This window comes from Streptomyces sp. NPDC085866, assembly GCF_044541035.1.
GTDB lineage: Bacteria > Actinomycetota > Actinomycetes > Streptomycetales > Streptomycetaceae > Streptomyces.
The window spans coordinates 353,402-410,313 of sequence record NZ_JBITSQ010000004.1; the positions used below are offsets into that span (position 1 = coordinate 353,402).

General features: G+C 72.3%; 49 protein-coding genes and 1 pseudogene (1 of these 50 cut by a window edge). 25 read left to right on the forward strand and 25 right to left on the reverse strand.

Annotated elements, in window-relative coordinates:
- Positions 1–259 precede the first annotated feature (259 nt).
- Positions 260–1,624, reverse strand: a complete 1,365-nt coding sequence (locus ACIF83_RS11680) for an MFS transporter (RefSeq protein WP_399725823.1) — start codon at positions 1,622–1,624, stop codon at positions 260–262.
- Between the two features lie 81 nt (positions 1,625–1,705).
- On the opposite strand from ACIF83_RS11680, the gene treY reads away from it, so the two are divergent.
- The gene (treY, locus tag ACIF83_RS11685) at positions 1,706–4,075 is read left to right on the forward strand and encodes a malto-oligosyltrehalose synthase (RefSeq protein ID WP_399725826.1); all 2,370 of its coding nucleotides are present in this window, start codon (positions 1,706–1,708) and stop codon (positions 4,073–4,075) included.
- 227 nt (positions 4,076–4,302) lie between these two features.
- Here treY and ACIF83_RS11690 read toward each other — a convergent pair whose 3' ends face one another.
- On the reverse strand, positions 4,303–5,244 hold the full coding sequence (locus tag ACIF83_RS11690) for a LysR family transcriptional regulator (protein ID WP_399725829.1): 942 nt from the start codon (positions 5,242–5,244) through the stop codon (positions 4,303–4,305).
- A 106-nt stretch (positions 5,245–5,350) separates the two neighbouring features.
- Between ACIF83_RS11690 and lpdA the strand changes: the two genes are divergently transcribed.
- Both lpdA and ACIF83_RS11700 read left to right on the forward strand, forming a co-directional pair.
- On the forward strand, positions 5,351–6,808 hold the full coding sequence (gene lpdA / locus ACIF83_RS11695) for a dihydrolipoyl dehydrogenase (protein WP_399725832.1): 1,458 nt from the start codon (positions 5,351–5,353) through the stop codon (positions 6,806–6,808).
- Between the two features lie 134 nt (positions 6,809–6,942).
- Complete coding sequence (locus ACIF83_RS11700) at positions 6,943–8,193, forward strand: M14 family zinc carboxypeptidase (RefSeq protein WP_393473457.1); 1,251 nt, start codon at positions 6,943–6,945, stop codon at positions 8,191–8,193.
- Between the two features lie 78 nt (positions 8,194–8,271).
- Here ACIF83_RS11700 and ACIF83_RS11705 read toward each other — a convergent pair whose 3' ends face one another.
- Positions 8,272–8,685, reverse strand: a complete 414-nt coding sequence (locus ACIF83_RS11705) for an SSI family serine proteinase inhibitor (RefSeq protein WP_393473460.1) — start codon at positions 8,683–8,685, stop codon at positions 8,272–8,274.
- 103 nt (positions 8,686–8,788) lie between these two features.
- Entirely contained in the window at positions 8,789–9,340 is a 552-nt protein-coding gene (locus tag ACIF83_RS11710; protein WP_393473463.1) for an FHA domain-containing protein, read from the reverse strand.
- Positions 9,341–9,514: 174 nt separating this feature from the next.
- Here ACIF83_RS11710 and treZ point away from each other — a divergent pair, with 174 nt between their 5' ends.
- Positions 9,515–11,260 (forward strand): malto-oligosyltrehalose trehalohydrolase, encoded by a 1,746-nt coding sequence (gene treZ, locus ACIF83_RS11715; RefSeq protein ID WP_399725837.1) that lies wholly within the window; start codon positions 9,515–9,517, stop codon positions 11,258–11,260.
- Here treZ and ACIF83_RS11720 read toward each other — a convergent pair.
- From ACIF83_RS11720 to ACIF83_RS11735, 4 genes are all read right to left on the reverse strand, one after another.
- The gene (locus ACIF83_RS11720) at positions 11,257–12,201 is read right to left on the reverse strand and encodes an aminoglycoside phosphotransferase family protein (RefSeq protein WP_399725840.1); all 945 of its coding nucleotides are present in this window, start codon (positions 12,199–12,201) and stop codon (positions 11,257–11,259) included. The genes treZ and ACIF83_RS11720 overlap by 4 nt on opposite strands.
- A 54-nt stretch (positions 12,202–12,255) precedes the next feature.
- Positions 12,256–13,383: a M24 family metallopeptidase gene (locus ACIF83_RS11725; RefSeq protein ID WP_398138425.1), complete on the reverse strand. Its 1,128-nt coding sequence runs from the start codon at positions 13,381–13,383 to the stop codon at positions 12,256–12,258.
- A 214-nt stretch (positions 13,384–13,597) separates the two neighbouring features.
- Positions 13,598–14,155, reverse strand: a complete 558-nt coding sequence (locus ACIF83_RS11730; protein ID WP_399725843.1) for a PDZ domain-containing protein — start codon at positions 14,153–14,155, stop codon at positions 13,598–13,600.
- 127 nt (positions 14,156–14,282) lie between these two features.
- Entirely contained in the window at positions 14,283–15,149 is an 867-nt protein-coding gene (locus ACIF83_RS11735) for a LysR family transcriptional regulator (protein WP_399725846.1), read from the reverse strand.
- A gap of 93 nt (positions 15,150–15,242) precedes the next feature.
- Between ACIF83_RS11735 and ACIF83_RS11740 the strand changes: the two genes are divergently transcribed.
- The gene (locus ACIF83_RS11740; protein WP_393473479.1) at positions 15,243–15,977 is read left to right on the forward strand and encodes a gamma-glutamyl-gamma-aminobutyrate hydrolase family protein; all 735 of its coding nucleotides are present in this window, start codon (positions 15,243–15,245) and stop codon (positions 15,975–15,977) included.
- Positions 15,978–15,988: 11 nt separating this feature from the next.
- Here ACIF83_RS11740 and phsA read toward each other — a convergent pair whose 3' ends face one another.
- Together phsA and cyc2 are read right to left on the reverse strand one after the other, a co-directional pair.
- Positions 15,989–17,878, reverse strand: a complete 1,890-nt coding sequence (gene phsA, locus ACIF83_RS11745) for an O-aminophenol oxidase PhsA (RefSeq protein ID WP_399725849.1) — start codon at positions 17,876–17,878, stop codon at positions 15,989–15,991.
- 121 nt (positions 17,879–17,999) lie between these two features.
- Positions 18,000–20,189: a germacradienol/geosmin synthase Cyc2 gene (gene cyc2 / locus ACIF83_RS11750; RefSeq protein ID WP_399725852.1), complete on the reverse strand. Its 2,190-nt coding sequence runs from the start codon at positions 20,187–20,189 to the stop codon at positions 18,000–18,002.
- A 221-nt stretch (positions 20,190–20,410) separates the two neighbouring features.
- Here cyc2 and ACIF83_RS11755 point away from each other — a divergent pair, with 221 nt between their 5' ends.
- Positions 20,411–20,773: a hypothetical protein gene (locus ACIF83_RS11755; protein WP_399725855.1), complete on the forward strand. Its 363-nt coding sequence runs from the start codon at positions 20,411–20,413 to the stop codon at positions 20,771–20,773.
- Positions 20,770–22,044 (forward strand): cytochrome P450, encoded by a 1,275-nt coding sequence (locus ACIF83_RS11760; RefSeq protein ID WP_399725858.1) that lies wholly within the window; start codon positions 20,770–20,772, stop codon positions 22,042–22,044. The genes ACIF83_RS11755 and ACIF83_RS11760 overlap by 4 nt, the downstream gene beginning before the upstream one ends.
- Here ACIF83_RS11760 and ACIF83_RS11765 read toward each other — a convergent pair.
- Both ACIF83_RS11765 and ACIF83_RS11770 read right to left on the reverse strand, forming a co-directional pair.
- Positions 22,021–23,229 (reverse strand): damage-control phosphatase ARMT1 family protein, encoded by a 1,209-nt coding sequence (locus ACIF83_RS11765; protein ID WP_399725860.1) that lies wholly within the window; start codon positions 23,227–23,229, stop codon positions 22,021–22,023. The genes ACIF83_RS11760 and ACIF83_RS11765 overlap by 24 nt on opposite strands.
- Before the next feature lie 22 nt (positions 23,230–23,251).
- Positions 23,252–23,899 carry a ScbR family autoregulator-binding transcription factor gene (locus tag ACIF83_RS11770; RefSeq protein ID WP_393473495.1) on the reverse strand — a complete coding sequence of 216 codons (648 nt, stop codon included), beginning with the start codon at positions 23,897–23,899 and terminating at the stop codon, positions 23,252–23,254.
- Positions 23,900–24,335: 436 nt separating this feature from the next.
- Between ACIF83_RS11770 and ACIF83_RS11775 the strand changes: the two genes are divergently transcribed.
- Positions 24,336–25,307, forward strand: coding sequence for a lytic polysaccharide monooxygenase (locus tag ACIF83_RS11775; protein ID WP_399725863.1), 972 nt, complete (start codon positions 24,336–24,338; stop codon positions 25,305–25,307).
- Positions 25,308–25,310: 3 nt separating this feature from the next.
- On the opposite strand, the gene ACIF83_RS11780 is transcribed toward ACIF83_RS11775, so the two are convergent.
- Positions 25,311–25,964, reverse strand: a complete 654-nt coding sequence (locus ACIF83_RS11780) for a Tat pathway signal sequence domain protein (RefSeq protein ID WP_393473500.1) — start codon at positions 25,962–25,964, stop codon at positions 25,311–25,313.
- A gap of 724 nt (positions 25,965–26,688) precedes the next feature.
- Here ACIF83_RS11780 and ACIF83_RS11785 point away from each other — a divergent pair.
- From ACIF83_RS11785 to ACIF83_RS11805, 5 genes are all read left to right on the forward strand, one after another.
- Entirely contained in the window at positions 26,689–27,387 is a 699-nt protein-coding gene (locus ACIF83_RS11785) for a DUF6230 family protein (RefSeq protein WP_399725867.1), read from the forward strand.
- 4 nt (positions 27,388–27,391) lie between these two features.
- Entirely contained in the window at positions 27,392–27,841 is a 450-nt protein-coding gene (locus ACIF83_RS11790) for a DUF6114 domain-containing protein (RefSeq protein ID WP_393473505.1), read from the forward strand.
- A 53-nt stretch (positions 27,842–27,894) separates the two neighbouring features.
- Positions 27,895–28,545, forward strand: coding sequence for a M15 family metallopeptidase (locus ACIF83_RS11795; protein ID WP_393473508.1), 651 nt, complete (start codon positions 27,895–27,897; stop codon positions 28,543–28,545).
- 209 nt (positions 28,546–28,754) lie between these two features.
- Positions 28,755–29,210: a tellurite resistance TerB family protein gene (locus ACIF83_RS11800; RefSeq protein WP_398138435.1), complete on the forward strand. Its 456-nt coding sequence runs from the start codon at positions 28,755–28,757 to the stop codon at positions 29,208–29,210.
- Between the two features lie 47 nt (positions 29,211–29,257).
- Positions 29,258–30,244 (forward strand): Lrp/AsnC family transcriptional regulator, encoded by a 987-nt coding sequence (locus ACIF83_RS11805; protein WP_399725871.1) that lies wholly within the window; start codon positions 29,258–29,260, stop codon positions 30,242–30,244.
- A 632-nt stretch (positions 30,245–30,876) separates the two neighbouring features.
- On the opposite strand, the gene ACIF83_RS11810 is transcribed toward ACIF83_RS11805, so the two are convergent.
- The 3 genes and pseudogenes from ACIF83_RS11810 to ACIF83_RS11820 form a co-directional block, all read right to left on the reverse strand.
- Complete coding sequence (locus tag ACIF83_RS11810; protein WP_393473517.1) at positions 30,877–32,289, reverse strand: MFS transporter; 1,413 nt, start codon at positions 32,287–32,289, stop codon at positions 30,877–30,879.
- 160 nt (positions 32,290–32,449) lie between these two features.
- Positions 32,450–34,371: pseudogene (locus ACIF83_RS11815) on the reverse strand (aromatic amino acid lyase).
- 23 nt (positions 34,372–34,394) lie between these two features.
- Positions 34,395–35,354 (reverse strand): ABC transporter substrate-binding protein, encoded by a 960-nt coding sequence (locus ACIF83_RS11820; protein WP_398138439.1) that lies wholly within the window; start codon positions 35,352–35,354, stop codon positions 34,395–34,397.
- Between the two features lie 230 nt (positions 35,355–35,584).
- On the opposite strand from ACIF83_RS11820, the gene ACIF83_RS11825 reads away from it, so the two are divergent.
- From ACIF83_RS11825 to ACIF83_RS11840, 4 genes are read left to right on the forward strand one after another with little or no spacing between them, the layout of a single operon-like run.
- Complete coding sequence (locus ACIF83_RS11825) at positions 35,585–38,047, forward strand: ATP-binding protein (RefSeq protein WP_399725875.1); 2,463 nt, start codon at positions 35,585–35,587, stop codon at positions 38,045–38,047.
- The gene (locus ACIF83_RS11830) at positions 38,044–38,511 is read left to right on the forward strand and encodes a roadblock/LC7 domain-containing protein (RefSeq protein WP_399725878.1); all 468 of its coding nucleotides are present in this window, start codon (positions 38,044–38,046) and stop codon (positions 38,509–38,511) included. The genes ACIF83_RS11825 and ACIF83_RS11830 overlap by 4 nt, the downstream gene beginning before the upstream one ends.
- A gap of 32 nt (positions 38,512–38,543) precedes the next feature.
- Entirely contained in the window at positions 38,544–38,960 is a 417-nt protein-coding gene (locus tag ACIF83_RS11835; RefSeq protein WP_393473531.1) for a DUF742 domain-containing protein, read from the forward strand.
- Positions 38,947–39,546: an ATP/GTP-binding protein gene (locus tag ACIF83_RS11840; protein WP_393473534.1), complete on the forward strand. Its 600-nt coding sequence runs from the start codon at positions 38,947–38,949 to the stop codon at positions 39,544–39,546. The genes ACIF83_RS11835 and ACIF83_RS11840 overlap by 14 nt, the downstream gene beginning before the upstream one ends.
- A gap of 3 nt (positions 39,547–39,549) precedes the next feature.
- Here the strand turns inward: ACIF83_RS11840 and ACIF83_RS11845 are convergent, their stop codons facing one another.
- From ACIF83_RS11845 to ACIF83_RS11855, 3 genes are read right to left on the reverse strand one after another with little or no spacing between them, the layout of a single operon-like run.
- The gene (locus ACIF83_RS11845; protein WP_393473536.1) at positions 39,550–40,218 is read right to left on the reverse strand and encodes an ABC transporter permease; all 669 of its coding nucleotides are present in this window, start codon (positions 40,216–40,218) and stop codon (positions 39,550–39,552) included.
- Entirely contained in the window at positions 40,215–40,868 is a 654-nt protein-coding gene (locus ACIF83_RS11850) for an ABC transporter permease (RefSeq protein ID WP_393473539.1), read from the reverse strand. The genes ACIF83_RS11845 and ACIF83_RS11850 overlap by 4 nt, the downstream gene beginning before the upstream one ends.
- Positions 40,865–41,989 carry an ABC transporter ATP-binding protein gene (locus ACIF83_RS11855; protein ID WP_399725883.1) on the reverse strand — a complete coding sequence of 375 codons (1,125 nt, stop codon included), beginning with the start codon at positions 41,987–41,989 and terminating at the stop codon, positions 40,865–40,867. The genes ACIF83_RS11850 and ACIF83_RS11855 overlap by 4 nt, the downstream gene beginning before the upstream one ends.
- A 193-nt stretch (positions 41,990–42,182) precedes the next feature.
- Here ACIF83_RS11855 and ACIF83_RS11860 point away from each other — a divergent pair, with 193 nt between their 5' ends.
- Positions 42,183–45,827 carry a trypsin-like peptidase domain-containing protein gene (locus ACIF83_RS11860; RefSeq protein ID WP_399725886.1) on the forward strand — a complete coding sequence of 1,215 codons (3,645 nt, stop codon included), beginning with the start codon at positions 42,183–42,185 and terminating at the stop codon, positions 45,825–45,827.
- A gap of 28 nt (positions 45,828–45,855) precedes the next feature.
- On the opposite strand, the gene ACIF83_RS11865 is transcribed toward ACIF83_RS11860, so the two are convergent.
- The 6 genes from ACIF83_RS11865 to ACIF83_RS11890 form a co-directional block, all read right to left on the reverse strand.
- Positions 45,856–46,032, reverse strand: a complete 177-nt coding sequence (locus tag ACIF83_RS11865; RefSeq protein WP_399725889.1) for a hypothetical protein — start codon at positions 46,030–46,032, stop codon at positions 45,856–45,858.
- 37 nt (positions 46,033–46,069) lie between these two features.
- Entirely contained in the window at positions 46,070–47,362 is a 1,293-nt protein-coding gene (locus ACIF83_RS11870; protein WP_399725893.1) for a PP2C family protein-serine/threonine phosphatase, read from the reverse strand.
- A gap of 87 nt (positions 47,363–47,449) precedes the next feature.
- Positions 47,450–47,857 (reverse strand): peptide-methionine (R)-S-oxide reductase MsrB, encoded by a 408-nt coding sequence (gene msrB, locus ACIF83_RS11875; RefSeq protein ID WP_393473547.1) that lies wholly within the window; start codon positions 47,855–47,857, stop codon positions 47,450–47,452.
- A 14-nt stretch (positions 47,858–47,871) separates the two neighbouring features.
- Complete coding sequence (murC, locus tag ACIF83_RS11880; RefSeq protein ID WP_399725896.1) at positions 47,872–49,263, reverse strand: UDP-N-acetylmuramate--L-alanine ligase; 1,392 nt, start codon at positions 49,261–49,263, stop codon at positions 47,872–47,874.
- 190 nt (positions 49,264–49,453) lie between these two features.
- Complete coding sequence (locus tag ACIF83_RS11885) at positions 49,454–49,927, reverse strand: indole-3-glycerol phosphate synthase (RefSeq protein ID WP_393473553.1); 474 nt, start codon at positions 49,925–49,927, stop codon at positions 49,454–49,456.
- A 127-nt stretch (positions 49,928–50,054) separates the two neighbouring features.
- Positions 50,055–50,927, reverse strand: a complete 873-nt coding sequence (locus ACIF83_RS11890) for a pyrimidine reductase family protein (protein WP_399725899.1) — start codon at positions 50,925–50,927, stop codon at positions 50,055–50,057.
- Between the two features lie 37 nt (positions 50,928–50,964).
- Between ACIF83_RS11890 and zapE the strand changes: the two genes are divergently transcribed.
- The 7 genes from zapE to ACIF83_RS11925 all read left to right on the forward strand — a co-directional run.
- Positions 50,965–52,068, forward strand: coding sequence for a cell division protein ZapE (gene zapE, locus ACIF83_RS11895; protein WP_399725902.1), 1,104 nt, complete (start codon positions 50,965–50,967; stop codon positions 52,066–52,068).
- Positions 52,069–52,233: 165 nt separating this feature from the next.
- Positions 52,234–52,629, forward strand: coding sequence for a hypothetical protein (locus ACIF83_RS11900; RefSeq protein WP_399725905.1), 396 nt, complete (start codon positions 52,234–52,236; stop codon positions 52,627–52,629).
- A 75-nt stretch (positions 52,630–52,704) separates the two neighbouring features.
- Positions 52,705–53,283, forward strand: coding sequence for a carbonic anhydrase (locus ACIF83_RS11905; protein ID WP_393473564.1), 579 nt, complete (start codon positions 52,705–52,707; stop codon positions 53,281–53,283).
- Positions 53,284–53,291: 8 nt separating this feature from the next.
- A complete protein-coding gene (locus ACIF83_RS11910) occupies positions 53,292–54,788 on the forward strand; it encodes a SulP family inorganic anion transporter (RefSeq protein WP_399725908.1) in 1,497 nt (498 codons plus the stop codon).
- 145 nt (positions 54,789–54,933) lie between these two features.
- The gene (locus ACIF83_RS11915; protein WP_393473569.1) at positions 54,934–55,788 is read left to right on the forward strand and encodes a slipin family protein; all 855 of its coding nucleotides are present in this window, start codon (positions 54,934–54,936) and stop codon (positions 55,786–55,788) included.
- A gap of 10 nt (positions 55,789–55,798) precedes the next feature.
- Positions 55,799–56,347: a YbhB/YbcL family Raf kinase inhibitor-like protein gene (locus tag ACIF83_RS11920; RefSeq protein ID WP_399725912.1), complete on the forward strand. Its 549-nt coding sequence runs from the start codon at positions 55,799–55,801 to the stop codon at positions 56,345–56,347.
- Between the two features lie 90 nt (positions 56,348–56,437).
- A protein-coding gene (locus ACIF83_RS11925; protein WP_393473574.1) for a polysaccharide deacetylase family protein crosses the window boundary here: on the forward strand, positions 56,438–56,912 show its 5' portion. The gene runs 374 nt beyond the window's last position; only the first 475 of its 849 coding nucleotides appear in the window; the start codon lies at positions 56,438–56,440; its stop codon lies off the right edge, out of view.

Genomic DNA, 56,912 nt, shown 5'->3' on the forward strand with positions numbered 1-56,912 from the left:
AGCGCGATGGCCAAAGCGAGCGCGGCCGCCGTACTCGCCTTCGCCGCTCTTCACCGATACGGAGGAGCATCGCTGTCTGCTGCGCCTACAGCAGCCGACGAAGCAGACAGCGGCGCTCCAGCAGACGGCGTCGCATCCGCCGACTCGTCCTGCAACGCACGTGCCGCGCGATTTCGGGCTGCCCCGAGTACACCGCCGGACAAGCCGCCAGCGCGATGGCCAAAGCGAGCGCGGCCGCCGTACTCGCCTTCGCCGCTCTTCACCGATACGGAGGAGCATCGCTGTCTGCTGCGCCTACAGCAGCCGGCGAAGCAGACAGCGGCGCTCCAGCAGACGGCGTCGCATCCGCCGACTCGTCCTGCCCGCGCGCGTGCCGCGCGATTTCGGGCTGCCCCGAGTACACCGCCGGACAAGCCGCCAGCGCGATGGCGAAGGCGAGCGCGGCCGCCGTGCTCGCCGCCGCGAACGCCGCCGAGGGGCCGTAGGTCTGGGCGAGGCGGCCGGTGGCGGTGACCGCGAGGGCCTGGCCGCCGACCAGGGCGCTCGTCGCGAAGGCCATCGCCTCGGACAGCCGGGCGGGCGGGACCGTGCGCTCGGTGATCCCGAACACCGTGATCAGGTGCGGGGCGTAGGCGATCCCGAGGACGGTGACGACGGCGTACAGGCCGGTCATGCCGTCGGTGCGCAGCAGGGGCAGCGACAGCACGAGGGCGGCCCCGGTGGCCAGCCGCCAGCGCGCCGGGAGGCCGAGGCGCGCCGGTACGGCGGCCATGGCGAGCCCCGCCACGGCGCTCATCACACCCATGGCCGCGTACACCAGCCCCGCCTGGTCCTCCTGCCCGAGCCGGGCCGTGAGCGCGGTGATCCCGGCCTGGCAGGCACCGAACATGGCGCCCTGGAGGGCGAGGGCGGCGCGCAGGGCGTGGACGGAGCGGGGCACGGGAGCGCGGGCCACGGTGGCGGCACGCGCGCGTTCGGGGCCGGGCCGGACGGCCCGGGCGGTCGGGTGCAGGGCGAAGCCGGTGCCGCAGGTGGCCACCAGGAGGGCAGCGCCGGCCAGCGCGTACGCCGGGTGGGCGAGGACCGCGGCCAGACCGACCGGGGCCGGCCCGAGGACGAAGGACAGTTCGTCCAGGGTGCTCTCGAAGGAGAGCGCTACGCCGACGGTGGGCTCGGGGGCGCCGGCGCGGCGGGCGAGGGCGACCAGGCGGGTGCGGGCCAGCGGGCCGACGAGCGGCACGGTGGCGCCCGCCACGGCCCCCAGGACGGCCAGGACGGGCGTGGGCAGGCCGGCCAGGGCGCCGGTGACCAGGGCGGCCACGGTCAGCGCGTTGGCGAGCGAGAACGCGAGCACGACCGTCCGCTGGCCGTGCCGGTCCGCGAGCCGCCCCACCAGCGGCCCGCAGGCCACCTGGCCGAGGGCGAGCGCGCCGCCGGTCAGTCCCGCGGCGGCCAGCGAACCGCTCGTACGGGCGACGAGCAGCACACTTCCGAACTGGATGGTGGCGGTCGGCAGCCGCCCCAGGAACGACACGCAGGGCAGCAGCGGCCCTGCCAGGCCGATCACCTCGCGGTACGTGTCCAGCGTGCCGTGCCTTGTGCGGGGCCGTTCGTTCGTTCCCATCACTCGAAGCTAGGCACGCGTGCGTGGGTGCGTGCAGCGGGCGATGACACGAAAGACGGCGGGCTGGGTACGTAGGTTTCCATGACTTCTGAGCGACCCGGACCGGGGGTGCCCACGGCCACCTACCGGCTGCAACTCCAGCCCGCGTTCCCGTTCGCAGCCGCCGCGGCAGCCGTACCGTACCTGGCCTCGCTCGGTGTCTCGCACGTGCACCTGTCCCCCGTCCTGGAGGCCGTCCCGGGCTCCACGCACGGCTACGACGTCGTGGACCACGCGCGCGTGCGCGAGGAACTGGGCGGTGAGAAGGGGCTGCGCGCGCTGGCGGACGCCGCGCATGAGCACGGCCTAGGTCTGGTGGTCGACATCGTGCCGAACCACATGGCCATGGCGCCCCGGCACAACCACGCCCTGTGGGAGGTACTGCGCGAGGGACCCGGGTCGCCGTACGCGCGCTGGTTCGACATCGACTGGAAGGCGCAGGGCGGACGCCTGCTGCTGCCCGTGCTCGGCGGTCCGGTCGGGACGGAACTGGACCACCTGGTGGTCGACGGCGGTGTCCTGCGCTACCACGACCACGCGTTCCCGCTCCGCGAGGGCACCGAGGAACTGCCCCTGCCGCAGCTCCTGGACGCGCAGTGGTACCGCCCGGTGTGGTGGCGGCTGGCCCGCACCGAGCTGAACTACCGGCGCTTCTTCAGCATCTCGGAGCTGATCGGGCTGCGGGTCGAGGACCCGGAGGTGTTCGACGCCACCCACGCCAAGATCCTGCAGCTGCTGGCGGAGGGCGTGGTCGACGGACTGCGGATCGACCATCCCGACGGGCTCGCGGACCCCGACGGCTACCTGGAGCGGCTGCACGAGGCGACCGGCGGGCGCTGGACGGTCGTGGAGAAGATCCTCGCCGACGGCGAGCGGCTGCCCGCCTCCTGGCCCGTCGCGGGCACCACGGGCTACGACGCCCTGCGCCACGTCGACGGGCTGTTCACGGACCGCACCGGGGCGTATCAACTGCTGGGGCGGTACCGGGCGTTCGCCGCGCCGCAGACGGACCGGGGCGGCAACTGGGAGGCCACGGTGCGGCGGGCTGCCTACAAGGTGATCACGCACGAGCTGGCCGCCGAGACCGACCGGCTCACCCGGGTGGCCGCCCGGCTGTGCGCCGCCTCCCCGGACCTCTCGTTGCGCGACCGGGCGCCCTGGGCGCTGCGCACAGCTCTGGAGGAGCTGCTGGTCCGGATGCGGGTGTACCGCCCGTACGCCTCCGGTGACGCGGCCGCCGTCGTCACCGAGGAGGCCGCCGAGGAGGCCCGGCTGGCCTTCGTGGTGCCCGAGGAGGCCGAGGCCGTCGGCATCGTGCGGCGGCTGCTGGTGGAGGCGCCCGGTGACCCGTCGGCACCGGACCACGCCGACCGGGCGGAGTTCCGCACCCGGTTCGCGCAGACCGCGTCGGCGCTGCGCGCCAAGGCCGTGGAGGACACGGCGTTCTACCGGTATGTGCCGCTGCTGTCGGCGGCCGAGGTGGGCGGCGACCCCGGCGCGCCCGGCGTGTCCCCGGAGGACTTCCACGCGTACTGCGCGCGCGTGCAGCGCGACTGGCCGGACACCGGCACGGTCGTGTCCACCCATGACACCAAGCGCAGCGCCGATGTCCGTGCGGCCATGGCCGTGCTCACCGAATGCCCGGACCGCTGGGCGGAGTTGCTCGCCGAGGTGACCCTGGCCGAGGAGGGCGTGCCCGACGGGCAGCTGGCCTGGGCGGCCTGGCAGACGGTCTTCGGGCTGGGCTCGGCGGAGGAGGAGCGGGTCCAGGGGGCGCTGCTGAAGCATGTGCGCGAGGCCGGCATGTACACGAGCTGGACGGAGCAGGAGCCGCCCTACGAGGACGCGGCGGCGGCCTTCGTCACGGCCGGGCCGTGCGGGCCGCCGGGAGAGCGTGTGGTGGCGTTCCGCAAGGCGCTGGAGCCGCACGTCCGGGCGAACGTCCTGGGCACCGCGCTGGTCCATCTGACGATGCCGGGGGTGCCGGACCTGTACCAGGGCACGGAGGGCGAGTACCGGGCCCTGGTGGACCCGGACAACCGACGGCCGGTGTCGTTTCCCCCCGCGGCGCCCGGCGAGAAGGACGCGCTGACGGCGGCGGCCCTGCGACTGCGCGCGCGCCGGCCCGACGCCTTCGACGCGGCGGCGACGTACGCCCCGCTCACCGCGGAGGGGCCGGCGGCGGAGCACTGTGCGGCTTTCGCGCGCTCCGGCGCTGTGGTCACGGCGGTGACCCGCCTGTCGCTGCGGCTGACGGAGTCGGGCGGCTGGCGGGAGACACTGCTCGGGCTGCCGCCGGGGCGGTGGGCGGACGTGCTGACCCCGGGGCGGGAGTTCACCGGGCACGCACGCGTGGCGGACCTTTTCGAGCGGCTGCCGGTGGCACTGCTGGAGCGACATGGTGAGGACTGACGGGCTGACACCCGCAGGGACGAGAGGCCGGCGCCTGCTCAGCCGACCTGCGCGGCGGACAGGGCACAGGCCCCGCACCCCCCAGCTGAAACAACCACCGCGGGGGGGGCGGACATGCAGCCGCCGGGGGGAGAGTTCACCAGCCCCGCACCCGTGACGGGCCCTGACGAGCCGCTGCCCTTGGCACTGCTGGAAGGCAGGGTGAGGGCTGAGGGGCCGGCGCTCGCTCAGCCGACCTGTGCGGCGGGCAGGGCGCAGTCCTCGTGCTCCCGGGGCGCGGTTGCTCCGAGCGCGGGCCAGGTGGTGCGCAGGAGGTCCACGAAGGCCTCGGCGGCTCCGGTGGGCGGCACGCGCGCGTAGACCGTCAGGGCGCGCTTCCAGGCCGGGTCCGGGGTGAGGACGACGCAGTCCTCGCCGACGGCGCCCCGCACGACGTGGGCGGGCGCCACGCACACCCCGACCCCGGCAGCGGCCATGCGCACCGCCGTGGAGGTGTGCTCGGTCCACATGGCGGTCCGGGGGCGGTATCCGGCCTGTCCGCACGCCCAGTCGAGGAAGCGCTCGCCGTGGACGACGGGTTCCATGGCGCAGCGGATCCAGGCGCGGTCGGCGAGTTCCGGCAGTGTCACCCTCGTACGGCCCGCGAGCCGGTCGTCGAAGGGCACGACGAGGACGACCTCCTCCTCGCCGACCGGCACGACGGTGCCGGGCGCGCCGACGGGCTCGGGGCCGATCGCGAGGTCGGCGGTGCCGCGCTGGACGGCCTCCTCCAGGGCCTCGGAGGTGGCGTACTCGTGCAGGCGCAGCAGGACCCTGGGGTGGGCCGTACGCCAGCGGGCGAAGACGTCGGGGAGGGCGCCGACGGCGATGGAGTGCAGGGCCGCGATGTGCAGCTCGCCGCCCTCGGCGCCGGCGGCGGCGCGGGCCGCACGGCGGGCCTGGGCGGCGCTGCGGACGGCCAGCTCGGCGTGCGGCAGGAAGGCGCGGCCCATCGGGGTGAGACGCACCCCGCGCGGCATGCGCTCCAGCAGGGCGCCGCCGACCGTCTTCTCCAGGGCCTTGATCTGGTGCGAGAGCGCGGGCTGGGTGACATGCAGCAGCTCCGCCGCGCGCGTGAAGGACGCCTCCTCGACGACCGTCAGGAAGTACTCCATCTGCCGCAGGCTCATCGCGCCGCCTTCCCCGCCTCCCCCGCCTTCCCATAAGGATCCTGCATCGGTCCCACAAAAACATTGCCTTGGACTCATGGCAAGGCAGGGACGGAGGGTGGAGGTCATGAACACACAGGTCATGAGCGCAGGGGCAACGCACACGCCGGACGTCGTCGTCATCGGCGGTGGCACGGGCGGGTACAGCACCGCCCTGCGCGCCGCCGCCCTCGGTCTCGACGTCGTCCTCGTCGAACGTGACAAGGTCGGCGGGACCTGTCTGCACCGCGGCTGCATCCCCAGCAAGGCGATGCTGCACGCCGCCGAGCTCGTCGACGGCATCGTCGAGGCCCGCGAACGCTGGGGTGTGAAGGCCACGCTGGACTCCGTCGACTGGCCGGCGCTGGTGGCCACACGGGACGACATCGTGGCGCGCAACCACAAGGGGGTCGAGGCGCATCTGGCACACGCGGGTGTGCGGGTGGTGCGAGGGAGCGCGCGATTGACGGGAGCGCGCACGGTGCGGGTGGAGGGCGTGCACACCGAATCCGCGCTCGGCGTGCGCGACTTCGCCGCACGCCGCGGGATCGTCCTCGCGACCGGCTCGCGACCGCGCACGCTCCCCGGGCTCGTGCCCGACGGGCGGCGCGTGGTGACCAGTGACGACGCGTTGTTCGCGCCGGGGCTGCCGGGGTCCGTCCTGGTGCTGGGCGGGGGTGCGATCGGGGCGGAGTACGCCTCCTTCCACCGGTCGATGGGCGCGGAGGTCACCCTGGTGGAGGCCGCCGACCGGATCGTGCCGCTGGAGGACGCCGACGTGAGCCGGCATCTGACCCGCGGCCTGAAGAAGCGGGGCGTCGACGTGCAGGCGGGTGCGCGACTGCTGGACGCGGAGGTGCTGGAGAACGGCGTACGCGCGCGGGTGCGGACCGCCCGCGGGGAGACCCGGACCGTGGAGGCGGAGCGGCTGCTGGTCGCCGTCGGCCGGGCCCCCGTCACCGAGGGCCTGGACCTGTCCGCCGCCGGGCTGACGACGGACGAGAGGGGGTTCGTCGCACCGGCGGACTGGAGTCGGCTGGAGACGGCCGTACCGGGGGTCCATGTCGTGGGCGACCTGCTGCCGCCGCCCTCGCTCGGCCTGGCCCACGCCTCCTTCGCGGAGGGCATGCTGGTGGCCGAGACGCTGGCGGGGCTGCCGTCGGCTCCGGTGGACTACGCGGCCGTGCCCCGGGTGACGTACTCGTCGCCGCAGACCGCCTCCGTGGGGCTCGGCGAGGCGGAGGCACGCGCGCGTGGGCACGAGGTCGACGTCAACACGATGCTGCTGACCGCCGTCGCCAAGGGGATGGTGCACGGGCAGGGCGGAATGGTGAAGGTCGTCGCCGAGGCCGGCGGCGGGCAGGTGCTCGGTGTGCATCTGGTGGGCCCGAACGTGTCGGAGATGATCGCCGAGAGCCAGCTGATCGTCGGCTGGGACGCCCAGCCCTCGGACGTGGCCCGGCACGTGCACGCGCACCCCACGCTGTCGGAGGCGGTGGGCGAGGTGTTCCTGACGCTCGCCGGACGCGGCCTGCACCAGCAGTGAGCCCCCGGATCGCGGCGGTCCGGCACCCTCCTTGAATGCGTCCGGGCGCCCCCTGGAGCCTCCCGGCCGTGCGCTTGACAGTTCACCCAGGTCGTGCGGCACTGGGAGGGCGAAGCAGGGCGGACAAGTCGGGGGTGAGTCTCCTGCCGGAGCTGCGCTACCCCAGCGTTCCCGAACTGGTCGCCTCCGCACGAGCGTTGGCCGCTCAGGAGCCCGGGCTGTGCTCGCTCAGACAGGTGGGCCTCTCGCGAGCCGGCCGGCCTCTGCACCTGCTGTCGGTGGGACACGCCCGCCGCGCCGTGCTGGTCGTCGCGGGCGCCCACGCCAACGAGCCGACGGGCGGCTCCACCCTCCGGGTGCTGGCCGAACGGGTGCTGGCCGAGCGGGAGTTGCGGGACGACACCTCCTGGCACTTCCTGCTGTGCGCAGACCCGGACGGCGCGAGCCTGCATGTCACCCCGGCGCCGCGCAGCCTGCTCGACTACCACCTCGGCTTCTACCGGCCGACCGGCGCGGAGCAGCCGGAGTGGTCCCCTGCTGTGCTCCCGCCGGACCGCCTGCCGCCCGAGACGCGGGCCCTGACCGGGGTGATCGACGAGCTGCGCCCCTACCTCCAGGTGACCCTGCACGGCACCGATCTGGGCGGCAGTTGGGTGCAGTTGACGAAGGACCTGCCGGGCCTGGCGGAGCCGTTCGCCAAGTCCGCCGCGGAGCTGCACATCCCGGTCGAGACGGGTGCCTCGGACGCCGCGGGCTGGCCCGCCTCGGGGCCCGGGGTGCATGTGATGCCCGGCCCGGAGACGGGCGTCGCCTACCCGAGCCTGCCGGACGACGCACGGCACAGCACCTGGTACCACGCGCACCGCTACGGCGGTCTGACGGCCGTGGTGGAAGTGCCGATGTGGGCCAGCGACCTGGTGGACGACCCGGCGCCGCACCCGGCACCGGCGGCGGCGATACGACGCCTGGCCCAGCGGCTGCTGCGGGACTCGCTGCAGGTGGAGCGGGTGCTCGCCGAGGTGCTGCCCCGGCTGGAGGATGCGGACGGGCCGTTGCTGCGGGCGTCGCGGTGGGCGCTGGAGCTGATACCGGGCCTGGCGCAGGACTGGATCCACACACCGCCGGCCGGCACGACGATGGCGTACGTCGGCAGTGTGGACGCCTTCGGACGGCGGCTGCCGCTGCGGTCGGCGGCGATGCTGCTGCGGGTGCTGCGGGAGACGGACGACCGGGCGGCGCCCCGGCTCGAACAGCTGGTCGCCGCCTGGTGCGAGGCCTTCGCGGAGCGCTTCCGGGCCCGCTGGGTGCCGTTGGAGAATCAGGTGGAGCACCAGTCCCGGACGGTGCTGGTGGCGGCCCAGCAGGCCCGGGAACGGGCGGCGTGAGGCCTCCACGCCGCCTCCCGCCCTGCCGTCCGCCACGCCCCCGTGGCCGCCGCCTGCCGCTCCTGCCGCGGGCCGTGTTCAGTCGTCCAGCGCGAAGACCGCTCCCGTCCGCCCTTTCATGACGCACTTGCTGGAGTACGTCTCCCGGAAGTCGACCGTCCGCCCGTTCCACCGCCCGCGCGCGTGGACGGTGACGGGAGCGAAGATCATCGTGCAGAAGATCCTCTTGGGCGGGATGCGATCGATGTCGCCGTCGGCGGCCGCGAGTTCGGCACAGGCCTCGGCCGCGTGCTGGTGCCCGAGAGGTGGGTCGCACAGCAGCAGCGTGTGGCGCGTGTAGCCGGTCTGGGCGATGCCGCGGGTGACGGTGAGGTCGAGCCAGTTGCCGGTGAGCGTGTGACGGGGTGCCGCCTGGGCCGGGCCCGCGGTGAACAGGCCGACGGAGGCCAGCAGGGCGCCTGCGGCCGCTGTCGCTCGGGTGATGTACGTCATTCCCGAAGCATCGGCACGGCGGCTCGCGTTCCGCACCCCGACTCACCCGAACGGGACCGTACGGGCGCACAGTGGTGCGTCAGTTCGAATGCGGGACGGCGTCTCAGTCCGCCGAGAGCCGGAAGGCGATCCGTCCGAAGCCGACCTGGTCGCCCTCGCGGACCGCGACGGAGCCCACCACGCGGCGGCCGTTGACCGTGGTGCCGTTGGTGGAGCCGAGGTCCCTGAGGATCCACATGTCGCCCTGGCGGCGGAGTTCGGCGTGTACGCGGGAGACGGTCTCGTGGTTCAGGCGCAGCCCGTTCGCGGGGTCGCGGCCGATGCGCAGGGGATGGCCGTTCGCCGGGTTCGGCAGCCGCAGCTTGGGCAGCCGCTCGGCTTGCCAGGCCCGGCGCAGCCGCACGGTGAAGCCGGAGACGGCCTCGACGGTGCCGAAGACCGCACGCGAGAGGCGGTTCTCGTGGGGCAGGTCGGCGGTGAGGGCGGCGAGTTCGTCGGCGCGGCGTGCGGCGAGCGCGAGTTCCATGCGGCGTACGAACGTGTCGTGCGACAGACGGCCCATGGCGACGCCGTCTCGCAGCACCTGCAGCGCCTTGTCGCGCTCCGCGTCGGACAGTCGCGCGGGGTACATGGGGATCTCGAAAGACGACGTCACGCTGGTGATTGTCGGACAGTGAACCTCCGGTGTCCAGAAACACGGAGAACGGTTACCGCACGCGCATCGTTCCAGGACACCTGCCGCCAAAGGGCGGATTCGAAAGCGGATTGATCGCTTTCGCGGCACGATGGACGGGCTACATCACGGTGAGCAGACGAAGGGGAACCGTCCGTGCAGTTCGAGGTGTGGGCACCGCAGGCAGACCGTGTGACGCTCCATTGCGACAGCGCCACGCGCACGTTGGAGCGCGACTCCGGCCGCGCCGGCTGGTGGACGGGGGAGGCACAGGCGCAGGACGGCTCGCGGTACGGGTTCGCGCTGGACGACGGTCCGGTGCTGCCGGACCCGCGTTCGCGCCGTCAGCCGGACGGCCCGGACGGCCTGAGCGCGGTCGTCGACCACGGGCGGTACGCGTGGCGTTCCGCGTGGGCGGGGCGCGAGCTGCCCGGCGCGCTGCTCTACGAGCTGCACGTGGGCACGTACACCCGCGAGGGCACCCTGGACGCGGCCGCCGGGCACCTCGGGCACCTGGTGGAGCTGGGCGTCACCCACGTGGAGTTGATGCCGCTGTGTCCGTTCCCGGGGCGGCACGGCTGGGGGTACGAGGGGGTGTCGCCGTGGGCGGTGCACGAGCCGTACGGCGGCCCCGAGGCGCTGAAGCGGTTCGTGGACCGGGCGCACGAACTGGGCCTGGGGGTCGTGCTGGACGTCGTGCACAACCACTTGGGTCCGTCGGGCAACCATCTGCCGCGGTTCGGGCCGTACTTCACGGACACCCACCACACCCCCTGGGGCGCCGCCGTGAACCTGGACGCGCCGGGTTCGGACGAGGTGCGCGCGTACTTCGTGGGCAGTGCGCTGGCCTGGCTGCGGGACTACCGGATCGACGGGCTGCGCCTGGACGCGGTGCACGCACTGCGCGACACGCGCGCGTGCCACTTCCTGGAGGAGCTGTCGGCGGCCGTCGACGGCCTCGCCGACGAGCTGGGCCGCCCGCTGTTCCTGATCGCCGAGTCCGACCTGAACGACCCGCGGATCATCACCCCGCGCGCGGAGCACGGCCTCGGGCTGCAGGCGCAGTGGAACGACGACTTCCATCACGCCCTGCACTGTGCGCTGACCGGCGAGTCCCAGGGCTACTACGCCGACTTCGCGCGCGCTCCCCTCGCCGCGCTCGCCAAGACGCTCATGGGCGGCTACTTCCACGACGGCACGTACTCGAGCTTCCGGGGCCGCGGCCACGGGCGGCCGCTGGACCGGGCACAGGTGGCCGCGCACCGGCTGCTGGGCTACAGCCAGACCCACGACCAGGTCGGCAACCGCGCACAGGGGGACCGGCTTTCGGCCCTGCTCGCCCCCGGTCTGCTGGCCTGCGCGGCCACGCTCACCCTGACCGCGCCGTTCACGCCGATGCTGTTCATGGGCGAGGAGTGGGCGGCGGGCACACCCTGGCAGTTCTTCACGGACCACACGGACCCGGAGCTGGCCGACGCGGTACGGCGGGGCAGGCGGCGGGAGTTCGCGCAGCACGGCTGGGCCGAGGAGGACGTACCGGACCCGCAGGACCCGGCGACCTGGGAGCGGTCCTGCCTCGACTGGTCGGAGCCGGAACGCGAGCCCCACGCGCGCGTGCTGGCCTGGTACCGGCGGCTGATCGAGCTGCGCCGGGAGCAGCCGGACCTCACCGATCCCGACCTGGCCGACACGAAGGTGGCGTACGACGAGGAGGCCCGCTGGCTGGCGTTCCGGCGCGGGGACGTCCGGGTGGCGGTGAACCTGGGCAAGGAGCAGGCGGCGATCCCGCTGGGCACCGGGCGGGTGCAGGTCCTGGCCGCCTGGGAGCCGGTGGCGGCACCTGGCCCGGACGGGCTGCTGCAGGTGCCCGGGGAGTCGTGCGTGGTGCTGGTCCAGCCCTAGGCCTCCGACTCGTCGTCCTTGAACTCGGTCACCCGCTCCAGCAGGATCGGCTCCCAGGCGCGCCGCAGCTGGATCCGCAGCAGCGTCAGGGAGCCGGTGGCGCGGCCTTCGAGGTGGTCGGTGAGACGGATGACGGTGTCGCAGCGGGCGAGCCACAGACCGCGCAGGCAGGGGCGGGCGCCGTAGCCGGCGAGGGTGGCGGCGCGGACGGCGGCCGGGGAGCCGACGGCGACGGCGAGCCCGGCGATGTCCTCGGCGGGGTCGCCGAAGGCGGCCTCGGTCCAGTCCAGGATGCCGCGGACCCGTCCGTCGGCGCTGACCACCACGTGTTCGCCGGTGAGGCCGTGGTGGGTGAGGACGGCGGTAGCGGTCTGTGCGGCGAGCTGGGCGGCGCCGGGCGGGGTGAGCTGAAGCATGCGGGCGGCGTCGAACTCGTCGGCGGCGGCGAGCCGTTCGGCCGCGTGCACGGCCATGCGGCGCAGCGCTTCCAGGGAGCGGGCGGCGGTGCGCGGAACGCCGAGCGCCTCCGCCTGCCGTGCCGGCACGGCGCGCAGTCCGCTGAGCAGCCCGGCCAGGTCGGCCTCGCCGACGGCGGAGACGTCGTGCTCGTCGGCGGTGCCGCCGGGCAGTTTGGTGTCGAGGGTGTAGGCGAGGCCGGGTGCCCAGTCGCCGTGGGCGACGCTGGTCGGGACGGCGACCGGCACATGCGGGCGGACCACGTCGCGCAGGCGCAGTTCGCGACGGCGGCGGGCGGAGGCCTCCCGGTCGGGGGCGAGGCGCAGCACATGGCGGGTGCCGACCCACCAGGTGTGCTCGTGGCCCTCGGCGACGGGCCGGACTTCGGGCCCCTCGATGCCGTTCGCGGTCTCCTTGCTCTCCTTGAGCAGGGAACGGACCAGTCTGCGGACGGAGTCCGCGGTGGGTGTCGGTGCCTGGGTCATGGGTCGCGCCGTAGCCGTTCCGGGGTGTCGTCGAGGGTGTGTCTCCTGGGCCTCTCAGTCCACTATGACCATCTCACGGGTGGTGTTGTTGAGGCGGCGACCGCCGTCCTCGGTCACCGTGACGATGTCCTCGATGCGTACTCCGAAGCGGCCGGGGAGGTAGATGCCGGGCTCCACGGAGAAGCACATGCCGGGTACCAGGGGCTGTTCCTCGCCCTCGATCATGTACGGCGGCTCGTGCGTGGTGACGCCGATGCCGTGGCCGGTGCGGTGGATGAAGTACTCGCCGTATCCGGCGTCGGTGATCACCGCACGGGCGGCGCGGTCGACCTCCTGGCAGGCGACGCCCGGCCGCACGGCCCGGAAGCCGGCCTCCTGGGCGGCACGCACGATGTCGTGGACCGTGCGTTCCTCGTCGGTCGGCCGGCCGACGTGCACGGTGCGGGTGGTGTCGGAGCCGTAGCCGTCCTTGAGTCCGCCGAAGTCGAGGACGACCATGTCGCCGTGCTGGATGACGCGGTCGCCGACCTCGTGGTGCGGGTTGGCGCCGTTGGGACCCGAGCCGACGATGGTGAAGTCGACCTGGGAGTGCCCGAAGCGGCGCAGCAGGTCGGCGAGGTCGTGGCCGACGTCGGACTCGCGGCGCCCGGCGAAGGGAACCTTCCGGATCTCCTCGAACGCTGCGTCCGCGGCCGCTCCCGCGGCTGCCAGGAGTTCCAGCTCGGCCGCGTCCTTGACGGCGCGCAGCATGGGCAGGGCGTCGGTCAGGGCGCCGTAGGAGGTGCCGGGCAGGGTGCGCTGGAGGCCCAGCAGGTGCATCGCCCAGGTGTTGTCGCTGATGCCGAACCGGCCGCTGTGGTCGAGGAGGGCGGCGGTGACGGCGTAGGGGTCCTTGCCGTCGGTCCAGTCGCGCAGGGTGAACGCGGACGCGCCGGCCGCGTGCTCGGCGTCCGGGGCCTCCAGGGTGGGCACGACGAGCACGGGGTCGTGTCCCGGGGTGAGGACCAGCACGGTGAGCCGTTCGGTGACCGCGGTGGGCGTGTAGCCGGTGAGCCACACCATGTCCGGTCCCGGTGCCACGAGCAGTCCCGCGAGGCCGGCGTCGGCGGCGGCGTGCGCGGCGCGCTCCATACGGGCCCTGTAGTCGTCTGCGGTGAAGGGCGCGGGCGTGCTACCGGTCATCCGGGCCTCCGAGCGCGGTCGTGGTGACGGGGCGAAGCGGTCTCGGGCAGCATCCTGCCCGGCCGGACAGGGCGGCGCGAGCCGATCGCGGAGTCCTGTGGCGGCGGTCCGCGGGGACGGGGCTCGGCATGGGGTCATCATGGCGCGTGGGGCGGGGTGCGACCAGTGAGTTTCCCGACGTGTCCGGACACGCGGGAGCGCATGTCGGCCGCGGTCAGGTCACCACGCCCGGAACCACGGTCAGCTGCTGGTAGCCGCCACTGGGGTGGCGCACGGTCAGGGTCACCTCCGTGCCGGGGCGGACGTGGGCGACGGCCCGGGCGAGGTCGGCGGCCGTGTCGACGCGTGCCCTGCCGAGCTGCAGCAGGACGTCGCCGCGCACGAGGCCCGCCGTGTAGCCCGGGCCGGGCACGTGGACGCCCACCACCAAGGCGCCGGCCTTGTCCGCGTCGACGGCTTCCACACCCAGGGTCGCTCCGGTCCGGGCCTCCGCGGGGCTCGGCGTGGGGGCCGGCTCGGCCGAGGGGTGGTGCGGCGGGGACTGGCGTTGCAGCTCGGCCAGCCTGCTCATGCCGATCACGGTGGCGCCGACCGTGCCGATACCGACCCCGGAGAGCACCAGGACGGTGCCGGTGCACAGTCCGAGCAGCAGGGTCCTGAGCCGCCGGCCGCGGCGGCGCGCGGCGTGCGGGCGCCGGACGGGGCCGGGAGTGACGCTCCCCCGCCGTTCCTGACCGGGCATCGGCTTGGGACGCAACGCAGTCTGATCCATGGTTCGCTCGCCTCCGGCTGGTGCTCTACCCGGGGCTCCGCTCCACGACGAGACACGAACGAGTGAGACTGGCCGGAGCGTGGCGGAGGGTAGTCATAGCCGTCGAGGCGATGCACCGGACCCACGCTCACGCACGGTCCACCAGCTGCCGGACCACCTCCGCCGCCGTTCCCGTCGGGGCCCCGCCGTGCACGAGTTCGGTGCGGTGGACGACCCGAGGTGCGGTGAGCGGGACGGCGACGGTGCCCGGGACGCCGGTCGCCGTCGAGTGGGGCAGCAGGGTGAGGCCGTGGCCGGCGGCGGCGAGGGCGGTGAGGGTGCGCAGGTCGGTGCCCTCGTAGCGAAGGGCGGGCCGGAAGGCGCCGCCGCCGTTGGCAGCGCGCAGATGGGCGAGCGGGAGGGCCGCGTCGGGTGCGTCCAGCCAGCGGGCGTCGGCGAGGTCGCCGAGGCGCAGGCTGCTGCGGCCGGCGAGGGGGTGACCGGTGGGCAGCAGGACGCTGACGGGTTCCTCGGCGACGCCGTGCGTGGTCAGCGGTGCCACGTCGGGCAGCCGCAGCGGGTCGCTGGGGGCGGCGACGCCGTCGACCAGGCCGAGGTCGGCGGTGCCGGTGGCGACGGCGGCCGGGATCTCGTCCCGGGTGAGGACGCGCAGGGTCACGCCCGCCGCCGGGAGCGCGCCCAGGACGACCGGGCCGAGGGCGGTCGGTGTGGTGGCGAGGGTGAGGCCGTGCGCGGGCGCGGCGGCCATGCGGGTCACGTCGGCGCGGGCCGCGTCCAGGCGCAGCAGCAGCGGGCCCGCGTGCTCGAGCAACCTTTCGCCCGCAGCGGTGGGTGCGACGGGCCGCCGGGTGAGCAGGGGCGCGCCGAGGTCCTGCTCGAGGGCGGCGATGTGCTGGGACACCGCGGACTGGGTGTAGCCCAGCTCGCGGGCGGCCTCGGAGAAGGAGGCGAGGCGCGCCACGGTGACGTACGTGCGCAGCAGGTGCGGGTCCATGCGGAACAGGATCGCACTCCATCAGCAGTACTTATCGACCGTGCAGGAATCATCGTTGGACGTGAACGACGGGCGCCGCCCAGGATGAACGGCATGACGAACACCGCGGCTCACACCGCCACCCTCGCCCTCGTCGGGGACCGCTCCCCCAACGTCGTCTCGCACACCCGGGTCCCGCTCCTGCTGGACGCCCTCGCCGAACGCGACCGGCTGGTCCTGGACGCCTACTGGATCCCGTCCGAGGACGCGACGGACGAGGGCGCGGTGCGCGGCTTCGACGCGGTGTGGGTGCTGCCGGGCAGCCCGTACCGCAGCGAGGCGGGCGTCCTCGCGGCCATCCGTACCGCGCGCGAGGAGGGCATCCCGTTCCTGGGCACCTGCGGCGGCTTCCAGCACGCGCTGCTGGAGTTCGCCCGGAACGTGTGCGGACTGACCGGGACCGCGCACGCCGAGAACGACCCCGACGCCGAGGACCTGCTCATCGAGCCGCTGGCCTGTTCACTTGCCGGCCACGAGGCCGCCGTGACCCTGGAGCCGGGCTCGCTCGCCCGTTCCGTGACCGGTGCGGAACGGACGGTCGAGCGGTACCACTGCGCCTACGGCCCCTCCCGCCACCTCGACATCCTCCGCGCCCACGGTCTGCGGTTCTCCGGGCACGACGAGGACGGGCAGGTCCGCGTCGCCGAACTGCCGGGCCACCCCTTCTTCCTGGCCACCCTGTTCCAGCCGGAGCTGTCCGGCGACGGCTCGCGCCCGCACCCGGTGGTACGGGCGCTGGCGCGAGCCGCGGTCGAGCACGCGGGCCGGGTGGCGGGCCTGCCCGCGTGACCTGACCGGGATCAGCCGGTGTGCCCCCCGCCGTGGCCGCCGTCATGACCGCCGTGCGCCGCGTGGTCGAACTTCATGGCCTCGGCCGGCATGACGACGAAGGGCCGCATCATGCCCATGTCCTCGTGCTCCAGCAGGTGGCAGTGGTACATGAACCGGCCGTACGCCCCGTCGAACTTGCCCATGACGCGCAGGATCTGCCCGCCCGGGACGCGGAAGACGTCCTTGTGGCCCAACTCGTTGGGCGCGAGCGGTATCCGTGTGCCCGCGTCGTACGCGATGGGGGTACGGGTGCCGCCCACCGCCGGGTCGAAGCCCGAGACGTCGTACGCGTCCCGGCCCAGCAGCTGGAAGTCGGCCAGGTGGATGTGCATCGGGTGGACGATCGGCGCGAGGTTGAGGAAGCTCCACTGTTCGTAGCCGCCCTCGGCGATGGTGAAGCCGAGACCGTCGTTGAACGTCCGTGCCGTGCGCCGGTACGTCTTCGTGGTGCCGTCCGCCCCCGTGAGCTGGATGACGCCGTCGGCGGGGAGCTGGAGGCCGCTCGGGTCCGCCACCTCGGTCATCTCCCAGATCTCCGGGTGGCCGCCGGCGCCCTTCGTGGCGGGCGGCGTGAGCACGATCAGGCGGTGTCCGTGCTCGATGTCGTGCGTGAGGCGGCGGAAGGAGCCGGAGAGCACCTCGGGCAGTTCGAAGGTGTCGCACATCCCGGTCTCGCGGACGCGGAACTCCAGGACCGCCGGATAGCGCACGTCGCCCGCCGGATCGGGCACGCCCGCGGGCTGGTTGCGGCCCTTGTTGACCAGCCGGAGCTTCCGGCCCGCCAGGCCCCGGAAGTCGACGAGCAGGTCGAACCGCTCGGCCGGGGCCGCGGTCAGCGAGGGCAGCGCCTCGTCGAAGTCGACCGGGACGGGCCGGGGCAGCAGCCCGCCGTCGCTGCCGATCTGGTGGATGACACCCGGCACCGGGTTGTCGTCCTCGTCCACCAGGACGAGGTTGAAGATGCGCGCGTTGGACGCGTTGACCAGCCGGAAGCGGTACCAGGCGTCGTCGACGTCGGCGTACGGCCAGATACGGCCGTTGACCGTGGTGTACGGGCCGCTGAACGGGATGGAGACCGGCTTGCCCGTCTCCGGGTTCTGCTGCTGGACGATCACCGTCTTGTGCAGCAGCCGGCCGTTGAGGCGGCCGTCCTCGTCCGTGTCGAGGTTACGGTCGGCGAGCAGCAGCGGCATCTCCCGCTCCCCGGAGGGGAGGTGGAGCGCGTCCTCCTCGTCGTCACGGACGAGGTAGGTGCCGTACAGGCCCGTCATCACGTTCCACCGCGTGATGTTCATCGCGTGGTCGTGGTACCACCACTGCACCGCCTGGTGGTCGTTCGGGTACTCGGACAGCTGGGCGTCGCCGTGTCCGACGGCGTTGTCGGCCCAGCCGTCGTTGCCGCCGCCGGTCTGGGCGCCGTGCAGGTGGGTCACCGTCCAGGCGGGCAGGGCGGCGACGTCCTTGTTCGGTTCGACGCCCTCGCGGCCGGGCTCGGTGGTGGCGGGCGGGCGGCCGTCGGTGCGCAGCGGCACCTCCACCGAGGTGACCGGGTACTCGCTCTCCTTCGGGATGCGGTTGGTCCAGGCGATGCGGATGCGCTGTCCGCGCCGCACCTCGATGGTCGGGCCGGGCACCTGGCCGTCGTACCCCCACATCAGGGTCGGCGGCAGCTGCGGGTGCAGGCGGACCCAGGTGGGGCGCAGGGCGATCTCCGTCTCGTGCGTCACGTCGGCGGACGCGGCGGCCGGGCGCAGGACGGGCGGGACCGGTAACCGGGCGACGTACGGCGTCAGTTCGCCCGGTTCCGGTGCCTGATTGCCCGCCGCGCCCTCGGTGATCCTCTCGATGATGTCGGTCAAGGTCGAACACCCCCGTGTTCTGTTGTCTGTTCCCCTTGCCTCAGAAGACTCCCTGCGCCCCGCCGGGGTTCCCTGAATATCCCGTTCCGTACGAGAAGATTCCGAAACGGCCGGCGTGATGTCAGCCGATGGGCAGCGCCGGCCCCAGGTCCGGTACGAAGCCGTGGGTCCGGCGGGCGAGGTAGCCGGCCTTGTAGCGGTCGACCTCCCGGTGCCAGTGCAGGATGCCCGCCATCCAGTTCTGCAGGTCGGCCACGTAGTGGCCCATGGCCTCGCGCGCCTCGGCCGGCAGACCGAAGTCGTCGTACAGAACGGGCAGTTCGTGGCTGACGATGTGCTCGAACTGCTGCATCCGGTGGGTCATCAGGTCGTGGACGATGCCGAGCGCGGTCGGGTAGTCGCAGCCGAAGAAGTTCTGCACGACGAGGATCGCGTTGTGCAGCTCGCCCTCGTACTCGATCTCCTTCTGGTACGAGAAGACGTCGTTGATCAGGCAGGCGTAGTCCACGGCGGCGTTCTCCAGCGCCTGGACGGGGCCGGTCCGGTAGATCTCCGGCGGGATCGCGGGTCCCTGGCCCATGCGGCACAGGCTGAGGGTGAGGTCGGAGCCGAAGGTGGCGCGCCGCATCTCCAGGTAGTCGACCGGGTCGGGGACGCGGTTCTGCAGCTGGTTGGACAGCTCCCACACCCAGCTCTCGGTCATCTTGTCGACGGAGTCTCGCAAGCCGCGCCGCTGGTCGGGGGTCATGCCGGCGGTGGTGCGGGCCCACAGGTCGATCAGGCCGCGTTCCATGCCGTTGACCGGGACGACAGGTGTCACCTCACCGTCGCAGGGCATGCAGGCCGACAGGCGGGCGGTGGTCAGCCGGGCGGCGGCCAGGTCGCGGCGGCCCCCGAAGACCAGCGGGTAGTAGTCGTCGCCGTAGGTGCCCCAGGCAAGCCAGTGGGCGCTGAGGTCCAGGGCCCCAGGGGTGGCGTCCGGGTCGAGTCCGGCCGAGCACAGCGGAAGGTCGTAGGCGGCGAGCTTGTCCTCGTCCCAGACGCCCTCCTGCAGCATGCCCATGCGGTGCATCCACGCGGTCAGGCGGGGGCGGCACGCTTCCAGGTGCGGGCTCAACCCGACCTGGTAGGGCATGTGGAAGTCGGGCAGCAGCGACGGGCCGACCTTCTGGAAGGGCACGTGCGCGTAGGCGCGCAGCCTCCCCCACTGCCCGAAAGGCGTGGGAGGTGCCCCCATCGCGGCGGCCGTGGCGAGCAGCGCGCCGATGTCGGCGGCGGAGGTGCCGGGACCCGTCAGCTTCTGCCAGGGCGCGACGGTGGTGGCGCCCTGGTTCATGTAGCGGCTGGAGCGCAGGTGCCACTCGTGGCCGCCGGACTGCCAGTCCTGAAGTCCCTTGGTGTAGGCGGCGACCGCGGCGACCTCGTCGGGCCTGAGCCCCTTCTCCAGGGCGACGGCCGGCACTTCGGTGAGCGCGGTGTGCTCGAACTGGTGCAGGCGCGAGGTGAGGATGTCGTTGACCGTCTCGGCGGCCTCCTGGGTGGTGCAGCCGAAGAAGGTCTCCAGCACGAGCACGCCGTTGCTGTTCTCGCCCTCGTCCTCGACCTCCCGCTGGTAGGAGAAGAGGTCGTTGCGCAGGTGGACCGCGTCGGAGAACGTCTCCATGAGCACCCTGAGCGGCCGGGTCCCGGCGACGGCGACGGGCACCTCGGCGGTCGCGTACTCCACGAGCCCCGCCGACCAGGGGGCGCCGCCCACCTTGCGGCGCATCTCGATGTACTCGACCGGGTTGGCGATCCGCCCCTCGTTGATGTTGGACAGCTCCCACATGGACTCGTTCAGCAGGTGCTCGGTGGCCAGGGAGAAACGGCGGCGCCAGTCGACGGACATCGACGGCACCGTCCGCCTCCACAGGTCGGCGAGGCCCGCCTCGACCGGGTTCTCCGGCTCCGGCACGGGGGTCGCCGGGTCCAGCGGCATGAACAGGGGCAGGCGGTCCAGGTGGGCCTTTCCGGCGGCGCGGTCCTGGGTGCGCTTGTACATGTCGAGGAAGTGGTCGTCGAAGAAGAACACCCAGACGTACCAGTCGGTGATCAGCGAGAGGGACGGGCCGTCGCAGTCGGGGTGGGTGTAGGCGCACAGGAGCCCGTAGTCGTGCGCCTCCAGGTCGGCCTGCTCCCAGATCCCGGAGCCCTCCAGCATGCCCATCTCGCGCGCCCACGCCGTCGAGTGGGCACGTGCCTCGTCGACATGCGGGTTGAGCCGCGCGGGATACGGCATGTAGAAGTGCGGAAGTGCGAACGGCTGCGTCATGGCCGGGCCCTACCCGGGCCCCGGAAGCACCATCCGCCCCCCGAGCGATGATCACACCATCGCGTGAACCACCGGCCAAGCAGGGAACTTCCTTGGCTTTCTGTGGCGTTGGCCCTGGCTGACGCGAGTCCCGTCCGGTACGCGGTACGACATCGGGCCGGCCGCCGCCATGTCCCGTCCGTGCCCTTGCCGAGCCCCCGCGCGCGGGTCACGGTAGGCGCATGACCCCCTTCGTGCTGCCCCATGAGGTGCACGGCGACGGCACCCACGAGGTGTTCGCCGTGCACGGCTCATTCGCCGACCGCTCCGCCTACGAGGCCGTCCTGCCGGATCTCGACCGGACCGCCTTCACCTACACGCCGGTCGAGCAGGGCGTGCTGTTCGCGGACGCGGCGCACCGGCCGGAGAACCGGCGCACGATCATCGACTTCACCATCGGGAGCCGCCGTCCGGCCGCCTGGTATCCGCGCACCGAACCCGTGGGGCTGCCCGGTGCCGGACACTGCGCCGTGGACGAGACCCCGCTGGAGCTGATCCGCGCGGTGGAGGACTTTCTGCGGGCGGACGCGGGTGAGCCGGCGTGAGCGTACGGAAGGAGGCCTCGCCGGTATCCGGCGTCCCCGACGTCTTCGACCCGCGCCGGTACGCCGCCGGGGTGCCGTACGCCGACTACCGCGTCCTGCGCGACCACCTTCCGGTGGCCTGGCAGGCCGAGCCGGAGGTGCTGGGCTGGCCGGCCGGTCCCGGGTTCTGGGCGGTGACCCGGCACGCCGACGTGGTCCGGGTGCTCAAGGACTCGGCGACGTACTCCTCGTACCTCGGCGCGACCCAGATCCGTGACCCCGATCCGGACGATCTGCCGTTCATCCGGCGCATGATGCTCAACCAGGATCCGCCGCAGCACGGCCGGCTGCGGCGGCTGGTGAGCCGGGCGTTCACTCCGGGGCGCGTCGACCGGTTCACGGCGGTCGCGCGCGAGCGGGCCCGGACCCTGCTGGACCGGGCGGTGGACGAAGCCCGGTCGGGCGACGGCACGGTCGACCTGGTCACCGCCGTCACCGACGAGTACGCCCTGCTCAACCTGGCGGATCTGCTGGGGGTTCCGGAGAGCGACCGGCGGCTGCTGCTGCACTGGACGCAGCGGGTCATCGGCTACCAGGATCCGGACGAGGCCGGCCCTGCGGTGCTGGACGAGGCGGGCAAGCCGGTCAATCCGCGTTCGCCCGCGATGTTGCGGGACATGTTCGCGTACGCCGGGCGGCTGGCCGCGCTCAAACGGCGTTATCCCGCCGACGACATCATGACCACACTCGCTCACGACGCCGAACTGGTCGATGCCGAACTGGAGATGTTCTTCTTCCTGCTGACGATCGCGGGCAACGACACCGTGCGCAGCGCGGCCCCGGGCGGGCTGCTGGCCCTGGCGGAGCATCCGGAGGCGTACGAGCTGCTGCGCACCGGGAAGGCCGAAATGGCAACCACGGTCGACGAGTTGCTGCGCTGGCACCCGCCGGTCCTGACCTTCCGCCGGACCGCCGCGCAGGACACCGAGCTGGCCGGCCGTCGGATCCGGGCGGGCGACAAGGTCGTGGTGTTCCATGCCTCGGCCAACCGGGACGAGCGGGTCTTCACCGAGCCCGACCGGCTGGACCTCGCCCGCACACCCAACCCGCACGTGTCCTTCGGGGACGGCCCGCATGTATGCCTGGGTGCCCACTTCGCCCGGCTGCAGCTGCGGCTGCTCTACGAGGAGGTGCTGCGGACTCTGCCCGGCCTGCGCCCCGCGGGACCGGCCGGGCGTCTGGTGTCCAACTTCATCAACGGCCTCAAGTCACTTCCCGTGCAGGTCGCTTGAGACGTGCGAGGCGTTCGCCTGGATCAGCGCGTGGGTGCCACCGGTGCGCCAGCGCTGCCCCTCGGCCACGACCAGCGCGTTCTCGGCGGCTGCGGTCAGGCCGGTGATCACGTCGGACTTCAGGGTGCGCAGGGCGGCGACCGGGCCGGGGAAGTAGGCGGTCACCTCCTGGAAGGACGTGGTGGGCGGCCAGAGGCGGTCGCCCACCAGACGGCGGTAGTTGAGGTCGCCCTTGAAGATGGTCAGCGTGGCCGAGGCGAACTCGGCGCGCAGGTCGTCCGGTTGGTCGGCGTACGGCAGCGGGGCGCAGGAGAAGGGGTGGGCGCGTACCGTGAGGCGGCCGTCGGCCATGGCCGACCAGAGCATGCGCCCGTACCCGGCGGCCGCGCCCGGTGCCGCGGCGAGGCGCTGCAGGGCGTCGACCACGTCGGCCGTCGTGGCGTCGGAGACGTAGTAGGGGTACGGCTTGACGTGCAGGACCGCCCGGCCGATCCGGCCCTCGGCGAGGAGATGGGCGATCAGGAGCAGGTCGGGGACGAGTTCACGGCCCGCGTTGTCCGCGACCAGCACGAGCGTGCCCGTGCCGGAGGGCGGCAGCAGCGACCACAGGGTCTCGCTGTCGTCGGCGACCAGAGCGGGGGCCGGTTCCGCGGCCTCGGCGCCGGCGGCGGACATCCGGAAGCCGAGGTCGGCGCGGTTGCCCCACAGCGAGCCGTGCAGCAGGGCACGGGCCCGCTCCGGCTCCGGACGGTCCTGGAGCGTGTCGAGCGCGGCCAGTTCCTCGTCGGTCTCCGGCGCGTCGAGTTCGGCACGCTTGAAGGGGCGGAAAGGGTCGATGCCCTGCCAGGCGCCCGGGCCGAACCAGCCGACGGCGTCGAGCAGCCGACGGTAGAAGTGGCTCTCGGACCACAGCCACGGCACGTCGAACCAGGACCGGCCGACGTAGTCGTCCAGCCCCCAGGCCCGCCACCGGTCCCGGTCACCGGCCCCCTCGGGCAGCGGTTCGATCACGCCTTCGGTGCAGCTTTTCAGCAGCTCGTCCAGCGCGCGGTGCTGCCCGGGGGCGTACGGGAACGCGTCCCGCACCTGCCGGATGATCGCGGGGTGCCGCTCGGCCAGCACGCTGTGCGGGAACGAGCCGGGTTCGTCACCGAGGATGACCGGTGCCGTGGGGATTTCGGGCATGGGCGTCACCGTATCGCGCGGGTCAGCCGGTTCTTGTCTCCCTTTCCAGCTGCGTGGCGAGGGTCAGATAGCGGGGGCGGCGGTGCACCGGCACCAGCCCCCGGACCATCAGGTGCCACATCTCCGCCACCCTGCGGGGCAGCCGTCCGACCGGTTCCAGGGAGCGGCCGGCGACCCGGGTGCCGACGAAGAAGCACACGAGGGAATGGGCGACGACACCGACATCGGTCTCGGCGTGCACATCCGCCTCCTTCACGGCGCCGCTGAACTTACGGGTGGCGAACTCCAGCCACTCCGTGAAGGGGTGCCTCAGCGGCGGCCGTACGGTCACGTCCGCGGTGGCGAGGCGGAGTCCGGCGCGCGGCACCGGATCCTCCACGGCCAGCCGGGCGATGGCGAACGTGGCACGCATCAGGGCCTCCAGTGAGGTGTAGCCCCGGCCCTCGACATCGGCCACCACCTGCTGCGCGGCCCTGGCCTGCAGTTCCAGGATGGCGTGGGCCAGATCCTCCTTCGCGGCGAAGTGGAAGTACAACGCCCCCTTGGTGACCTGCGCGTGGCCCACGATGTCGCTCAAACTGGTGGATTCGTAGCCCTGTCGGTCGAACAGATCGGCGGCAGCAGTGATGATCGTCGCCCGGGTCTGCTCAGCGCGTAATTGCCTCGCCATCGACTGACCCCTCCTCGCAGCTCTACCGAACGGGACACGCGGTTTGTTTTGACCCCACGCATACGATAACTCACCGCGCGGCAAAGGGAGTCAGACGGTCGTACTTCCATGTGTCACAGCTTCCGTTCACCCGCACGACACCGGGCCAGGGCATAACACTCCGCAAACGGACGGCCCCAGAACGCACTCCTCCCACCACTTCTGCGTGTTTCCGGAAGCCAAGGCACTGTGTTCACCGCGCCCTTGACCACCTCGACGGAAGGGTCCGGACCCGCGTTGCGGTCGAACCTCGCGGCGACCCGCAAAAACAGTCTGACCGGTCGGGTGCAGTGCTCCGAGGACACCAGAGGCGCCGGAGTGGCTGAACGCGACGGACATGCGCCCCGTACTGGACTCGGCAGACCCCGTTCCCGCGCCCGCCGAGGAGAAGTCCCGGATGACTCGGATGACCGCCCGCCTGAGCGTCACGGCGACCGCTGCGGCGACCCCGCTCCTGCTCCTGCCGTGGGCGGCGGGGCCTGCCCAGGCGCACGGTGCCCCCATGGACCCGGTCAGCCGGGTGTACGCCTGCTCGCCCGAGGGCGGCAGCGCGAACCGGTCGGCCGCCTGCCGGGCGGCGATCAGCGCGAACGGCACCCCGTTCACCGCGTGGGACAACCTGCGCGTGGCGGGGGTGAACGGCCGGGACCGGCAGGTGATTCCGGACGGCAGGCTGTGCAGCGGAAACCTGCCCGCCTACCGGGGGCTCGATCTGGCCCGGCGGGACTGGCCGGCGACCCGGCTGACGCCCGGCGGCAAACTGACGATGACGTACGCCTCGACGATCGCGCACACGGGCACCTTCAGGCTGTACCTCACCAAGCCCGGCTACGACCCGTCGAAGCCGCTGAAGTGGGCCGACCTGCCCACACGCCCCTTCGCCGAGGTCACGGACCCGCCGCTGACGAACGGGGCATACCACATCCGGGCGACTGTGCCGTCGGACCGGACAGGTCGCCAGATGCTCTACACGATCTGGCAGAACAGCAGCACGCCGGACACGTACTACTCGTGCTCCGACGTGGTGATTCCGGGGGCGGGCAAGGGGGCGGAGTCGGACTCGGGTTCGGGTTCGGGTTCGGGTTCGGCGAAAGCCACGGAGACTGCCGCCGCCTCGCACGCCCCGGCGAGTCCTCACCCCGCACGGACGAAGACTGCGCAGCCGCCGTCCGGAACGCCTGCTCCTGCCGAGAAAAAGGGAACTTCACCTGGCACCACCAGCGACGGTACGCCGGTGGCCGAGGCCACCCGCGCGGACGCGGGCCCCTCGGCGCCGTTGCTGGCGGGCGGCGCCGCCGCGGTGCTGGTGCTCACCGGGGGCGCCGCCCTGGTTCTGCGGCTGCGACGACGCGGAACGTCGACGCTGTGACGGTCAGTTGACGTAGACCCGGGCGCCCGCGTCGGTGACCGGGGCGTACTTGGCGGTGAAGTAACCGCTCGCGAAGCACAGCGACGAACCGGAGCTCTTCGTGAACTGCTGGTTGGTGAAGGCGATGCTGCTGTCGCTGTTGTCGGCCTTACCCGTCAGGCTCGGCGCCTGGTAGACACAGGTGATGGTGCCCAGCAGGGTGCGCAGCTTCACCGTGGTCTGGATGGTGGAGCCACTGGCCGGCGAGACGGTGAGGGTGCCGTCGGAGGCGACCGTCGCGGTGTAGGGCAGGTTGTCGACCGTGATGCTGCTGACCCCGAGCACACCGGTGACGTTGCTGGTGCAGCTGCTGCTGTCGAAGGTGTGCCCGGTGACCGACTCGGTGGCCGTACCGGGTGCGCTCGGGTTGCCCGTGACCGTGGCGGTGAACTGCGACGACGTGCAGGTGACCCCGCTGGTGCCGGTCGCGCTGGAGTAGAGCGTCGCGGTCGTGCCGCCGGCCAGCGGTGCGGTCAGGGTGTCGCCGACCGCGGCGGCGGTGCCACCGGCACTGCCCGTGGTGAGGACGGCGCTTCCGTCCGCGGAGGCGGGGACGGCCACGGCGACGGTGAGCGCGGTGACGGTGCCGGCGAGGGCGAGAAGGGATCGCGTACGCATGCGGGTGCCTCTTTTCTGGGGTGGGGGGCAACGTGAGGTGAGGTGGGGGGGTGTGCATGACGTGGGGGGTGGCGCTGTGGGGGCGGTGACGCGGGGTGGGGGGCGCGCCGTGGAGCTGGGGCCGATGCCAGGTGGAGGTGTCGCCGTCGCCGGGCCGTGACGCCTTCTCCGTACGTGACGGACCGGCGACGGCGGCCGGCCGGGCACCGGTCGAAGACCTCGGGGGAAGGCCTCCGACCGGGCCGGACAAGGGGCGGCCGGGCACGGGCCGAGGAGGGAAGCGACCGTGCCGATGCCGCGCTGGTGCGGAGCGGTTGTCGAAGGAAGGAAGGCAGAGCGGTTACCGAAACGAAGGCCGGGAACGCGGCCGATGCCGCTCGGCGGATCCGGCGCCACGGATCCGGGGAAACCAGGGAGAGTTGTAGACCTGCTCAACCATCAACGTCAAGGCGCAGCAAGGGAGTTGCTGTTCACCGAGGGCTGTCGGATACCGCTTCGGAACGCGGCTCGTCGGCACCCGCGCACATCCAACACCCTTTTTTCACAACTCCCTTGACCCCCCAAAGTAACCGGCGGTAACTTCCTCGAAGGCTACTGCCGCGTAACGAGAAAGCCCTTGCATCCGCCGGGAGTGCGAGGAGGCGTGTGCGGCAGCCGCTGTCCGCGCCAGGACATCGCGCCACTGAAGCCCAACCCGCATTGATCTATGCCCATGGGAGCAGACATGGCCTCGTCCCCGGACCTCTCGTCCGCCGACAACACCCCCGAGAACCCGGGAAGCGGTTCCCCGTCCGAAGCCTCGGCCACGTCCGGGACCGCCACCGGCGGCGAAAGACGAGGTCGGGTACGACTGCGCAGGGCCGCCGTCATGGCGGTGCCCGCCACCATGGTCGCCGCGGGCCTCGCGATCCTCACCGCGGAGGGTGCCCTCGGTGTGCAGTTCGCGATCTCCGGTATGCCGTTCACCGTCACGGCGACGGAACTCAACGGCACCGGCTTCGAGCAGTTCGGCGGGCTCGACAACATGGCGGACGGCAGCCCGAACGCCGGGGACACCGGCGGGCAGGTGCTCATCGTCACCTCCGCGATCAAGAACGCCACGCTCACCAAGCTGTGCCAGAGCGTCGACCTGGGCGGCACCAACCTGAAGATCACCGCAGGCGGTGGCGAGCAGAAGGTGACCGCGAGCGACCTCACCACCGACTCGACCGAGCTGTCGGGTGACGCGGCCTTCAACAACATCGAGATCGGCAACGACGCCAGCACGCTGACCAAGGCGAACGCGAAGGGCCCGATCGGCGTCTTCAGCCAGCAGGCCGACACCGTGCACATCGGCAACCTGCGGCAGACCAACTACGCGACCACGGCCGGGGTGTTCAAGCTTCCGGGGCTCAAGCTGAGCTTCAGCGACTCGGGTTGCTGATCCGATGCCGGAGCGCCCACGTCAGGGACTGAGGCCCGCCTTCCGCAGGTGGCGGGCCCGTCGGCCGTTCTGGGGCGGGTTGCTGCTGGCTCTCGGCGGCGGCGAGATCCTGCTCACCGAGAAGGCCTCGCTGAAGGTCGTGATGCACATCGGCATGCAGGGGCTGGCCGGCTATCTGCTGCCGACGCTGATGCTGATACTGGGTCTGCTGATCCTCTTCAACCCGTCCCAGCGGCTCTTCTACTCCATCACCGGTGTCCTGCTCTCCCTGGGCACGTGGCTCACCTCCAACCTGGGCGGCTTCTTCGTCGGCCTCCTCCTCGGCGTCACCGGCAGCTGCCTCGCCTTCGGCTGGCTCCCCGACCAGGACCCCCGGGTGAGCCGACGCCGACGCCGCAAGGCGGCCCGGGGCGCGGGACAGGGGCTGGGGGAAGGGGCAGGGGAACCGGCCTGAATTCGACGCCCGACCGCTCACGGCCGAGTCGGATCGTCGGCAATGATCAATGCATGAACGAGATCGTGCTGATGTCGGACCCGAGGATCGCGGCCGTCCCGGTGGTCGACTGCGGTGAACCGCTCGTGGACGTCCGGCAGCGGGAACTCGCCGTCGACGCCCGCAAAACCGATGACTCGGGGGCGTTCGCGCATCTGCGAGAAGGGGTGCTGACCCGGCTCCTCAAGGCTCAGGAGCTGCTGCCGGACGGTATACGGCTGCTGTTCGTCGAGGGGTACCGGCCGCCCGCGCTGCAGCGCCACTACTTCGAGAGCTATGCCGGCAAACTGCGCGGCGACCACCCGGACTGGTCGCCGACGCAGGTCCGGGATGCCGCGAGCCGGTACGTGTCGCCGCCGGAGATCGCGCCGCACAGCGCCGGCGCCGCGGTCGACCTCACCCTCGTCACCACCGACGGGCAGGAACTCGACATGGGGACCCGGCTGAACGCCGACCCGGAGGAGAGTGCGGGCGCCTGCTACACGGACGCCGCCGAGGTCGGCGCCGAGGCGCGCGCCAACCGGCGGCTCCTCGGTGCCGCACTGGCCGCCGCGGGCCTGGTGAACTATCCCACCGAGTGGTGGCACTGGTCCTTCGGCGACCGCTACTGGGCCCTGGCCACCGGAGCCGGCAGCGCGATCTACGGCCCGCGCGAACTGGGCTGACCGGGCACGACGGCACGAGTCCCGCGAACGGATGATCGCCCCCGTCGCCGTCCTCCTGCCGCCTCTACGCCGTGGTCCGCCCGCGCCCGGGGAATTCGGTCCGTCCGGGCTGCCGGAACTTATCGGCCGCCCCAGAAGTTTCTACGTTGCTGTAGAAGTTTCTGCAGACGTTTCGGCGAGGCATTCGACCGTGGATACGAGGAGTTCGCATGGCCCTGTGGGACCGCGTCAAGGAGTCGGCGTCGCAGATGCAGACCCAGTTGGTGGCGAAGAAGAACGACCTGAAGAGCGGTGCCTTCCGCGACGCGAGCATGGCGATGTGTGCGCTCGTGGCCGCCGCCGACGGCACGATCGATCCGGCGGAGCGGCAGCGGGTGGCTCAGCTCATCGCGACGAACGAGGTGCTGCAGAACTTCCCGGCCGACGACCTGAGGCGCCGCTTCGAGGAGAACCTGAACAAGCTGACCACCGACTTCGACTTCGGCAAGGTGAGCGTGCTCCAGGAGATCGCCAAGGCGAAGAAGAAGCCCGCCGAGGCGCGGGCCGTGGTGCAGATCGGCATCGTCATCGGCGGCGCGGACGGCGACTTCGACAAGACCGAGCAGGCGGTGGTGCGTGAGGCGTGCTACACGCTCGACCTGCCGCCGCACGAGTTCGACCTCTGATCGATCGGCACCCGCTCCGATCGGTCGGCACGCGCGAGGATGAGGGCATGCTCGACGACCTCGACCGTGCCCTCGTCCACGCCCTGCACCTGGACGGCCGGGCGCCGTTCAGCAGGATCGCCGGGGTGCTCGGCGTCTCGGCGCAGACGGTCGCCCGCCGCTACCGCCGGCTGCGCACCGAGGCCGGCCTGCGGGTGGTGGGCCTGCCCGACCCGCACGGGGCGGGGCGTGCGCAGTGGCTGGTGCGGCTCACGGCGACGGCGCGGTCCGCGCAGGACATCGCCGCGGCGCTGGCACGGCGGCCCGATACGTCCTGGGTGAAGCTGACCTCGGGCGGGACGGAGATCACCGCGGTGATCCACGCCCCGGCCGAGGAGGCCTCCCCCGACTCCCTGCTGTTGCGGGACATTCCACGCACCGGCGGCATCACCGCCGTGTCCGCGCATCTCCTGCTGCACACCTACCTGGGCGGACCCGCGAACTGGCGGCGCAGCGCCCAGGCCCTCGACGAGGAGCAGCGGGCAGCACTGACGTACCGAGGCGGCAGCGAGGCGGTCCGCCAACCCGGCCCGGCAGACGCCGAGTTGCTGGCAGCCCTGGAGAGGGACGGGCGGCTCGGTCAGGGCGAGCTGGCCCGGGCCACCGGCTGGTCCCCCGACACCGCGGCCCGGCGACTGGCCGAACTGCGGGCGGCCGGCGCGCTGTTCTTCGACGTTGAGGTCGACGCCGGGATGTTCGGGGCACGCGCCCGGGCGCTGCTGTGGCTGTCGGTGCGCCCGGCGGACCTGGAGGAGGTCGCGCTCGCCCTGGCCGGCCACGGCGAGCTGGCCTTCGTGGCGGCGACCACCGGCCCCACGAACCTGGTCGCCCAGGCCCTGTGCCGCGACCCGGCCGATCTGCACCGCTACCTCACCCGTCGACTCGGCGCACTCCCGGCGATCCGCACCCTGGAGACAAGCCCCGTCCTGCGCACACTGAAGGCGGCGAGCCCGTCTCTGACGGACCTGGCACGGGTGCGGCGCGCATCGAGGTGAGGTCGGTCCGAGTCCGGCGCGAGTACCAGGTTCTGTCTGGCGGATCTTTGTTCGGGATCACGAGCGGTGTGGAGTCGCCGCAGCCTGACGGCCTCATTGCTCGCCTGACACAGCTGGAGAAGCCGACTGAAGTCGTCCAAGGCGGGGCCGCATGCCTTGCGCGGATGCTCGACGGCTTCGACTGGATCAGCTCCCGGTACTCGCTGGAGCGGTGCGGGTCAGGCCGCCGTGAGGTGATCACGTTGGAAAAGAGCAAGTGGAACCGGTCGGGACAACTGATCCAGTTCATCGTCGCAAGCTTGAGCGTCTTCGATGACCACGACGTGCTCGCTGCGGGCACGCGAGCTCTGGAATCGCGTCGAGGGAGTCAATCCGTCCCATCAGCAAGCGTTCACCGCAGGCCGGGAAATGGCCCGCGCGGGAGGGCTGCCACGCTGGCACGGCCCGAGGCCCTCGGGTGGAGCGCGGCAGTCCTGCGCCTGCGGTAGGTCCGTCTGCCGCCTGCGCTGCCGCGACGTCGGCGGTGGGCGCGTTGGTCGGTCGGTTCGGGGATGGTGTTGCTCACCATCAACAGGCGTCATCTCGGGCAGTGCAGAAGCTGCCAACGGATCGCGTGACCGCCAGGACAGTGCCTACTGCCGGTCCTCCGCGGCCACCCGGGTGCTGGCCGCCGCGCACACCCCCACGAGCCCCACCGCCACCCAGCACGCGGCCTGGGCTGCCCGCAGGGCCGCGGCCGGATTACCGGACCCCGCGCCGGCCAGGTACACGCTGCCGAGGACCGCCACACCCAAGGTGGCGCCGAGTTGCTGGACGGCGTTGAGGAGCCCGGCCGCCGAGCCGATCTCCTGAGGGCGCAGTGGATGCAGGGCCAGGGTGAAAAAGGCCGGGGTGAACAGGCCGGCGCCGAGGCCGATGAGGGCGAGGGCGGGCAGCAGGGCGCCGGGGTAGTGGCCGGGGGTGGCCGTACGGTAGGCGGCGACGACGACGAGCAGGCCGGTCAGGAGCACACCGAGTCCGTACGGCATCACGCGGCGCCCGTACCGCCGTACCAGACGGGCGCCCGCCAGCCAGGACGCGACCGCGAGGCCGGCCGACCACGGGATCAGGCTCAGGCCCGCCGCCAGTACACCGGTGTGCGCACCGAGTTGGAGCTGGAGGACGACCACCGTCGTCATTCCGGTGGTCACCGCGAAGAAGGCGGTCGAGGTGACCAGGGCTGCGGGGAAGCCGCGGTGGGTGAACAGGCTCGCCTCCAGCAGTGGCCGGGCCGAGCGACGCTGGTGCCGTGCGAACAGGGCGAGGACGAGCAGCCCGGCGAGCAGCAACGCCCAGCGGTGTGCGGGCAGTCGGGTGACGTCGGCGCCGATGACGGGATACACGACGAGTCCGGTGCCGAGCGCCGCCAGTGTCGTACCCGGCCAGTCGAGGGCGGGCCGGCTCGGCGCTCGGTCCTCCGGGAGGAGCGGGGCGAGGGCCAGGACGACTGCGGAGACGGGCACGTTCACCAGGAACGCGGCCCGCCAGGAGGAGCCGAACAGGTCGGCGTGGGTCAGCACACCGCCGAGGACGGGTCCGCAGACGGCGGCGAGGCCCATGACGGGACCGATGCTGCCCAGCGCCCGGGTCGTCTCCTCCCCCGAGAACATCGCCTTGATCAGCCCGATGGTCTGCGGGATGACCAGAGCCGCCGCCGCGCCCTGCACCGTGCGGAAACAGATCAGCAGGGCCGCCGTGGGCGCCAGGGCGCAGGCCGTCGAGGCCGCAGTGAAGGCCACGACGCCGAGGACGAACAGCCGGCGTCGGCCCGCGAGGTCGCCGAGCCGTCCGCCGGTGATCAGCAGCACCGCGAACGGCAGGGTGTAGGCGGAGCCGAACCACTGGACGTCGGAGACCGAGCCGCCCAGATCGGCGTGGACGGCGGGCGCGGCGACCTGGACGACGGTCGCGTCCAGCAGGTTCATCGCCTCCCCCAGGAGAAGGGCGAACAGGGCCGGCCAGCGCCAGCGGTAGGTCTCGGCGGGCAGCACGCGTTCCGTGGTCATGGGGTCCTCTCACGCTCGGCACGTAGCGGTCACGGGCCAGCGTGTTGGTGCAAGGGAGGCGGGCTCCAACCAGCAGGGGAGAGGTGCGGATTTCTTCCTTCACACCCGTCGGCTGTGCGGAAAGCTCACGCGCCGGCCGGGCGGGACGGGAACCTGGGGTTCACAACTCCGCGAGCTGTAGCAGAAGTTCGGTCGCCGTCGTGATGTCCCCGGTCAGCGGGCGGTCCTCGGTGCCGGGCGGGAGCGCGGCAGCCGCGACGGCGAAGGCGGGGACCGTCGGGGTCACCGGTTGAAGCCGCAACGCCCTTACAGCGGCGACGAGTTCGCAGGCGAGCAAGGTGGCATATGCGTCGGCGGCACGGCTCGTCTGGCGGGCGGCCTGGCCGGCGAAGCTGGCGGTCTCCTCCAGGCCGTGGGAGAGGACGGCGTGACCGGCCGAGGCAGGTGCGGCACAGGAACGGACCTCTGCCAGAGCCGAGTTGGCGGTGTACTCCAGGATCATCGTGCCGGAGCTGCCGGCGGGGCCGGAGGCGAGGAAGGCGGGCAGGCCGGTCAGATCGGGGCGGCCCAGCGCGTTCAGCCGGGCCACGGAGAGCTGGGCGGTCTGCAGCAGGGCGAGGTTCAGGCCGTCGAGGGCCAGGCCCAGCGGGGCCGCGAAGAAGCCGCCGTGGTGGGGGTCAGGACCGGGTTCTCCGTGGGGCAGTTGATCTCGACCTCGACGATCCGGCGCAGTGCCTCGCAGGCCTCCAGAGCGGCGCCGTGCACCTGCGGAAAGGCCCGGAAGCCGAAGGGATCCTGGATCCGGCGCCCGGCCGTGACCGGCCGATCGGGCATCCCCAGCAGCCGCCGCACCTCGGCGGCGGCGCGCGCCGGACCGGGGTAGGGCCGCAGGGCATGCACCGGAGCGGCGTACGCCTCCGGCGACCCGGAGACGGCCGCGAGCGAGAGCGCGGCAACCGCATGCGCGGCGCGCAGCAACACGTCCACGTCATGCCAGGCAAGCCCGGCCTGCCCCAGGGCAAGCGCGTTGCTGCTCAACAAGGCCAGCGCGTCACCCGATCGAAGCGTGACGGGGGCGGGGAGCCCGGGCGGGGATTCGACGGGGCGGACCCCCACAGAGCCGGGCTCACCGGGCCGAGCGACCGCAGAACCGGGCCCAGCAGGCAGTGCTACCCCGGAGCCGGACCCACCAGACAAGGCCACCCCGGAGCCGGGCCCAGCAGACGAGGCCAGGCCGGAGCCCGGCTCGCCAGGCACCGCCACCCCAGAGCCGGACCCACCGGACACCGCCACCCCAGAGCCGGACCCACCACACAAAGCCACCCCGGAGCCGGGCCCGCCAGGCACCGCCACCTCAGAGCCGGACCCACCACACAAAGCCACCCCGGAGCCGGGCCCAGCAGACGAGGCCAGGCCGGAGCCCGGCTCGCCAGGCACCGCCACCCCAGAGCCGGACCCACCGGACACCGCCGCAGCAGAACTCGACGCCGCAGCCCGAGCCTCAGCCGGCCCAGGCTGCGTGCGCCCGGCCTCACCCCGCCCCCACGCCTCTCCACCCGTCACCCAAGGCCGCTCCCCCAGCAACGTCAGCCCCGTCTGCGCCAGGGCCGTCAAGTCGCCCGTGCCGATGCCGCCGTACTCGTTGACGGCCGGGTGGACGCGTAGGCGAAGGGCTTCGGTGAGGGCTGTGACGAAGGCCGGGTGGATGCCGGAGCCGCCGGACAGGAGTTGGTTGGCCCGGACGGTGAGCATCGCGCGGATCTGGCGGGGTGGCAGGAGGGGGCCCGCGCCGCCTGCGTGGCTGCGCAGGATCCGTAGGCCGTGGGCGGTCTCGTCGGCGGGGTCGACGGGAACCGAGCGGTGGGCGCCGACGCCGGTGCCGCGGCCGTACCAACGGCCGCCCGCGGCGAGCCGGTCGGCCTGCTCGCGGGCGCGGTGGAGCCGGTCCAGGGCCGATGGATCCACGGCGGGTTCGGCCATGGCATCGGCGAGGCGGATCAGGTCCGGCAGGGAGAGTGCCGTTCCGTCCAGCACGACGCGGGTGTCCCCGGCCTCCGGGGGCACCCGCGTCGTCGGGTCCACGGTCGCTTCCGCGCCGCGGTGCGTCAGCCGAGACCGGCGGACTTCAGCCAGGCCTTGGCGACGTCCAGCGGGTCCTTGTTCTGCGACTGCACCTGGGTGTCCAGGTCCAGCAGGGTCGCCGTGTCCAGCTTGGCGGAGACGGCGTTGAGCGCGTCGACGCCCTTCTGGGGCAGGGCGCTCTTGTAGACGAGCGGCTGGACGTTCTCGAAGCCGAAGAGGTTCTTCGGGTCCTGCAGGACGACGAACTTCTCCTTGGAGATGTCCGCGTCCGTGGTGAAGACGTCCGCGGCCTGCACGGTGTCCTTCTTCAGCGCCGCCTTGGTGAGCGGGCCGCCCGCGTCCAGCGCCTTGAAGGACTTGAACTCCAGGCCGTAGACGTCCTTCAGGCCGACCAGGCCCTGCTGCCGGGTCTGGAACTCCGGCGAGGCGCCGATGACCAGGTCCTTCGCGATGCCCTTGAGGTCGGCGATGGACGACTTCCCGGTCAGGTTGTACTTCTTCGCGGTGGCCGCGCTGAGAGTGACCGAGTCCTTGCTCTGCGCGGGCGAGGGCTCCAGCAGGGTCAGCTTGGAGTACAGCTTGGCCTCGATGGCCGACGTGGTCGCCTCGACGGTCTTGGGCGCGGCCTTCGGGTCGAGGTAGGCCAGCAGGGCGCCGTTGTACTCGGGCAGGACCGATACGGACCCGTTCTTGAGCAGACCGTAGGTGGTCTCGCGGCTGCCGATGTTCGGCTTGTAAGAGACCTTGATTCCCTTGGCCTTGAGGGCCTCGCCGTAGATGTCCGCGAGCAGGATGCTCTCGGCGAAGTTGTTGGATCCGACGACCACGCCGTCGCCGCTCGCCTTGCTGTCCGAAAGGGGGTTGTCGCCCTTGCCGTCGGAGGAGTTACAGCCCGCCAGCAGGGCCGTCGCCGCCGCGAGGGCGACCGCCGCCGCGCCTCGGTTCCTCCGGATGGGCCTGCTGATGCGCTTGGTGGAAGTCACACCACTGATCCAATCCAGCCAGTTCTCGGTCAGTCAAGTGTCTCAGGGTCACCGATTGGCTTCGATACGCGGTCAGTTGTGTGCGGAGAGCGCTCACCTTGTAACTCATTCTTGATAAAAGGCGAGGTGATTGATCCTTCAAGGGGCCTGTAGTCTCACGGGAGTCGAAATCGGTCACAGCGGTGCACGGGGCCCGCTTCCGCCGTAAGGCACCTCATGAAGGAGGCCCGGTGTCCACGAACCAGGTGGACGCGCCCGCCCGGCATGCCCCGGTACACAGCGGTGTACGCGGCTTCGCCGACCGCTGGCCCTTCCGGCGCAAGCTCAACCTGCTCGTCGCCATCCCGCTCGCGGTGATCGCCGCCCTGCTGTCGTACCTCGTCAACGACCTGGTCGAGCAGTCGGACAACGCCGAGTCGGCGGCCCGGACGGTGCGGGACAGTGCGCAGGTGGCCCGGCTCGTGGACCGGGTCGAGGCCGAGCACCAGCAGGCGATCCTGTTGTCCGCGCGCTACGAGACCGGCTGGTCCAAGCCTTCGCTCGCCGCGTACCGCGCGGCGCAGGAAGGAGTGAAGGCCCAGACCGAGAAAGTGCGCGCCACCTACGGCGACCGGCTGCCGGACGCAGAGGAACAGGCCCTCAGGGACGTCGACGGCCTCTCCAGCCTGCGCCAGAGCGTCGAGCGGGGCTATCTGCCGGCCGACAACATCGACCCCGCCTACGTCGACGTGACGGGCCGGCTGATCGACGGCCTCGGACTCGACCGCGACACCACTCTCGCGTCGACGTTCACGGGCAGCCTGCTGGACTCCCTGCTGCGCGCGGACGCCGCCCACGGCGCCTTCGAGACGAGCGTTTTCTCCGCGACGACCGGGGACACCAACGCGCTGATCGAGTTCACCAACGCGGTCGGCTCGTACGACCTCTACACCCACCAGGCCGACCGCTTCGGCCGGTTCGCCACCGAGCGCCAGGCGCAGCAGCTGGCCGGCATCGACCACACCTCCGCGCAGCGGAACATCGCGCAGGCTTACGCCGAGTTGCAGATCGATCCCACGCAACTGGAGGCCGGATCGCGGGCCGAGATCCGCAAGGCGGTCCAGGACGCGCTCACCACCTACCCCCAGTACCCCGAACAGGCTGCCGCCCGGCTGAGGATCACCACCTCGCTGATCGGTCAGATCGCCGACCGCGCCGACCGCGAGGCCTCCTCCGCCAAGTGGCACGCGGGACTGCTGCTGTACGGCACGCTGGTGGCGTTCGTGCTCTGGATCGCCTTCGCGGTGCTGGTGCGTCGCTCGGTGGTGCGGCCCGTGCAGGCGCTCACCGGGGCCGCGCAGGAGGTCGCCGAGGTGGCCAGGCGCGAGCTGGACCGGGTGGCCGACGACGACGCCGAGGACGACGGTCCGCCCCGGCTGCGGGACATGCCGGTCACCGCGCGCGACGAGATCGGCGACCTGGCCGAGGCCTTCAACCGGGTGCAGACCACCGCCGCGGCCCTGCTGGAACGCCAGGTGCTCAGCCGGCGCAACACCGCCGAGATGTTCGGCAACGTCGGCCGCCGCGTCAGCAACCTGACCACCCGCCAGCTCGCGCTGATCGACGCCGTGGAGCGTGGCGAGACGGACCCCGCGCTGCTGGAGCGCCTCTACTCCATCGACCACATCGCCGTACGCCTGCGCCGCAACGCCGACAGCCTGATGCTGCTGGCGGGCATCCGCGAGACGGCGCTGGACGGCGGGCCCCTGGCGCTCTCCAACGTGGTGCGGGCCGCGCTCGGGCAGATCGAGGGCTATCAGCGGGTCCGGCTGTACGCCGCCTCGGACGCCATGGTCGAACCCGACATCATCGGCGACCTGACCCTGATGATGGCCGAACTCGTGGAGAACGCCGTGTCGTTCTCCCCCGAGGGCAGCCCGGTGGAGGTGACCGTCCGGTCCGGGGCCGAGGGCGCCCACATCGTCGTCACCGATCACGGCCTCGGCATGAGCGCCGAACGGCTCGCCGAGGAGAACGCCCGCCTGATCCGCCGGGAACGCCTCGACCTGGTGCCGACGAAGGTACTCGGCCTGTTCGTGGTGGGTGCGCTGGCCCGCCGCTGGGAGATCGGGGTGGAGCTGACCCGTACACCCGGCGGCGGTGTGACGGCGGAGGTGACGCTCCCCTCCTCGCTGCTGCTGACGATGAGCCCGGTGGCGGAGCCGGTCGCCGTGGCACCGACGGCAGCGGACGTTCCGTCCGGACCGGTGCCGTCCCATTCCGCCGGGGAGAGGACCGAACCCGCCGGGGAGAAGAGCGAACCCGCCGGGAACAAGAGCGAACCCGCCGGGGAGAGCACCGAACCCGCACTCCCCCTGCCCCGTCGTGTCCCGAGCCGCGAGACCGCCACCCCCACAGAGCGGCCGCAGCCCCTCTCCTCCGGCACCGCCCGCCCCCTGCGCCGCCGGGTGCGCGGAGCCACGCTCCGGACGACCGCCGGCGCCTCCCAGGCCGCACCGCAGACCACGCGTACCCGCGACGCCGAGGCGGAGCGCAGCGCGTTGGAGGAGTTCGAGGCTGCGGTGGAACGCGCCCATCGGGACAGCGACACCGGAAGCCACGCGCGACCGCACCCCGAGGAGACCTCCTCCGCTCCCCCCGCACCGACCCCGCCGCACGACCCGAACCACCTTCCGGAAGGAGCCGAGCAGTGAGCACGTCGACAGGTGACACCCCGACGGGCGGCACGCCGACCGACCTGCAGGCAGCCGCAGCCGACTTCACCTGGCTGCTGAACCGTTTCGCGACCGAGACCGCAGGCGTCGTCGACGCGATCGCGGTCTCCTCCGACGGCCTGCTGATCGCCGTGTCGGAGCTGCGTGAGCACGCCCACTCCGAGCGGCTCGCCGCGATCGTCTCGGGCATCACCAGCCTGGCCGCCGGCGCCTCCGGCAACTACGGCCTGGGCGGCCTGAACAAGGTCATCATCGACCTGGAGGGCGGCCATGTGATCGTCTCCGCGATCGGCAGCGGCGCCGTCCTCGGTGTGGTCACCGACAAGGACGCCAAGCTCGGCAACATCGCCTACGAGATGACGGTGTTCGCCAACCGCGCCGGTGCGGCGCTCAGCCCGCAGCTGGTGCTGGAGCTGAAGAACAGCGTCGGCGCCACGCGCTGAGGCGCGCGCCCGGACAGGAGGAGTGGACAGCCATGGCGGACGGCACCCAGCCCCCGGGCCCGGACCCGGTCGGCCCCGCCCCCGCCGTACGGCCGTTCCTGGTCACCGCCGGCCGGGTGGCGGATGCCGCTCCCGGCCGGTCGATGCCCGTGGAGACCCAGGTGGTGGCCACCGCAGCGGGTCTCGACGCGCTCGGCCGGCTCTCCTTCGAGCGGTACGACATCGTCGCCGCCTGCCGGCTGCCGCAGTCGATCGCGGAACTCGCGGCCCGGCTGCGGCTGCACCTCAACGTGGTCCGCGTCCTGGCCGAAGACCTGCGCGAGGCGGGGCAGCTGACGATCCACGTGCCCGACGCCGAGGCCACCCACGACGCCTCCGTCCTGCGCAGGGTTATCGATGGCCTCCGGGCCATCTCCGACTCCCGAGGGGTACCGAGTGACACCGACTGAACCGCTCACCCTGGGCACGGCAGCGCCCGCCGCCGTGCGGCCGCCGCTGCCGGTCAAGATGGTGATCGCGGGCGGCTTCGGCGTGGGCAAGACCACCACCGTCGGCTCGATCTCGGAGATCGAGCCGCTGACCACCGAGGCGTCGATCACCGAGGTCGCGGCGGGCGTGGACGATCTCACGCACACCCCGCGCAAGACCACGACCACGGTGGCGCTGGACTTCGGCTGCATCACCATCGACCCGACGCTGAAGCTGTACCTGTTCGGCACGCCCGGGCAGGAGCGGTTCGGGTTCATGTGGGACGACATCGTGGAGGGCGCGGTCGGCGGTCTCGTCATCGTCGACACCCGCCGTCTGGACGACTGCTACGCGGCCGTCGACTACTTCGAGCACAAGGAAATCCCGTTCGCGGTGGCGGTCAACGCCTTCGACGGGAAGGTGGAGCACTCCCTGGACGAGGTCCGCTGGGCGCTCGACGTCTCCGACGGCGTCCCGGTCGTGGTGTTCGACGCCCGGGAGCGCGGCTCGGTGCGGGACGCGCTGCTCGTCGTACTCGAACTGGCGCTGGCCCGCACCGAGAGCTGAGCCTCAGTTGCTCCGGCGCACCCCGGGCGAGACCACGATCCGGGACACCGCCCAGAACACCACGAGGGTCACGAGCGCCATCCCGGCGACCAGGGTGGCGCCGCCGACGACCTTCTCGTAGTTCTTCTGGTAGAGGCCGTCGATGATGTAGCGGCCGAGGCCGCCGAGGCCGATGTACGCGGCGATGGTGGCCGTCGAGACGATCTGGATGGCGGCCGACCGCACCCCGCTGAGGATCAGCGGGAGCGCGACCGGGAGTTCCACCTGGAAGAGGACCCGTGACTCCGGCATGCCCATGCCCCGCGCGGCGTCCACCGGGGAGGGGTCGACGGACCGGACCGCCTCGTAGGTCGTGACCAGGATCGGCGGGACGGCGAGCACGACCAGCGGGATCATCACGAGCCCCGTGCTGAAGCTCAGCCAGGTGACCAGCAGCACCAGCAGGCCGAAGGTGGGCAGCGCCCGGGCCGCGGTGGCGATCAGCGCGAGCACGTTGCCGCCGCGCCCGTAGTGCCCGGTGACCAGGCCGACCGGCAGTCCGATCAAGGTGGCGAGGACGAGCGCCTCCAGGGAGAACCACAGGTGCTCGACGACGCGGGACGGGATGCCGTCGTAGCCGTGCCAGTGGTCGCTGTCGCTGAAGAAGGCGTTGACGAAGTGCAGGACGTTCACCGGGCCGCGCGCTCCTTCGGCATCCAGGGGGTCAGCAGGACACGCACGGCGACCAGCAACGCGTCGACCAGGACGGCCAGTACGGCGGTGGTCACCACGGAGTTCACCGCGAGCAGGGGCCGGTTGTAGATCTGGGCGTCGTGCAGCAGATTGCCGAGGGCGCCCTGGTTGCCGATCAGCATGCCGACGCTGACCAGGGAGATGCTCGACACGGTCGCCACCCGCAGGCCCGCGATGATCGCCGGTACGGCGATGGGCAACTGGACCTGGAGATAACGTCGTACGGGTCCCAGGCCCATGGCCGTGGCCGCGGCGAGGGTCTCCGGCGGCACCGAGCGGACGCCGTCCACGATCGCGGGGACCAGCACCACCAGGCTGTAGACGGCGAGCGGGATCATCACCGTGGTCTCGGTCAGACCGGTGTAGTCGATGAGGACGACGAAGAAGGCCAGGGACGGGATGGCGTACAGCACGGTGGTCACACCGAACACGGGCGGGTAGAGCCAGCGGAACCGTACGCACAGCTGGGCCAGGGGCAGCGAGACGAGCAGCCCGGCCAGCACCGGCAGCAGGGCCTCTCGCAGGTGCAGGCCGATCAGGCCGAAGTAGCTGTTCTGGAGGTCGCTCGGGATGTCGAAGAAGCCGCTCATCGGGCGGCCTTCGCATCCTGCCGGCCCGCGCTGTGGGCGGCCCGGATCGCCCCGCCGATCACCTGCTGGGACACGACGCCGACGGCGCGCCCCTCGCCGTCCACGGCCACGGCCCAGCCGGTCGGCGAGAGCACGGCCCCGTCGAGCGCGGTGCGCAGCGAGTCCGTGCCGGGCACGAACGGCCGCCCGTACGGCAGCAGTCGCTCCCGGTCGATCTCCCCGGCGGTGAGGTCGTCCGGCGCACCCCAGCCGAGCGGCCTGCCGTCGACATCCGTCACCAGGAGATAGGGAGCCGCGCCTCGGGAGGCGAGCTTCTCCGCGCCCGCGTCGATCGCGACCACGGGAGCGGTCTGCAACTCCAGTTCGGCGGACGGGAAGAAGGAGAGCCGCCGGATGCCCCGGTCGGCGCCGAGGAAGTCCTCCACGAAGGGGTCGGCGGGCGCGCTGAGCAGCTCGGCCGGCGGGGCGAACTGGGCCAGCCTGCCGCCGGTGCGCAGCACGGCGACCATCGTGCCCAGCTTGATGGCCTCGTCGATGTCGTGCGTGACGAAGACGATGGTCTTTCCCAACTCGTCCTGAATACGCAGGAGCTCGTCCTGGAGGCCCTTGCGCACGATCGGGTCGACGGCGGAGAAGGGCTCGTCCATCAGCAGCACCGGCGGGTCGGCGGCGAGCGCCCGGGCCACGCCGACGCGCTGCTGCTGGCCGCCGGAGAGCTGGTACGGGTACCGCTTGGCGAGCGCGGTGTCGAGCCCGACCCGTTCCATCAGCTCCGCCGCCCGCGCCCGTGCCTTCTGCTTGCTCCAGCCGAGCAGGCGGGGCACGGTGGCGATGTTGTCGAGGATGGTGCGGTGCTGGAAGAGACCGGCGTTCTGGATGACGTAACCCATCGACCGGCGCAGAGTGTTGACCGGCTGCTGCCGGATGTCCTGGCCGTCGAGGAGGATGCTGCCCTCGCTGGGCTCCACCATCCGGTTGATCATCCGCAGGGTCGTCGTCTTGCCGCAGCCGGAGGGGCCGACCAGGACGGTGATCGCTCGGTCGGGTATCTCCAACGACAGCCGGTCGACGGCCACCGTGCCGTCCGGGTACCGCTTGGTGACTGCATCTATCCGTATCAAAACGCCGCGTACCCTTCGGTTTTGGCGAAGCCTGGGCCGTTGCGGGGAGAGTCTAGACGGCGATTGTTGCGGCACTTTGGCCAGCAACCGCCCTTGACCGATCCCTTCGGATCAGGGGACAGGGAGCCGGGCGGTATGCCAGGTTGTGACCCATGACGAACCGGTTACTGGCCGTCCGGGTGGGGGACGCGGGATGAGCGGTCTCGTGCGCCGCCCGGGGGTTCCCGGAAGTCTGGGACGGGTCCTGCTGCGCCACGACGTCCCGGTGGGTACGTGCTTCCAGGTGGCGCCGGGCGTCCTCGTCACGGCCTGGCACGTCCTGGACGGTCTGGGCCGCGGCCTCGTGGGCGACGAGGTGTCGACCGACGCGCTGGACGGTTCACCGGGCACGGAGCCCGCCGAGGTGCTCGCCGTCGACCCCGCACGCGACCTGGCCGTACTGCGCCGGGCGCGGCCGCTCGCCGAGTCGGTGCCGGGCTGGGCACCGTCCGACACCGTGGGCTCGCCCACAGGGGTGGTCGTCATCGGTGTCGCCGAGGTCGACGACCACGGTCGCCGCTACGCGTTCCTGCAGGCGAGGGGCGTCTGGGAGGGTGGAACGGACCGGGACGGCGTGCTGCTGGGCCGGCTGTCCTCCCCGGACGTGATGCGCGGCATGAGCGGCGCCCCCGTGGTCCGGCCGACCGACGGGATGGTCCTCGGCGTGGTGTCCGCGCGCTACAACAGCGCCGACGGCTGGCTGTCCAACTCGGTCTGGGTCGCCAGGACCGAGGACCTCACCCGCCTGCTGGAGCAGGACGCGCGCACTCCGGTACGGCGCCGGATCACGTTCGGCGACAAGGTGGGCACCGTCCTGTCCGTGGGCGGCACCGGGGTGGTGCCCGCCCTGGAGGCGCCGCCGGACGGCGTCGGCCCCGTGGAAGCGGCCCGCGAGGCCGCTCTGGCGCTCGTCGCGCTCGACGGCGCCTTCCGGGGCCGGGGCGGCCTCGGCGACGCCGAGGAGCGGATCTTCTCCCGCGCGTGCGGCACCGGTTGGGACGCGACGGCCGTCTCGGGTCTGCGGCAGCGACTCCGGCTGCGCGGCCTGGAGCCCCGGGTGCTGCTGCCCCGGCTCCCCGATCACGCGGAGGCCGTGGAGCGATGGGCACGGCCCGTGCCCGGCACACCACCGGACCAGGAACTGTCCGGCCACGCCGCCCGGGCGTTCCTCGGCCGGCTGCGCCGGACGCTCGCCGAGGAGGTGACGGACGGCCTGCTCTCGGGCCTGTCCGGCGCCTCCCGCCGCTTCCTCCACGAGGCGCTCACGGACGGCACCACGATCCCGCTGTCGGGCTTCCTGCACGCTCTGCTGAGCCACCTTCCGCCGGTGACGTCGGCCGAGGCGGTCCTGCGCACCTCCACGACGGCGGCCACGGCCGGCCCGGGCGCCGGCGTCCGCACGGGGCGCCCCGACGCCGACGCCCCGCCCGGACCCGCTCCGGGACGCCCCGAACTCAGCGCCGTGGCCGCCCAGATGTGTGGGCTGCCGGCCGTGGACCCCTGTGTCGCGGGACGCGAGAAGCTGGTCGCCGACGTGGTCGGCGCCATCGACCGGCACATGACACGGCACGGAAGGGCGACCGCGTTCCTCTGCGGGCAGCCCGGCGTCGGCACCTCCGTGGTGGCCGTCGAGGCGGCCCGCACCCTCGCCCCCGCGTTTCCCGGCGGGGTGTTCCACGTCGACCTGCACGGACTCCTGCCCGACGCCCGGCTGAGCGCCCGAACCGTGGTCCGGATCCTCGCGGAGGCGCTCGGCCTCGATCTCGGCGCGGAGGCGAAGGACGACGCCCGGCTGATCGCCGCCTTCACCGCGGGGATGCACGAGCGGCGGGTCCTGCTGATCCTCGACAACGCCCTGGACGCCGCGCACGCGAGGCCGTTCGTCAAGGCCCCCGCCGGCTGCGCCGTCCTGGTGACGTCCCGCGACCGGGCCCAGGACTACGCGGACCCGGGGCTCGTCTTCGAGGTCGGACCGCTGGACCGGGAGGCGTCGGTGACCGTGCTGACCCGGTGCGCCGAGGGACGCCCGCCCGAGGTGACGCGGCAGAGACAGGAGCTGCACCGACTGGCGCACCTGTGCGCGGACGTCCCCCTGGCCCTGCGCATCGTCGGCGCCCGCCTCGCCCAGCCGTCGGGGCCGCCGCCCGACTATCTCGTGCGGCTCCTGGAGGAGGAGTCGGCACGGCTGGAGGGCCTGGCGTACGGCGACCGGGCGGTGCGACTGGCGATCCGGCTCAGCCACGAGGCGCTGGACCCGCCGGCCCGCCGGGTGCTCAGGCTGATCACCGCCGCGCCCGGGGCGGCCGTCACCGGGCCCGAACTCGGCCACTGTCTCCAGGCTCCCGCACTGCGGCAGGAACTCCTGCTCCTCCGGCTGGTGGACCGCAGCCTCGCTCTGCAGGACCTGGTGCGCATGCCCGACGGGGGCCCGCTGGCCACCTTCCGGCTGTTCGACCTCGTGCACCTCTTCGCCCGGGAGCGCCTGGAGGAGGACGAACACCCGGACTTCGTACGCGAGTTCCAGCACGCGTCCGTGTCCTACCTCTGTGACCGGCTGACCGAGATCACCAACCAGGAGCACGGGGCGCAGCTCTCGGGCGAGCTGGAGCCCACCCGCTTCCACGCGGCCCAGCGGCTCGCCCGCGACAACGACTGGCTCGACCTCGCCACCGACCTCACGGTCGGGCTGCACGTCCTCTACACCGCGCGCCGCGAACTCGACGCGGTCGTCGCCGTCAACAACGACCGGGTGGCGCTCCACCTGCGGCAGAACCGGCCCGAGGACGCCGTCCGGGCCTGCCTGTTGAACATCGACGCGCTGCGCGACGCCGGAGTCCACGGCCTCGCCGCCGAGGCCGCGCGGCGGGCGGCGTCCATCGCCCGGGAGTACCGGTTGCCGGAACTGACCGCCGAGGCCGAGTTCCGGCTCAGCCTCGTCCTGTGGGCCCAGGAGGAGTGGACCCAGGCCCTGGCCGCCGGCGAGGCCGCGGTCACCACCCTCACCTCGACCGGCCGTGGGGCGGCCGCCGTCCCGCTCGCGATCAACAACTGCCGTTTCGCCCGCCGGATGTCCGACTCCGACGCCGCCGTACGGTGGGGCGGCCAGGCCGTGGAGCTGGCCGACCGGTGGGGCACCACGAACCTGCGTGCCATGGCGGCGAACGCCTACGGCCTCGCCGAGGACGACGCGGGACGCCACGCGTGCGCGCGTGATCTGTACCGTCGCGCGGCCGGGCTGTGGGAGAGCGTCGGCGACCTCTCGAACGCCGCGAACGACTCCAACAACGCCGCCTGCATGGCCCGCACCCTCAACGACCCGGCCGACGCCGCCCCGCTGCTGCTGAAGGCCGTCGACCTGTGGCAGCGGGCGGGCTCGCACGCCCGGGCCCTGGAGGCCCTCGTCGATCTCAGCGCCCTCTACGCCAGTCAGGACGCGTACCCCACGGCCGTCGAGACGCTCGCCCGTGCCGAGGCGCTGGCCGCGGGCGCCGCCGCGGACGCGCCCGAACCCCTGCGCACCGAGGTGTCGGTCCGCCACGCGGCCGCCCGGCTCTTCGGAGACGGGCCGTACGACGTTCCGACGTCGCCGGACGAGGACGCGCCGGTCGGCGAGGAGGTGCGCGGCGCCCTGGACGCTCTCACCCGCCACCGCGGCGGTCGACTCGCTCTTCCCCAGGCCCGGGAGAAGGTCCGTTCGCTGCTGACCGTGCGCGCCCGGAACCTGGCGCCGCGCAACGACAACTGGGTGTACGAGAACCTGGGCGAGGAACCCCCCGACCGCCTCGCTCTCGAGGCCTGACGGCTTCCGTCACGTCCCTTCTGTGACGTCAGCCGGCCCCCGCCATCGGCATCCCGCCCGTCCGCACCACCCGCCGCCCGGCGTCGACCGCGAACACCTCGCAGCCGGGCCGGGCCGCGGCCCAGGCCACGCCCTCCTCGCCCAGCTCACGGTTGCTCAGTCGGGTTCGCGAACGACGGCTGTCCGGCGGGAACAGATCAACCACGCGGGATGTGCGAGGAGTTGACGGAGAGGGGCGGGGCTCAGGGACCCATCACCTGGGCGCCGTGCTCCACTTCCGCGCTCTCCCGCCGCGGATACGGCCGCGCCGCGAGGACCGCCACGTCGTCCTCCGCATGGCGTGCGTCCAGGTTGGTCAGGATGGTGTCCAGGACCTCGTCCACGCCGTGGCCGGTGAAACGCAGGGCGGACAGGCGGGCCATGGAGCTGTCGATGTCCTCGCCGCGGCGTTCCACGAGCCCGTCGGTGAAGAGCACCAGTGTCTGGTCGGGGGCCAGTTGGTGGGTGGCCGACTCGTAGCCGCCGAAACCGGTGCCGAGCGGCGGCCCGACCGGCACGGGCAGCGGTGCGGTCCGCCCGTCCCCGCTGATGAGCACCGGCGGCAGATGACCGGCGCTGGCGAGCGTGACCTGCCCCCGGCCGGGGTCGATCCGCGCCAGCAGACAGGTGGCCGGCCTCCGCTCGGCCTCGCCGGCGGCGATGTCGTCCATCTGCCGCAGCACGCGGTGCGGGGGCAGGTCGGAGGAGGCGATGTAGCGCAGCGAGGAGCGGTAGGCGCTCATGTCGACGGCGGCCTCCAGGCCGTGGCCCATCACATCGCCGACGACCAACAGGGTGCGGCCGAAATGGAGCCGTACGGTCTCGCACCAGTCGCCGCCGACCAGCACCCGACTGCTGCCGGCCGGGAGGTAGCGGATCGCGACGTCCAGGTTCGGGTGCGGCCGACCGGGCTCCGCCAGCAGCGCGCGTTGCAGGTCACCGGCGGTCCGGCTGACCAGGTCGTAGGCGCGAGCGTGCCGGATGTGGGAGGCGGCGCGCTCGGCGACGAGGGCGAGCCGCTCGGCCTCCGAACGGGTGAACCGCGCTCCGTGCCGCCCCGTGACCAGGACGCCGTACTCGTCGTCGCCGCTGGTCAGAGGCACACAGAGCGCGGGGCGGCCGCGGCTGCCGGGCGGCTGCTCGGTCCAGGGCTCCGGCTGTCTGTCGGCCGCCGGGGTACCCGCCTCCCGGGCCACGGCCGTGGCCCACCGGACATCGGGCAGCACGTCAGGATCTCCGGCGATCGCCTCGTACCCGGAGACGGTCTTCCCGGTCCGCCGCATGACCGCAGCCGCTCCGCCCACCAGCCGTACGACGGCCCGGGTCAGCTCGGAGCAGGTGGTTTCCTCGTCGAGTGTCGTGCCGATCGCGCCCGTGGCCGCCCGCAGGGCCGTCAGCCGGGCCTCCTCGCCCTCCGGCTCACCGGCCCCGTCCGCGCGGTGGCCGTCAGCGGGCACGGACCTGCGACGGGCCTGGATCCAGCGCGCGACACCCATCACCCTCACAGAATCTCAAACCGGAGCGAGCCGGGCACCAGTCACAGGTGTCCCGGCCGCCCCGGAGCCCCAGAAGCCTCAGGAGCCTCAGGACTCATCCGGCGTCAGCCGGAGCGAGATGCTGTTGATGCAGTACCGCTGGTCGGTGGGGGTCGCATACCCCTCACCCTCGAAGACATGACCGAGGTGGGATCCGCAGCGGGCGCAGCGCACCTCGGTGCGGACCATGCCGTGGGAGCGGTCCTCGATCAGCTCCACCGCATCGGTGTCCTTCGGGTCGTAGAAGGACGGCCAGCCGCAGTGCGACTCGAACTTGGTCGTGGAGGTGAACAGTTCGGCACCGCAGGCGCGACAGGAGTAGACGCCCTTGGTCTTGCTGTCCGTGTACTCACCGGTGAAGGCCGGTTCGGTGCCGGCCTGGCGCAGCACGGCGTACTCGGCCGGTGTCAGCTCCGCGCGCCACTGCTCGTCCGGCTTCTCGACGTCGTACGACATGAGCTTCAGCCCCTTTACTGCTGCGACAGGCGGTCCAGGATCTGCGGGCCCAGGTCGGTCACGTCGCCCGCGCCCATGGTGAGAACGAGATCACCGGGCTTCGCCATTCCCGCGATCACCGCGGGGATCTCCGCCTTGTCGTGCACGGCGGTGACGTCGGCGCCCGCCGCGCGTGCGGCCTCGATGATCAGCTCGCTGGTCACACCGGGGATCGGGTCCTCGCGGGCCGGGTAGATGTCGAGCACGACCGAGGCGTCGGCGAGCGCCAGCGACTCGCCCATCTCCTTGCCCAGCTCCTGGGTGCGGGAGAAGAGGTGCGGCTGGAAGACGACCAGGATCCGGGAGTCACCGGCGGCGCCGCGCATGGCCTCCAGGTCGGCGGTCATCTCGGTGGGGTGGTGGGCGTAGGAGTCGATCACCTGCACACCCGTCGCCTCGCCCTTGAGCTGCAGGCGCCGCTTGACCCCGGTGTAGGCGGCCAGCGCGGGCGCCAGCTCCGCGGCGGGAATGCCGAGGGCGGCACCGGCGGCCAGCGCGGCGACCGCGTTGAGCGCGTAGTGGCGGCCGGGAACGGAGACCTCGAAGGTCAGCTCCTGCCCGTCCAGCACCGCGGTGACCTGGCTCTTCAGCCCCTGCGGCACGACGGCCAGAACCCGCACATCGGCGTCCTCGGCCGCGCCGTACGTCACGGTCCGCACCGACCCGTCCAGCCGCCGCGTCAGCTCCCGCGCACCCTCGTGGTCGGCGGAGATCACCAGCGTCCCGCCGGGCACGATCTTCCCGGCGAAGGTCTCGAACGACTCGTAGATCTCGTCCATCGAGGCGTAGTTCGCGTGGTGGTCCAGCTCGACGTTGAGGACGATGGCGACCTCGGGCGCGTACTTGTGGAAGCTGCGGTCCGACTCGTCGGCCTCGGCGACGAAGATGTCGCCCTCGCCGTGCAGCGCGTTCGAGCCGGGCGCGTCCAGGTCGCCACCGATGGCGTACGACGGCCGGCGGCCCAGCTCGCTCAGCGAGACCGCCAGCATCGACGTAGTCGTGGTCTTGCCATGGGTACCGGCCACGGCGATCGGCCGCAGCCCGTCCATCAGCGCGGCCAGCGCGTCGGACCGGTGCACCACCGGAATCTCCAGTTCGGCGGCGCGGACCAGCTCCGGGTTGTCCTTGCGGATCGCCGACGACACGACGACACAGCTCGCGTCGTCGGCGAGGTGCCCGGCAGCGTGCCCGATGTGCACGGTCACACCGAGCGCCCGCAGCGCCTCGGCGGTCGCCGACTCCTTGGCGTCACTCCCGGCCACTTCGGCCCCACGCTGCGCGAGGATCTTGGCGATACCCGACATCCCAGCACCGCCGATGCCGATGAAGTGCGGTCGGTCCATGGCGGCAGGAAGTCCGGGTGCCATGCAAGTCTCCATAAGATCCGGTACGAGGCTGAGCGCCCCTAGCCTATGCGCTGAACCCCGGGTCGCTTCGCAACGGGGACAGCCGGTCCTGCTCAGGGGTGCGGGGCCGTGCCGATCCACGGCTCCGCCGCATGGGCACGACCGGCCACGACGTCGCCGCACCCGCGAAGGCGACGCACCCCCGCGGCACCTAGGCCTTGCTGTGCGAGAACAACTTCAACACCGGCACCCCCACCTTGTGCCGGGCCCGAGAAGCCCAGTCCCGATGGAAGAACTCCTCGACATAGTGCGGGTCGGTCAGCACGATGACCTCATCCGCACCGACCTCGGCGACCAAGGACTTCAGCGCATCCAGCGGATGATCCTCGACCAGCCGCCCCTCGGCCTCGCTGCCGGCAGCCCGCAGGGCCTGCAGGGACACATCGAGAGCCTGCTGTCCGACACTCCGCGCCTCGTCCCCCTCCGGCGTCGACCCCTCACGCCGGGCCTCCTCGAGTTCGCCGAGCGCGATGTCGTCGATGGCCCGCAGCAGCCGGTCCGCCTGGTCGCCGCGCGGCTGCAGGAGCACATGGAAGGAGACCCGCTCGTCTCCGTGCAAGGTGGTGACGAACTCCACGTCGGCGGACGTCAGGGCCTTCTCGATCATCAGAACGCTTGTGAACACGCGGCGCCTCTTCCCTCCGTGGGCCCGGCAAGGCCCTGCGGAAACCATCCTGCCCCGTGCTCGCACGGGTTGTGCCGGACCTAGTCTGCCCGCCCGAAGTTAAACGGAACGGTAGATTCCGCCGATTTCAGGACCGGCGGTAACGACTGAACAGGAATCCGTCCTCTTCCAGCAGAGACGCCAGTTCGAAGCGGCGCGGAACGGCGACGGACGGCCCTCCGGCGATGCGCTGCGCGTCCCCCGCGCTGAGCATCGGCGACACGGTCAGGCACAGCTCGTCGAGCACGTCCGCCGCCACCAGCTGGCCCAGCAGCCGGGGCCCACCCTCGGTGAGCTGACGGGTGTGGCCGAGGTCGGCGAGGGCGCGTACCGCGCGGGCCGGGTCGACGCCCATGCCCTCCCCTGCGACGACCACCCGGGCACCGGCCTTCTCGGCGGCCGCGACCCGGTCCGGGGCCGCAGTGGCACCGGTGAGGATCACGGTGGGCACCAGGGGCGACGTGAACAGGGGGAGAGAGAAGTCCAGGTCCAGGCCGGCGGTGACGATCGCGATCGCCGGGGCGGGTCCCTGCCCCGCGGCCCGCCGGCCCGCCGCGAACTCCGCACGCGCGCGTGCCGGGCGGTACCCCTCCTGCCGTACCGTCTCCGCGCCCACCACGATCACGTCCGCGAGCGCCCGGAGCGTGCCGAAGATGCGCATGTCGGCCGCGCTGGAGATGGGCTGGGAGTGCCCTTCGTGCTGGGCGGCGCCGTCGAGGGTCGAGACCATGTTGGCCCGCAGCCACGGCTGCCGGGCCCCGGAACCCGTCTCCGGATACGCGTAGGCGGCGGCCAGCTCGGCGAGGCTCCACTCACGGTTCACGAGTGCGTCGGCACCGGCAGGCCCGCCGGACCCACCCGGCGCGGGAGCCCCTGCCGCCCCACCCACCTCCTCCCTCTCCGTGCCCCCGCCGAAGGCCTGGGCTGCTGTTTCGTAGGTCACAGGGAACAGGCGTCGCATGTCGTGCAGTGTGACACGGCGCTTAGCATGGGTAACCGTGTCGTCCTCCACCGCCGCCCCCGGTTCCAGCCCTCTGACCGATGCGGGCCCCCTCTCCCTGTGCACCCGCGAGCCGCACGTCCCCGCGGACCGGCTGGTCGCCGAGATGGTGCCGCCGCCGCGCTTCGACTCGGTGCGCTTCGCCACGTACATCCCGGACCCGAACCAGCCCAGCCAGACCGAGGCCGTGGGGGTGCTGGACGGTTTCGCGGCCGGGCTCGGCGGCGCCCACGCCTCCGGCGCCGGCCGACGCGGCCTCTTCGGGTTCGGCCGGACCAAGGCACCCAAGGCCCCGGCGGGCCCCCGCGGTGTCTACCTGGACGGCGGCTACGGCGTGGGCAAGACCCATCTGCTCGCCTCCCTGTGGCACGCCACCCCGGCCGAGCCGGCGCTCAAGGCGTTCGGCACCTTCGTGGAGCTGACGAACCTGGTCGGCGCGCTCGGCTTCCAGAAGACCGTGCAGACGCTCAGCGGCCACCGCCTGCTGTGCATCGACGAGTTCGAGCTGGACGACCCCGGCGACACCGTGCTCGTCTCCACGCTGCTCGGCAAGCTGGTCGAGGCGGGCGTGGCGCTCGCCGCCACCTCCAACACGCTGCCCGGCAAGCTCGGCGAGGGCCGGTTCGCCGCCGCCGACTTCCTGCGCGAGATCCAGGGCCTGTCCGCCCACTTCCGCGCCCTGCGCATCGACGGCGAGGACTACCGCCACCGCGGCCTGCCGGAGGCTCCCGCGCCGTACTCGGACGAGCAGGTGACCAAGGCGGCGTACGCCACCACGGGCGCCTCGCTGGACGACTTCCCGCATCTGCTGGAGCACCTGGCCAAGGTGCACCCGAGCCGGTACGGCGCCCTGACCGACGGGGTGAAGGCGGTGTGCCTGACCGATGTGCGGCCGGTGCCGGACCAGTCGACGGCGCTGCGGCTGGTGGTGCTGGCGGACCGGCTGTACGACCGCGAGGTCCCGGTGCTCGCCTCGGGCCTGCCGTTCGACCAGCTGTTCAGCGAGGAGATGCTGAACGGCGGCTACCGCAAGAAGTACTTCCGCGCGATATCCCGGCTCACCGCGTTGGCCCGAGACGCGAAGGGTCTCGTCAGCTCGTAGTCAAGAGCCGGATCTCGCCATCCGACCGGCACTTTTCACGCTCTCTTGCGCTCGTAACGCCCAGTTAACCCTGCAAAGGACTTTGCAGGGTTAACGTGTTTCTTGACCAATCATTGACCAATGCTTGGTGGGCGTAAGAGGTGTGAACTCCTGGGAGGAGGGTGCATGTTCCGAGGTACGACGGCCCGGACCCTGCTTGCCCTGCTCGCCACCGCCCTGCTCGCCCTGCAGTTCTTCGCATCCACGGAAACCTTCGCATCCGCGCATACGCTCAGTCACGCGAAGGCCAAAGCCGCACCCGAAACCGTGCGTCCCTCGGAGCCCGTGCGCAACGGCGTGGGCGCGCTCCGCGACGGCGGCTGCACCCAGAATCCCGGCGGGGGCCGGCACCTGCGCGACCGGCAGCGCGGCCCCGCCTCCGGCTGGGCGCAGGAACACCCGCTCATAGCCCGGCAGACGGCAACCCCGCAATCGCCGGGCACGTCCGGTGCCCCGCACCACCGCACCACGAGATCCTCCAGAGCCCACTCCCCGGCAGCTGTTCAGGTCTTCCGCTGCTGATCGAGGGCTCATCCCCCCACGAACGTCGTGCAAGCCCGACGCGCCGCTGCGGCGCGCCAGGAGGAGTCCACACACATGCAGCCCCTCATCGACAACGCCCGTACCTTCGGACAGCGCCCTGAGGAGTTCGCCAAACTCGCAGAAGGCCAGTCCCCGCAGGTCCTGTTCATCACCTGCTCCGATTCCCGGGTCGTCCCTGCCCTGATCACGGGTGCCCGCCCCGGCGAGCTCTTCGAGCTGCGCACCGCGGGCAACATCGTCCCGCCGTACACCTCGCAGCACCCCACCAGCGAGGCCGCCACCATCGAGTACGCCGTCGAGGTGCTCGGCGTCCGCGACATCGTCGTCTGCGGCCACTCGCACTGCGGCGCCGTCGGCGCGCTGGTGCGCGGCGACGACCTGACCGCCGTACCCGCCGTGCGCGACTGGCTCGCGCACGCCACCCCGCGCCCGGCCGGCGCGGCCGAGGACCCGGAGGTCGCCGAGGGCGTCCAGAGCCATGTACTGACCCAGCTGCTGCGGCTGCGCTCGTACCCGTGCATCGAGCGGAAACTGGCACAGGGTCAGCTGGACCTGCACGCCTGGTACTACGAGGTGCACACCGGCGCCGTACGCGCACACCGCCCGCAGTCCGACACCTTCGAAGCCCTGTGAGCGCGCCGATGAACAGTCCTCTCATATCCCGTTTCCCTCATCTGAGGCAGGACTTCGCCGCCTCCCTCGTCGTGTTCCTGGTCGCGCTCCCGCTGTGTGTGGGCGTGGCCGTCGCCTCCGGAGTGCCGGCCGAACTCGGCCTGGTCACCGGCATCGTGGGCGGCCTGGTCACCGGGCTGATGCGCGGCAGCAGCCTGCAGGTGTCCGGGCCGGCCGCCGGACTGACCGTGCTCGTCTTCGAGGCGGTCCAGGAGTTCGGGCTGCCGATGCTCGGCGCCATCGTGCTCACCACCGGCGTGCTCCAGCTGCTCATGGGCGCGCTGAAGCTGGGCCGGTACTTCCGGGCCATCTCGGTCTCGGTCGTCGAGGGCATGCTGGCCGGAATCGGTCTGGTCCTGATCGCCGGTCAGCTGTATCCGGCCATGGCGGCCAAGGCCCCCGACTCGGGTCTGGGCAAGGTGGTCGGGCTGCCGAGGGCGTTCCTGGACGCCCTCGGCGACGGGCCGGCCCTCACCTCGCTCGCCCTGTGCGCCGGCACCGTCGTGGTGCTGGCGCTGTGGAAGCACGCACCGGCGAAGGTGCGTTCGGTGCCCGGTCCGCTCGCCGCGGTCGGCCTCGCCACGCTGGCCGCGCTGGTGCTCAGCCTGCCGGTGGCCACCGTCGAGGTGAAGGGGCTGCTGGGCGCCGTCCAGCCGCCGCCCCTCGACGCCTTCGCCGGGTTCGCCGGTGTCGGGGTGCTCGGCACGGTCGTCGCGTTCACGCTGATCGCGTCCGCCGAGTCGCTGTTCAGCGCGGCGGCCGTGGACCGGCTGCACACCGGTCCGCGCACCGAGTACGACAAGGAGCTGATCGCCCAGGGCGCGGGCAATGCGGTGTGCGGGCTGCTCGGCGCGCTGCCGATGACCGCGGTGATCGTGCGCAGCGCGGCCAACGTGCAGGCGGGCGCCCGGACGAAGGCGTCCCGCGTGCTGCACGGCGTCTGGCTGCTCCTGTTCGCGGCCCTGCTGCCGGGCGTGCTCGCCTACATCCCGATCCCGGCTCTCGCGGGCATCCTGATCTACTCCGGAGCCAAGCTGGTGCCGGTCCGGGCGCTGGTCGTGCTGTGGCGCGGGCACCGGGGCGAGGCGCTGATCCTGGCCGTCACCGCCGTGTCGATCGTGGCGGTCAGCATGTTCGAGGGCGTGCTCATCGGCCTGGCGCTGGCGATCGTGAAGACGGCCTGGGAGGCCTCGCACCTCCGACTGGAGGTCGTCGACAAGGGCGCGGGTCCCATCGAGGCGTACCTCTCGGGCAACGCGACCTTCCTGCGGCTGCCGAAGATGCTCGACAGCCTGGAGTCGCTGCCCCAGGACCGCCCGGTCCGGCTGGACCTGACCGGCCTGCACCACCTGGACCACGCCTGCCGCACGGCCCTGGAGAACTGGGCCGAGCGCCACAGCGCGACGGGCACCGAGCCGGTGGAGGTGACCGCACCCGAGGAGCCTGCCAGAGCCACGGTCGCCTGATCCGGCCACCGTCCCCGGGTCAGGGCGCCGACGCCCCTCGGCACCCTGGCCCGGCCTTTCCGCGCCGCCCATGGCTTCCGTCCCGGCCCGGAACTATCGTTACAGCAGCGGACACAAAGCAAGGCCTCTCCCTGAGGAGGTCACCATGCTCCAGGAACTGCTGGGGGCGCTTGCGGCGCTGGGTTCCGTCGGGGTCGTGTACTTCGCGATGGCGGCACGGGTCGTCAAGCAGTACGAGCAGGGGGTGCTCTTCCGCCTCGGGCGGGTCACGAGTGAAGTGCGCGAACCGGGCCTGAACCTGGTGATCCCGTTCGTGGACCGGCTGCACAAGGTGAACATGCAGATCGTGACCATGCCGATCCCGGCCCAGGAGGGCATCACCCGCGACAACGTCACGGTGCGCGTGGACGCGGTCGTCTACTTCCGGGTGGTCGACTCGGTGAGCGCGCTGGTGAAGGTCGAGGACTACAAGTTCGCGGTCTCCCAGATGGCACAGACCTCGCTGCGCTCGATCATCGGCAAGAGCGACCTGGACGACCTGCTGTCCAACCGGGAGAAGCTCAACCAGGGGCTGGAGCTGATGATCGACAGTCCGGCCGTCGGCTGGGGCATCCAGGTCGACCGGGTGGAGATCAAGGACGTGTCCCTGCCGGACGCGATGAAGCGGTCCATGGCCCGCCAGGCCGAGGCCGACCGGGAGCGCCGGGCCCGGATCATCAACGCCGACGCCGAACTGCAGGCCTCGAAGAAGCTCGCCGAGGCCGCCCAGCAGATGGCCGACACACCGACTGCGCTCCAGTTGCGGCTGCTGCAGACGGTGATGGCGGTGGCGGCCGAGAAGAACTCCACGCTGGTCCTGCCGATCCCGGTGGAGCTGCTGCACTTCCTGGAGAGAGGCCACCAACAGGAGAGAGGCCAGCAACAGGAACTAGGTCAGCAGCAGGAGCTAGGTCAGCAACAGCTCGCGCCGCACGAGAACGGAGGACCACCCTCCGGCTAGCGTGCCGGACATGCGCAAAGGTTGGGTGATCGCCATGGCCGCGATGGCCGTCGTACCGGGATGCGCGGACGGGGGCGGCTCGTCCTCGGCCCCCTCCCCCACCACCACCGTGAGGCTCACGGTCACGAGCCCCGCGTACGCCGACGCCGCCACGGTCCCGAGCCGCTACGCCTGCGACGGCGAGAACGTCTCACCCCCGCTCGCCGTCACCGGCGTACCCCCGCAGACCGCCTCCCTGGCCTTTCTGCTCCAGGACCCCGACGCCCCGCGCGGCACCTTCACGCACTGGCTGGTGTGGGACATCGACCCGCACACCACGCATCTCACGGCCGGCGAGCGCCCGCAGGGAGCGGTCGAGGGCCGCAACGGCTTCGGGAAGACGGGCTACGGCGGCCCCTGCCCGCCCCGCGGCGACGGCCCGCACCACTACGTCCTCACGGTGTACGCCGTCGACCGCCGGCCGGACCTCGCCCCCGACGCCACCCCCACCGACCTCCTCCGGGCCTTGTCCGGCCACACCCTGGCGACGGGCACCCTGACCGGGAGGTACGGCCGCTAGCAGCCCGCCGCCACCTGCGTGGGCGTCGGTAACTGCCACGCATGGGTGCATAGGACCGCAGAGCCGGTCGATTAGTACTATTTTCATACTGTGATTTCAGTAGCACGCAGTGTCACCGCCGTCTGCGCCCTGGGCGCGGCCCTCGCCGCCTGCGGTACCGCGGGCACCCCCGGCCCCGCACGGCCGGCCCACGCCAAGCCGGCTGCCTCCCCGTCCGCCTCGCGGCCGCCCGTGCTCGCTCCGGGGCCGGGCGGTCTGACGCCGGTGTTCGAGCACGGGCCCCGCACCCTGGGCAAGACCGTCGCGCTGACCTTCGACGCCGACATGACCGCCGACCAGGGGCCCCGTGCCGCCTCCGGCGAGCACTTCGACAACCCGGACCTGATCGGCACCCTGCGCACGCTGAAGGTGCCGGCGACCATCTTCATGACCGGGCGGTGGGCTGAGCAGTACCCGGCCCAGGCCCGATCCCTCGGCCACGACCCGCAGTTCGAAGTCGCCAACCACTCCTACAGCCACTACGCGTTCACCGACGACTGCTATGGCCTGCCGACCATCGGCGCGG

Bases quoted from the DNA above. Each gene is read 5' to 3' on its own strand.
- ACIF83_RS11850 (WP_393473539.1), bottom strand. From the start codon at position 40,868: ATGAGCGGCTTCTTCGACATCCCGAGCGACCTCCAGAACAGCTACTTC.
- ACIF83_RS11775 (WP_399725863.1), top strand. From the start codon at position 24,336: ATGACTCGGATGACCGCCCGCCTGAGCGTCACGGCGACCGCTGCGGCG.
- ACIF83_RS11725 (WP_398138425.1), bottom strand. From the start codon at position 13,383: ATGACCGGTAGCACGCCCGCGCCCTTCACCGCAGACGACTACAGGGCC.
- ACIF83_RS11720 (WP_399725840.1), bottom strand. From the start codon at position 12,201: ATGACCCAGGCACCGACACCCACCGCGGACTCCGTCCGCAGACTGGTC.
- treY (WP_399725826.1), top strand. From the start codon at position 1,706: ATGACTTCTGAGCGACCCGGACCGGGGGTGCCCACGGCCACCTACCGG.
- ACIF83_RS11915 (WP_393473569.1), top strand. From the start codon at position 54,934: ATGCTCCAGGAACTGCTGGGGGCGCTTGCGGCGCTGGGTTCCGTCGGG.
- ACIF83_RS11805 (WP_399725871.1), top strand. From the start codon at position 29,258: ATGCTCGACGACCTCGACCGTGCCCTCGTCCACGCCCTGCACCTGGAC.
- msrB (WP_393473547.1), bottom strand. From the start codon at position 47,857: ATGTCGTACGACGTCGAGAAGCCGGACGAGCAGTGGCGCGCGGAGCTG.
- ACIF83_RS11870 (WP_399725893.1), bottom strand. From the start codon at position 47,362: ATGGGTGTCGCGCGCTGGATCCAGGCCCGTCGCAGGTCCGTGCCCGCT.
- ACIF83_RS11785 (WP_399725867.1), top strand. From the start codon at position 26,689: ATGGCCTCGTCCCCGGACCTCTCGTCCGCCGACAACACCCCCGAGAAC.
- ACIF83_RS11765 (WP_399725860.1), bottom strand. From the start codon at position 23,229: ATGCCCGAAATCCCCACGGCACCGGTCATCCTCGGTGACGAACCCGGC.
- ACIF83_RS11860 (WP_399725886.1), top strand. From the start codon at position 42,183: ATGAGCGGTCTCGTGCGCCGCCCGGGGGTTCCCGGAAGTCTGGGACGG.
- ACIF83_RS11835 (WP_393473531.1), top strand. From the start codon at position 38,544: ATGGCGGACGGCACCCAGCCCCCGGGCCCGGACCCGGTCGGCCCCGCC.
- ACIF83_RS11890 (WP_399725899.1), bottom strand. From the start codon at position 50,927: ATGCGACGCCTGTTCCCTGTGACCTACGAAACAGCAGCCCAGGCCTTC.
- ACIF83_RS11740 (WP_393473479.1), top strand. From the start codon at position 15,243: ATGACGAACACCGCGGCTCACACCGCCACCCTCGCCCTCGTCGGGGAC.
- ACIF83_RS11770 (WP_393473495.1), bottom strand. From the start codon at position 23,899: ATGGCGAGGCAATTACGCGCTGAGCAGACCCGGGCGACGATCATCACT.
- ACIF83_RS11795 (WP_393473508.1), top strand. From the start codon at position 27,895: ATGAACGAGATCGTGCTGATGTCGGACCCGAGGATCGCGGCCGTCCCG.
- ACIF83_RS11905 (WP_393473564.1), top strand. From the start codon at position 52,705: ATGCAGCCCCTCATCGACAACGCCCGTACCTTCGGACAGCGCCCTGAG.
- ACIF83_RS11755 (WP_399725855.1), top strand. From the start codon at position 20,411: ATGACCCCCTTCGTGCTGCCCCATGAGGTGCACGGCGACGGCACCCAC.
- ACIF83_RS11900 (WP_399725905.1), top strand. From the start codon at position 52,234: ATGTTCCGAGGTACGACGGCCCGGACCCTGCTTGCCCTGCTCGCCACC.
- murC (WP_399725896.1), bottom strand. From the start codon at position 49,263: ATGGCACCCGGACTTCCTGCCGCCATGGACCGACCGCACTTCATCGGC.
- ACIF83_RS11730 (WP_399725843.1), bottom strand. From the start codon at position 14,155: ATGGATCAGACTGCGTTGCGTCCCAAGCCGATGCCCGGTCAGGAACGG.
- ACIF83_RS11910 (WP_399725908.1), top strand. From the start codon at position 53,292: ATGAACAGTCCTCTCATATCCCGTTTCCCTCATCTGAGGCAGGACTTC.
- cyc2 (WP_399725852.1), bottom strand. From the start codon at position 20,189: ATGACGCAGCCGTTCGCACTTCCGCACTTCTACATGCCGTATCCCGCG.
- ACIF83_RS11790 (WP_393473505.1), top strand. From the start codon at position 27,392: ATGCCGGAGCGCCCACGTCAGGGACTGAGGCCCGCCTTCCGCAGGTGG.
- ACIF83_RS11810 (WP_393473517.1), bottom strand. From the start codon at position 32,289: ATGACCACGGAACGCGTGCTGCCCGCCGAGACCTACCGCTGGCGCTGG.
- ACIF83_RS11735 (WP_399725846.1), bottom strand. From the start codon at position 15,149: ATGGACCCGCACCTGCTGCGCACGTACGTCACCGTGGCGCGCCTCGCC.
- ACIF83_RS11690 (WP_399725829.1), bottom strand. From the start codon at position 5,244: ATGAGCCTGCGGCAGATGGAGTACTTCCTGACGGTCGTCGAGGAGGCG.
- ACIF83_RS11705 (WP_393473460.1), bottom strand. From the start codon at position 8,685: ATGACGTACATCACCCGAGCGACAGCGGCCGCAGGCGCCCTGCTGGCC.
- ACIF83_RS11920 (WP_399725912.1), top strand. From the start codon at position 55,799: ATGCGCAAAGGTTGGGTGATCGCCATGGCCGCGATGGCCGTCGTACCG.
- ACIF83_RS11680 (WP_399725823.1), bottom strand. From the start codon at position 1,624: ATGGGAACGAACGAACGGCCCCGCACAAGGCACGGCACGCTGGACACG.
- ACIF83_RS11780 (WP_393473500.1), bottom strand. From the start codon at position 25,964: ATGCGTACGCGATCCCTTCTCGCCCTCGCCGGCACCGTCACCGCGCTC.
- ACIF83_RS11800 (WP_398138435.1), top strand. From the start codon at position 28,755: ATGGCCCTGTGGGACCGCGTCAAGGAGTCGGCGTCGCAGATGCAGACC.
- lpdA (WP_399725832.1), top strand. From the start codon at position 5,351: ATGAACACACAGGTCATGAGCGCAGGGGCAACGCACACGCCGGACGTC.